The 56,950-nt window shown below is 60.2% G+C and carries 51 protein-coding genes; 25 read left to right on the top strand and 26 right to left on the bottom strand.

The features are described from left to right. Positions 1 to 88: 88 nt before the first annotated feature. Positions 89 to 337, top strand: a complete 249-nt coding sequence (locus AC1RQB_RS12390) for a hypothetical protein (RefSeq protein ID WP_063341335.1) — start codon at positions 89 to 91, stop codon at positions 335 to 337. Positions 338 to 637: 300 nt separating this feature from the next. Next, positions 638 to 1,024 carry a DUF6124 family protein gene (locus AC1RQB_RS12385; protein WP_063341336.1) on the top strand — a complete coding sequence of 129 codons (387 nt, stop codon included), beginning with the start codon at positions 638 to 640 and terminating at the stop codon, positions 1,022 to 1,024. Positions 1,025 to 1,170: 146 nt separating this feature from the next. Here AC1RQB_RS12385 and AC1RQB_RS12380 read toward each other — a convergent pair whose 3' ends face one another. Both AC1RQB_RS12380 and AC1RQB_RS12375 read right to left on the bottom strand, forming a co-directional pair. Further along, positions 1,171 to 1,530, bottom strand: a complete 360-nt coding sequence (locus tag AC1RQB_RS12380) for a PilZ domain-containing protein (protein WP_063341337.1) — start codon at positions 1,528 to 1,530, stop codon at positions 1,171 to 1,173. 222 nt (positions 1,531 to 1,752) lie between these two features. Then, positions 1,753 to 2,136, bottom strand: a complete 384-nt coding sequence (locus AC1RQB_RS12375; protein WP_008069622.1) for a tetratricopeptide repeat protein — start codon at positions 2,134 to 2,136, stop codon at positions 1,753 to 1,755. Between the two features lie 188 nt (positions 2,137 to 2,324). Here AC1RQB_RS12375 and pyk point away from each other — a divergent pair, with 188 nt between their 5' ends. Further along, positions 2,325 to 3,776 (top strand): pyruvate kinase, encoded by a 1,452-nt coding sequence (gene pyk, locus AC1RQB_RS12370; RefSeq protein WP_063341338.1) that lies wholly within the window; start codon positions 2,325 to 2,327, stop codon positions 3,774 to 3,776. Between the two features lie 167 nt (positions 3,777 to 3,943). Here pyk and AC1RQB_RS12365 read toward each other — a convergent pair whose 3' ends face one another. The 3 genes from AC1RQB_RS12365 to AC1RQB_RS12355 form a co-directional block, all read right to left on the bottom strand. Then, positions 3,944 to 4,693, bottom strand: a complete 750-nt coding sequence (locus AC1RQB_RS12365; RefSeq protein ID WP_063341339.1) for an enoyl-CoA hydratase-related protein — start codon at positions 4,691 to 4,693, stop codon at positions 3,944 to 3,946. Between the two features lie 134 nt (positions 4,694 to 4,827). Further along, positions 4,828 to 5,763 (bottom strand): iron-sulfur-binding ferredoxin reductase, encoded by a 936-nt coding sequence (locus AC1RQB_RS12360; protein WP_063341340.1) that lies wholly within the window; start codon positions 5,761 to 5,763, stop codon positions 4,828 to 4,830. Then, a complete protein-coding gene (locus tag AC1RQB_RS12355) occupies positions 5,756 to 6,862 on the bottom strand; it encodes a GGDEF domain-containing protein (protein WP_063341341.1) in 1,107 nt (368 codons plus the stop codon). Before AC1RQB_RS12355 ends, AC1RQB_RS12360 begins: the two co-directional genes overlap by 8 nt. Positions 6,863 to 7,418: 556 nt before the next feature. On the opposite strand from AC1RQB_RS12355, the gene AC1RQB_RS12350 reads away from it, so the two are divergent. From AC1RQB_RS12350 to AC1RQB_RS12330, 5 genes are all read left to right on the top strand, one after another. After that, positions 7,419 to 8,942: a fumarate hydratase gene (locus AC1RQB_RS12350; protein WP_019693298.1), complete on the top strand. Its 1,524-nt coding sequence runs from the start codon at positions 7,419 to 7,421 to the stop codon at positions 8,940 to 8,942. A 239-nt stretch (positions 8,943 to 9,181) separates the two neighbouring features. Further along, on the top strand, positions 9,182 to 10,942 hold the full coding sequence (locus tag AC1RQB_RS12345; RefSeq protein WP_063343884.1) for a sensor histidine kinase: 1,761 nt from the start codon (positions 9,182 to 9,184) through the stop codon (positions 10,940 to 10,942). Continuing rightward, complete coding sequence (locus AC1RQB_RS12340) at positions 10,942 to 12,276, top strand: sigma-54-dependent transcriptional regulator (RefSeq protein ID WP_063341342.1); 1,335 nt, start codon at positions 10,942 to 10,944, stop codon at positions 12,274 to 12,276. The genes AC1RQB_RS12345 and AC1RQB_RS12340 overlap by 1 nt, the downstream gene beginning before the upstream one ends. A gap of 292 nt (positions 12,277 to 12,568) precedes the next feature. Next, positions 12,569 to 13,888: an MFS transporter gene (locus AC1RQB_RS12335; RefSeq protein WP_063341343.1), complete on the top strand. Its 1,320-nt coding sequence runs from the start codon at positions 12,569 to 12,571 to the stop codon at positions 13,886 to 13,888. Between the two features lie 241 nt (positions 13,889 to 14,129). Then, positions 14,130 to 14,759, top strand: coding sequence for a flavin reductase family protein (locus AC1RQB_RS12330; protein WP_063341344.1), 630 nt, complete (start codon positions 14,130 to 14,132; stop codon positions 14,757 to 14,759). Here the strand turns inward: AC1RQB_RS12330 and AC1RQB_RS12325 are convergent, their stop codons facing one another. Further along, complete coding sequence (locus AC1RQB_RS12325) at positions 14,760 to 14,990, bottom strand: hypothetical protein (RefSeq protein WP_008010028.1); 231 nt, start codon at positions 14,988 to 14,990, stop codon at positions 14,760 to 14,762. A 41-nt stretch (positions 14,991 to 15,031) separates the two neighbouring features. Then, entirely contained in the window at positions 15,032 to 15,385 is a 354-nt protein-coding gene (locus AC1RQB_RS12320) for a putative quinol monooxygenase (RefSeq protein ID WP_063341345.1), read from the bottom strand. Positions 15,386 to 15,812: 427 nt separating this feature from the next. Here AC1RQB_RS12320 and AC1RQB_RS12315 point away from each other — a divergent pair, with 427 nt between their 5' ends. After that, entirely contained in the window at positions 15,813 to 16,742 is a 930-nt protein-coding gene (locus AC1RQB_RS12315; protein WP_063341346.1) for an AraC family transcriptional regulator, read from the top strand. Positions 16,743 to 16,871: 129 nt separating this feature from the next. On the opposite strand, the gene AC1RQB_RS12310 is transcribed toward AC1RQB_RS12315, so the two are convergent. The 6 genes from AC1RQB_RS12310 to AC1RQB_RS12285 form a co-directional block, all read right to left on the bottom strand. Further along, complete coding sequence (locus AC1RQB_RS12310; protein ID WP_008069588.1) at positions 16,872 to 17,927, bottom strand: ABC transporter ATP-binding protein; 1,056 nt, start codon at positions 17,925 to 17,927, stop codon at positions 16,872 to 16,874. 15 nt (positions 17,928 to 17,942) lie between these two features. Beyond that, positions 17,943 to 18,791 (bottom strand): ABC transporter permease, encoded by an 849-nt coding sequence (locus AC1RQB_RS12305; protein WP_008069587.1) that lies wholly within the window; start codon positions 18,789 to 18,791, stop codon positions 17,943 to 17,945. Then, positions 18,788 to 19,696, bottom strand: a complete 909-nt coding sequence (locus AC1RQB_RS12300; RefSeq protein WP_008069586.1) for an ABC transporter permease — start codon at positions 19,694 to 19,696, stop codon at positions 18,788 to 18,790. Before AC1RQB_RS12300 ends, AC1RQB_RS12305 begins: the two co-directional genes overlap by 4 nt. Before the next feature lie 191 nt (positions 19,697 to 19,887). Continuing rightward, positions 19,888 to 20,991: an ABC transporter substrate-binding protein gene (locus tag AC1RQB_RS12295; RefSeq protein ID WP_007898368.1), complete on the bottom strand. Its 1,104-nt coding sequence runs from the start codon at positions 20,989 to 20,991 to the stop codon at positions 19,888 to 19,890. 218 nt (positions 20,992 to 21,209) lie between these two features. Continuing rightward, positions 21,210 to 22,658 carry an aldehyde dehydrogenase family protein gene (locus tag AC1RQB_RS12290; protein WP_063341347.1) on the bottom strand — a complete coding sequence of 483 codons (1,449 nt, stop codon included), beginning with the start codon at positions 22,656 to 22,658 and terminating at the stop codon, positions 21,210 to 21,212. Beyond that, a complete protein-coding gene (locus AC1RQB_RS12285) occupies positions 22,655 to 24,292 on the bottom strand; it encodes a 5-guanidino-2-oxopentanoate decarboxylase (protein ID WP_063341348.1) in 1,638 nt (545 codons plus the stop codon). Before AC1RQB_RS12285 ends, AC1RQB_RS12290 begins: the two co-directional genes overlap by 4 nt. Before the next feature lie 159 nt (positions 24,293 to 24,451). Between AC1RQB_RS12285 and AC1RQB_RS12280 the strand changes: the two genes are divergently transcribed. Beyond that, positions 24,452 to 25,333: a LysR substrate-binding domain-containing protein gene (locus AC1RQB_RS12280; RefSeq protein ID WP_063341349.1), complete on the top strand. Its 882-nt coding sequence runs from the start codon at positions 24,452 to 24,454 to the stop codon at positions 25,331 to 25,333. Between the two features lie 115 nt (positions 25,334 to 25,448). Here AC1RQB_RS12280 and AC1RQB_RS12275 read toward each other — a convergent pair whose 3' ends face one another. Next, positions 25,449 to 26,063, bottom strand: coding sequence for an NAD(P)-dependent oxidoreductase (locus AC1RQB_RS12275; protein WP_063341350.1), 615 nt, complete (start codon positions 26,061 to 26,063; stop codon positions 25,449 to 25,451). Between the two features lie 155 nt (positions 26,064 to 26,218). After that, positions 26,219 to 27,100, bottom strand: coding sequence for an MBL fold metallo-hydrolase (locus tag AC1RQB_RS12270; protein WP_063341351.1), 882 nt, complete (start codon positions 27,098 to 27,100; stop codon positions 26,219 to 26,221). A gap of 114 nt (positions 27,101 to 27,214) precedes the next feature. Between AC1RQB_RS12270 and AC1RQB_RS12265 the strand changes: the two genes are divergently transcribed. Both AC1RQB_RS12265 and AC1RQB_RS12260 read left to right on the top strand, forming a co-directional pair. Next, positions 27,215 to 28,120 carry a LysR family transcriptional regulator gene (locus AC1RQB_RS12265; protein WP_206744282.1) on the top strand — a complete coding sequence of 302 codons (906 nt, stop codon included), beginning with the start codon at positions 27,215 to 27,217 and terminating at the stop codon, positions 28,118 to 28,120. 217 nt (positions 28,121 to 28,337) lie between these two features. Further along, positions 28,338 to 28,514: a hypothetical protein gene (locus AC1RQB_RS12260; protein ID WP_198537192.1), complete on the top strand. Its 177-nt coding sequence runs from the start codon at positions 28,338 to 28,340 to the stop codon at positions 28,512 to 28,514. A gap of 9 nt (positions 28,515 to 28,523) precedes the next feature. Here the strand turns inward: AC1RQB_RS12260 and AC1RQB_RS12255 are convergent, their stop codons facing one another. Beyond that, positions 28,524 to 29,435 carry a helix-turn-helix domain-containing protein gene (locus tag AC1RQB_RS12255; RefSeq protein ID WP_063341353.1) on the bottom strand — a complete coding sequence of 304 codons (912 nt, stop codon included), beginning with the start codon at positions 29,433 to 29,435 and terminating at the stop codon, positions 28,524 to 28,526. A 188-nt stretch (positions 29,436 to 29,623) separates the two neighbouring features. Between AC1RQB_RS12255 and pobA the strand changes: the two genes are divergently transcribed. Next, the gene (gene pobA, locus AC1RQB_RS12250) at positions 29,624 to 30,808 is read left to right on the top strand and encodes a 4-hydroxybenzoate 3-monooxygenase (RefSeq protein WP_404943044.1); all 1,185 of its coding nucleotides are present in this window, start codon (positions 29,624 to 29,626) and stop codon (positions 30,806 to 30,808) included. Between the two features lie 78 nt (positions 30,809 to 30,886). Beyond that, positions 30,887 to 32,404 (top strand): MDR family MFS transporter, encoded by a 1,518-nt coding sequence (locus AC1RQB_RS12245; RefSeq protein ID WP_063341355.1) that lies wholly within the window; start codon positions 30,887 to 30,889, stop codon positions 32,402 to 32,404. 128 nt (positions 32,405 to 32,532) lie between these two features. On the opposite strand, the gene AC1RQB_RS12240 is transcribed toward AC1RQB_RS12245, so the two are convergent. The 4 genes from AC1RQB_RS12240 to AC1RQB_RS12225 form a co-directional block, all read right to left on the bottom strand. After that, positions 32,533 to 33,381 carry a cache domain-containing protein gene (locus AC1RQB_RS12240; RefSeq protein ID WP_063341356.1) on the bottom strand — a complete coding sequence of 283 codons (849 nt, stop codon included), beginning with the start codon at positions 33,379 to 33,381 and terminating at the stop codon, positions 32,533 to 32,535. 249 nt (positions 33,382 to 33,630) lie between these two features. Then, complete coding sequence (locus tag AC1RQB_RS12235; protein ID WP_198537193.1) at positions 33,631 to 34,497, bottom strand: coiled-coil domain-containing protein; 867 nt, start codon at positions 34,495 to 34,497, stop codon at positions 33,631 to 33,633. 116 nt (positions 34,498 to 34,613) lie between these two features. Next, positions 34,614 to 35,606, bottom strand: a complete 993-nt coding sequence (locus tag AC1RQB_RS12230; RefSeq protein ID WP_007898415.1) for an NAD-dependent epimerase/dehydratase family protein — start codon at positions 35,604 to 35,606, stop codon at positions 34,614 to 34,616. A 96-nt stretch (positions 35,607 to 35,702) separates the two neighbouring features. Beyond that, the gene (locus AC1RQB_RS12225; protein ID WP_063341357.1) at positions 35,703 to 36,602 is read right to left on the bottom strand and encodes a LysR family transcriptional regulator ArgP; all 900 of its coding nucleotides are present in this window, start codon (positions 36,600 to 36,602) and stop codon (positions 35,703 to 35,705) included. 96 nt (positions 36,603 to 36,698) lie between these two features. Between AC1RQB_RS12225 and AC1RQB_RS12220 the strand changes: the two genes are divergently transcribed. The 3 genes from AC1RQB_RS12220 to AC1RQB_RS12210 all read left to right on the top strand — a co-directional run bounded on the left by AC1RQB_RS12220 (position 36,699) and on the right by AC1RQB_RS12210 (position 38,482). Further along, the gene (locus AC1RQB_RS12220; RefSeq protein ID WP_063341358.1) at positions 36,699 to 37,100 is read left to right on the top strand and encodes an ACT domain-containing protein; all 402 of its coding nucleotides are present in this window, start codon (positions 36,699 to 36,701) and stop codon (positions 37,098 to 37,100) included. Between the two features lie 6 nt (positions 37,101 to 37,106). Beyond that, positions 37,107 to 37,709 (top strand): LysE/ArgO family amino acid transporter, encoded by a 603-nt coding sequence (locus AC1RQB_RS12215; RefSeq protein WP_008069553.1) that lies wholly within the window; start codon positions 37,107 to 37,109, stop codon positions 37,707 to 37,709. Between the two features lie 176 nt (positions 37,710 to 37,885). Continuing rightward, positions 37,886 to 38,482, top strand: a complete 597-nt coding sequence (locus AC1RQB_RS12210) for a superoxide dismutase (RefSeq protein WP_007898423.1) — start codon at positions 37,886 to 37,888, stop codon at positions 38,480 to 38,482. 113 nt (positions 38,483 to 38,595) lie between these two features. Here AC1RQB_RS12210 and AC1RQB_RS12205 read toward each other — a convergent pair whose 3' ends face one another. Beyond that, positions 38,596 to 38,964 (bottom strand): DUF6124 family protein, encoded by a 369-nt coding sequence (locus AC1RQB_RS12205; RefSeq protein ID WP_063341359.1) that lies wholly within the window; start codon positions 38,962 to 38,964, stop codon positions 38,596 to 38,598. A 983-nt stretch (positions 38,965 to 39,947) separates the two neighbouring features. On the opposite strand from AC1RQB_RS12205, the gene AC1RQB_RS12200 reads away from it, so the two are divergent. The 7 genes from AC1RQB_RS12200 to AC1RQB_RS12170 all read left to right on the top strand — a co-directional run bounded on the left by AC1RQB_RS12200 (position 39,948) and on the right by AC1RQB_RS12170 (position 51,973). After that, positions 39,948 to 41,996, top strand: coding sequence for a putative bifunctional diguanylate cyclase/phosphodiesterase (locus AC1RQB_RS12200; protein ID WP_008069547.1), 2,049 nt, complete (start codon positions 39,948 to 39,950; stop codon positions 41,994 to 41,996). Positions 41,997 to 42,319: 323 nt separating this feature from the next. Continuing rightward, a complete protein-coding gene (locus AC1RQB_RS12195) occupies positions 42,320 to 43,663 on the top strand; it encodes an imelysin family protein (RefSeq protein WP_008069541.1) in 1,344 nt (447 codons plus the stop codon). A gap of 261 nt (positions 43,664 to 43,924) precedes the next feature. After that, the gene (locus AC1RQB_RS12190) at positions 43,925 to 45,352 is read left to right on the top strand and encodes a di-heme oxidoreductase family protein (RefSeq protein ID WP_063341360.1); all 1,428 of its coding nucleotides are present in this window, start codon (positions 43,925 to 43,927) and stop codon (positions 45,350 to 45,352) included. A 27-nt stretch (positions 45,353 to 45,379) separates the two neighbouring features. After that, positions 45,380 to 46,444, top strand: a complete 1,065-nt coding sequence (locus tag AC1RQB_RS12185) for an imelysin family protein (protein ID WP_063341361.1) — start codon at positions 45,380 to 45,382, stop codon at positions 46,442 to 46,444. 14 nt (positions 46,445 to 46,458) lie between these two features. Further along, a complete protein-coding gene (locus AC1RQB_RS12180) occupies positions 46,459 to 47,559 on the top strand; it encodes a DUF1513 domain-containing protein (protein ID WP_063341362.1) in 1,101 nt (366 codons plus the stop codon). Positions 47,560 to 47,784: 225 nt separating this feature from the next. Further along, positions 47,785 to 48,933 carry an efflux RND transporter periplasmic adaptor subunit gene (locus tag AC1RQB_RS12175; protein WP_008069537.1) on the top strand — a complete coding sequence of 383 codons (1,149 nt, stop codon included), beginning with the start codon at positions 47,785 to 47,787 and terminating at the stop codon, positions 48,931 to 48,933. 13 nt (positions 48,934 to 48,946) lie between these two features. After that, entirely contained in the window at positions 48,947 to 51,973 is a 3,027-nt protein-coding gene (locus AC1RQB_RS12170) for a multidrug efflux RND transporter permease subunit (RefSeq protein ID WP_063341363.1), read from the top strand. Positions 51,974 to 52,187: 214 nt separating this feature from the next. Here the strand turns inward: AC1RQB_RS12170 and AC1RQB_RS12165 are convergent, their stop codons facing one another. The 5 genes from AC1RQB_RS12165 to colR all read right to left on the bottom strand — a co-directional run bounded on the left by AC1RQB_RS12165 (position 52,188) and on the right by colR (position 55,906). After that, positions 52,188 to 52,415 (bottom strand): hypothetical protein, encoded by a 228-nt coding sequence (locus tag AC1RQB_RS12165; RefSeq protein ID WP_026331876.1) that lies wholly within the window; start codon positions 52,413 to 52,415, stop codon positions 52,188 to 52,190. A gap of 2 nt (positions 52,416 to 52,417) precedes the next feature. After that, positions 52,418 to 53,131, bottom strand: coding sequence for a lipopolysaccharide kinase InaA family protein (locus AC1RQB_RS12160; protein ID WP_063341364.1), 714 nt, complete (start codon positions 53,129 to 53,131; stop codon positions 52,418 to 52,420). Between the two features lie 4 nt (positions 53,132 to 53,135). Next, positions 53,136 to 53,804, bottom strand: coding sequence for a class I SAM-dependent methyltransferase (locus tag AC1RQB_RS12155; protein ID WP_063341365.1), 669 nt, complete (start codon positions 53,802 to 53,804; stop codon positions 53,136 to 53,138). 148 nt (positions 53,805 to 53,952) lie between these two features. Beyond that, a complete protein-coding gene (locus tag AC1RQB_RS12150) occupies positions 53,953 to 55,233 on the bottom strand; it encodes a sensor histidine kinase (RefSeq protein WP_063341366.1) in 1,281 nt (426 codons plus the stop codon). Continuing rightward, the gene (gene colR / locus AC1RQB_RS12145) at positions 55,223 to 55,906 is read right to left on the bottom strand and encodes a two-component system response regulator ColR (protein ID WP_008069526.1); all 684 of its coding nucleotides are present in this window, start codon (positions 55,904 to 55,906) and stop codon (positions 55,223 to 55,225) included. Before colR ends, AC1RQB_RS12150 begins: the two co-directional genes overlap by 11 nt. 218 nt (positions 55,907 to 56,124) lie before the next feature. On the opposite strand from colR, the gene AC1RQB_RS12140 reads away from it, so the two are divergent. Continuing rightward, the gene (locus AC1RQB_RS12140) at positions 56,125 to 56,868 is read left to right on the top strand and encodes a phosphatase PAP2 family protein (RefSeq protein ID WP_063341367.1); all 744 of its coding nucleotides are present in this window, start codon (positions 56,125 to 56,127) and stop codon (positions 56,866 to 56,868) included. Positions 56,869 to 56,950: the final 82 nt, after the last annotated feature.

Genomic DNA, 56,950 nt, shown 5'->3' with positions numbered 1-56,950 from the left:
GAGCACGTATGACTAGCTCCCACCCCAGAGTAATTACGAGAAGCAGTCCCACCCAACAATCTGATAGCTCTATCACAAGGAATCAATCATGGACGAGGCAAAACTATTCGCTTCAGTGCTAACGCAGATCAATGAGAACCAACTGGCATTGTGTGCCGCTGTAGAGGAGCTATCGAATTGGGTGGCGCAGCAAGGGGCTGCCGAAACAGCGGATAACATCCGATGCGCCTTACAAACGCTAGATGCAAACCAAGATTTTATCTCTTTGGCACTTATTTCTATCTCCACCGATTTTAAAAATTCACAGATTCCCAAAAAGCCTGATCTTAATGACTAGCTAACCTTCAATATTTGTAGTTTCTCCTAGGCATTACCCGATATTCCTGATCGTGTAGTAACGAGGGGGCAATAAGCTCTGCCATGTAAAAACTGACGTTAATGGCCGGTAGTCTGCTTGTTGTCCTCTCCCATCAGGCTTCGCGAATAACTGCGCTAATGACTACAGAATGAAGCGCCTCTGCCTACAAATATCAGCGACCAGTCTGATTGTGGGTGGTGTCCGTCCCGACATAAGGTTCTCCTGTCGCCGCCCTTTCGTTATTTCCGAATCGGTGGCAGCCCCAACAAGGAGTTAACCGTGATAACGCCCCGACCCAACCCACTCAAAACCACCTCCAGTTCGCCCTACAGCACCCTCGACTCGAGAAAACTCCACGAAGCTGCCGACAGGGCCCTCGATCACTATCTCAAACGGGAAAACACTAAACCGTGCTTTGCCGAAGAACGCACCACCGAGGAACGATCCATGAAGATGTTCACCGTCGTATCCGATGCAAACCCTGAAGCCCTCATCATCCAGACCTACGAAACCTTTTCTTCGGTGAGCCTTCTGCTGCTGGACCTGGCGGACAGCCTGGAAGACAAACAGCGGCATCTGGCGATGGCGATTTATCAGATGAGCGAGATGGGGTTGATGCTGGCGGAGCGGTCGCTGGATATCGAGCGGGCGATCAAGCCGACCTAGCCTTTAAGTATTGGCCGTCTGGCATGAAGCCATCGCGGGCAAGCCCGCTCCCACAGGGATCTTCGGTGAACACACAATAGGTGAACACCGCCGAAACTGTGGGAGCGGGCTTGCCCGCGATGGCAATAGTGAAAGCGCCGCAGCCTTCAAGCAGAAGCAGGCAACGGCTGAAAACTGAAGTACTGCCTCAACGCCTCCACCAATTGCCCATACTCCGGCGGTGCCCGTTGCAGGCTGAAGCCAGCGTCATAGTGGTGGGGGGTTGCGTCTTCGTGGCACCACAGGCAGCAGGCATTGAGGTCGATCACCTGCTGACAATGGCCATCCATGGGGATTTTCAGGCGCAGATTAAAATCGGCGCCCACCATCATTGGCAACTGGCTGATCAACATCAGCCCGTCCTCGGACAGATTACCCAGAAAGCCGATGGGCTTGTCGGTGACGCTGTTGAACACTTTCAGAAAATACGGCAGTTGATGCCGCTCGATCCGGCGGTCAGTGAACATGCTGATTTCGCTACGCAAGGCCCTTAAGCAGGGCCGCACCAATACTTCGGAACGGGCCCGCTCTATTGTTTTATAGGCATCAGCCGCGCTCTCCCCGATCCTGGTGCGACAGTCCTTCCAACCGCTGTCGCTTACTGCTGCCGATCACAGGTGTTACCTCGAATTAGAGGCAAGGCTCTAAACCGATCCATTGGACTATAGCTCACCGCTGTCGCATGACAATCAGAACCGGGTTGGACGCACCGCCGCCGCGCTGCGGGTCGGGTAATGGCCCAGGCTCTGCAAGGTTTCCAGGCGGGCACGGGCGCGGTAGGCGTATTCGCTTTGCGGGTAAGAGGCAATGATGAACTGGTAAGTCTGCGCCGCATCGATAAACAGCTTTTGCCGTTCCAGGCACTGGCCGCGCATCATCGACACTTCCGGCCACACATAAGGCCGCGCATGGCTGGCACGCTCGACCTTGGACAGTTCGAGCATCACTTGCTCGCAATTGCCTCGCTCGTAGGCGCTGTAGGCATTATTCAAATGATGGTTCATCGACCAACGGGTGCAGCCCGTGACACTGAGGGCACTAATGGCAAGGGCGGCAATGAGCACGAATCGCATGGGGGATCTCCTGTCTTGAGCTCTGTATCGACCCTTGGGCGGAAATCTTCAGGGCGGTTTGTGCCGATTGTCGCGTTCAATAAAGAAACTAATAACCAAGTTCTTCAAAAAAAGTAGTGCAAACGAACAATGACTACACCTACGGACCATAGTAGCCTCTGCTAGCGCTTGAACTCAGGAGTCTATGCATGTCCGTCCGTCGCACCAAAATCGTCGCTACCCTTGGCCCGGCCAGTAACTCGCCGGAAGTTCTCGAACAGTTGATTCTGGCTGGCCTGGACGTCGCCCGTCTGAACTTCTCCCACGGCACCCCCGACGAGCACAAGGCTCGCGCGAAGCTGGTGCGTGACCTCGCAGCCAAGCACGGCCGCTTCGTCGCCCTGCTGGGTGACCTGCAAGGCCCGAAAATTCGTATCGCCAAATTCGCCAACAAGAAGATCGAGCTGAAGATCGGTGATCAATTCACCTTCTCTACCAGCCATCCGTTGACCGAAGGCAACCAGGAAGTCGTCGGCATCGACTACCCGGACCTGGTGAAAGACTGCGGCGTGGGCGACGAGCTGTTGCTCGACGACGGCCGCGTGGTTATGCGCGTTGATACTGCCACCGCCACCGAGCTGCATTGCACCGTGACCATCGGCGGCCCGCTGTCGGACCACAAAGGCATCAACCGTCGCGGTGGCGGCCTGACCGCACCGGCCCTGACCGAAAAAGACAAGGCCGACATCAAGCTCGCTGCGGAAATGGAAGTCGACTACCTCGCGGTGTCCTTCCCGCGCGACGCCGCCGACATGGAATACGCCCGTCAACTGCGCGACGAAGCCGGCGGTACTGCCTGGCTGGTGGCGAAGATTGAACGCGCCGAAGCCGTGGCCGACGACGAAACCCTCGACGGCCTGATCAAAGCCTCCGACGCGGTGATGGTTGCCCGTGGTGACCTGGGTGTGGAAATCGGCGACGCCGAGCTGGTGGGCATTCAGAAGAAAATCATTCTGCATGCACGCCGCCACAACAAAGCGGTGATCGTTGCGACCCAGATGATGGAGTCGATGATCCAGAACCCGATGCCGACCCGCGCCGAAGTCTCCGACGTAGCCAACGCCGTGCTCGACTACACCGACGCCGTAATGCTCTCGGCCGAAAGTGCTGCCGGTTTGTACCCGCTGGAAGCCGTGCAAGCCATGGCGCGCATCTGCATCGGCGCTGAAAAGCACCCGACCAGCAAGACCTCCAGCCACCGTATTGGCAAGGTCTTCGAAAGCTGCGACCAGAGCATCGCGCTGGCGGCCATGTACACCGCCAACCACTTCCCGGGCGTGAAGGCGATTATCGCGTTGACCGAAAGTGGCTACACGCCGTTGATCATGTCGCGCATCCGTTCCTCGGTGCCGATCTACGCGTTCTCCCCGCACCGCGAAACCCAGGCCCGCGCGGCCATGTTCCGTGGCGTCTACACCGTACCGTTCGACCCGGCGTCCTTGCCGCCTGAGCAAGTCAGCCAGGCTGCGATCGACGAGTTGCTCAAGTTGGGTGTGGTCGAGAAAGGCGACTGGGTCATCCTGACCAAGGGCGACAGCTACCACACCACCGGCGGCACCAACGGGATGAAAATCCTGCACGTTGGCGACCCGATGGTCTGAGTGATCGAGCGCTGAAAAACAAAAGCCCCGCCATGTGAATGGCGGGGCTTTTTAGTGATCGTTCCCACGCTCTGCGTGGGAATGCAGCCCGGGACGCTCCGCGTCCCAAGAGCGGACGCGGAGCGTCCATTGAGGCATTCCCACGCAGAGCGTGGGAACGATCGGACTCAATGCCGTTTGATAAATGCCGACAACGCCGCCATCGCTTCCGGCGAACGCAGCCGCTGGGTGAACAATGCACCCTCTTCTTCGATCACCTTGCGCAACTGTTCCCGGCCCGGCGCTTTCATCAATTGCTTGCTGATGCGCACAGCCTCCGGTGGCAACGCTTCGAAACGCAACGCCATCTCCCGCGCCTTGGCCAATGCCGCTTCGCCACTGCCCAAGGCTTCAGTCGCTATCCCCCACGCCGCAGCCTGCTCACCACTGAAACCCTCGCCCAGCAACAACAGCTCTGCCGCTTTGGCATGCCCGAGCATTCGCGGCAGGATCAGGCTGGAGCCGAACTCAGGGCATAACCCGAGGTTGACGAACGGCATGCGCAGCCGCGCGTCGGTGCTGACGTAAACCAGATCGCAATGCAGCAGCAGCGTCGTGCCGATCCCCACCGCTGCGCCGGCCACGGCGGCGATGACCGGTTTGCGGCACTCGAGCAAATTGAGCATGAAGTGATACACCGGGCTGTCGAGGATGCTCGGGGGTTGCTGGAGGAAATCAAAGATGTCGTTGCCGGCGGTGAAGCACTCAGCGCTACCGGTGATCAGCACCGCATTGATTTCGGGGTCGCTGTCGGCAAGACGCAAACCCTCCGCCAGTTGGCTGTACATGGCGCGAGTCAGGGCGTTTTTCTTCTCGGGGCGATTGATGCGCAGGGTCAGCAGGCCGCGCTCGCGTTCAAACTGGATGGTATCGGGCATGGTGAGTCCTGATCTGAGAGGATCAACTGTGGCGAGCGAGCTTGCTCGCGCTTGAGTGCGCAGCGCTCACAAACTTTTGGGGCCGCTGCGCAGCCCAGCGCGAGCAAGCTCGCTCGCCACAGAGAAATCAGCGCTCAACCACGGGGTAGAAAGACATCCGCCAGCAGTTGATTGCGCGGCAAACCCGCCAGGTACAGGCGCCGGGCAAAGGCGTCGACGCTGTCGGGGGCCCCGCAGACTAAGGCCAGGGTTTGCCGCGAAACAAGGCGCAGTTGTGCCAAAGCCGCGGGCAACTCGGCCGCCGTCCACAGCTCGACGCTAAGGTTTTCACGGCTGGCGGCCATGGCTTGCAGGGGTTTGGCCAGATAATGTTCACCCGCATCATGGGCCAGGTGAATGACACGGATGGCGCCCTGGTGATCCTGACGCAATGCTTCGCGCAAGATACCGAACAACGGCCCCAGACCGGTGCCGGCCGCCAAGAGCCACAGAGGTCGGGTGTGCCAGTCCGGGTCGTAATGCAACGCCCCGCCGCGCAACTCGCCGAGGCGAATCGGATCGCCGATTTTCAAGCGACGCGCCGCATCACTGAATGCCCCCGGTTGGCGGCAATCGAGGTGGAACTCCAGAAATCGGTCTTCTTGCGGCAGGCTGGCCAGGGAATACGGCCGTGCAATCTGGCCCGCCCACAACACCAGATGCTGCCCCGCCTGATAGCGCAACGGTCGCTCACTCGTCAGGCGTAAACGCAAAACGCTGGCGCTCAGCCAATCGCTGGCGGCCACTTGAGCGCCAAGCCCATCACGCAGCGGGTCAAAGGTTTCGATTTGCAGATCGTCGACCACCTGGCATTGACAGGCCAGCCGCCAACCCTGCTGACGCTGCTCATGGCTCAAGGCATCGGGACGGCTGTCGCTGGGCAAGCCCTCGACACATTTAACCAGGCACGCATGGCAACTGCCGGCGCGGCAGCTATAGGGCACCGACACGCCACTCTGATTCAAAGCATCGAGCAGGTTGCTGCCCGCCGCCACCGTCCATTGGCGTTCGCCGACCCGTAACTCAGGCATCGACATTCTCCCAGGCCGCCGCGCAACGGTTACGGCCATCGCGCTTGGCGCGGTACAGCGCCTGATCGGCGCGGTGCAGGGCGTCATCCAGATCGTCGTCGAGCGCCAACAAAGTCATGCCCACCGACAGGCTGAGGTTGCGCACATCCAGGCCGACCAATTCGACATCCATGAAGGCTATGCGCAACCGCTCGCAACACGCCGTCAGGCGCTCGGCATCGCAATCGGGCAACAGCACCACGAACTCTTCACCGCCATAGCGGGCCAGAACATCGCCATCGCGCAGGCAGGCGGTGGCCACTCCGGCAAACGCTTGCAGCACCTGATCGCCGGCGGCATGGCCGTGAACATCGTTGATGCGTTTGAAGTGATCGAGGTCGATCAACGCCAGGCCGTGCACCACATCGGTTTCCATGGCGTTCAACTCGCGGGAGGCCAGGCGCAGGAAATGCCGGCGGTTGAACAGCCCGGTGAGTTCATCGGTCGCCACCAAACCTTCGAGCTGGCGCATCATTCCGCGCAGGGTGTCCTGATGCGCCTGCAAGGCAAACCGCCGCTGACGCATACGCTGGCGCGACATCTGGACGTAACGGGCGTAAAGCACCAGCCAGCCGAGCACGACGAATAGCACGCACACCTGCAACAGGGCCAGCGTCGGGTCGGGCAGCTGAAAGTGGTAGCCCTCCCACAAGGTGATGGCGCTGAAACTGAAAAACACCAGAAACGCGCAACGGGCGAAAGCCATGCGCGAAAGATGAAACAACCCGAACAACAGAATCAGGGGGTAAAACACCAGAAACGCGCCGCGAGCCTCGTCCAGATGAGCGATCAGCCAGGTTTGCCAACCCAGCCCCAGCAGTATTTGCACTTCGGTCAGGCTCGGGTCGGAAAAACGCAGGTTGCGACCGCTCGAGAACACCGCGAACAACACCGCCTGGCTGAGCACCACCAACGCGCTGCCGATCGCCATGCCGGCGATGGATTCATCGTAATGGCCGGTGAAAAACGCCAGCCACAGCAGCAGCAAAGCCAGGGCGTAGGTGCCAGCTGCGAGGGCAAAGCGTTTGAGCAAAAGCCGCTGGATGGCGTTATGGGTCAATCGTTGATTCACCGTGGGAAAGGAGGCTGATCGAGTGTCCTACTCTACAGGCCGGATGCCACTTTAGTGGCGAGTCTGATAAATGACCATTCAATTTTCGGGGCAGAAAACTGGCGTCAAAGCCATGACCCGATCTCGGGATAATCCTGTGGCGAGGGAGCTTGCTCCCGCTGGGCTGCGAAGCGGCCCTCTGCCCCTTTCAGTTGAACTGGGATGAGTCTATTACGACTGCTTCGCAGCCGAACGGGAGCAAGCTCCCTCGCCACAAAAGCCCTTCGCCCATATTCATAGGTGGGCGGGGTAATCCTGTGGCAAGCCTCCACAGGCAATTCCCTCACCACAACGGCCCAGCCCCCAATATTCATCTGTGGGCGGTATGCGACCAACGTTTGACTGTCAACGGATGTGCCCGCCATCGAGGCGCGGTATACTGCCGCGCCTTTTTAGCGTCGCGCCAGCATGCCCGGCGTGCCTTGAAAGGTGCTTGCAACCGACCGATGCACCCAAGCTGCAAGCACCTTATTGAATGTTCCCGTCTTTTAGAGGAGCGCGACTCATGACCGTGATCAAGCAAGACGACCTGATTCAGAGCGTTGCCGACGCCCTGCAATTCATTTCCTACTACCACCCCGTGGATTTCATCCAGGCGATGCACGAGGCCTACCTGCGTGAAGAATCGCCGGCAGCTCGCGATTCCATGGCGCAGATCCTGATCAACTCGCGCATGTGCGCTACCGGCCACCGCCCGATCTGCCAGGACACCGGTATCGTTACCGTGTTCGTGCGCGTGGGCATGGACGTGCGTTGGGATGGCGCCACCATGGGCCTGGACGACATGATCAACGAAGGCGTACGCCGGGCTTACAACCTGCCGGAAAACGTCCTGCGTGCCTCGATCCTCGCCGACCCGGCGGGCGCTCGCAAAAACACCAAGGACAACACCCCGGCCGTTATCCACTACTCCATCGTTCCGGGTAACACCGTAGAAGTGGACGTGGCGGCCAAGGGCGGCGGCTCCGAGAACAAGTCGAAAATGGCCATGCTCAACCCGTCCGATTCGATCGTTGACTGGGTACTGAAGACGGTTCCGGAAATGGGCGCCGGCTGGTGCCCACCGGGCATGCTCGGCATCGGCATCGGCGGCACCGCCGAGAAAGCCGCGGTAATGGCCAAGGAAGTGTTGATGGAATCCATCGACATTCATGAGCTGAAGAAGCGCGGCCCGTCCAACCGTATCGAAGAGATGCGTCTGGAGCTGTTCGAGAAGGTCAACCAACTGGGCATCGGCGCCCAGGGCCTGGGTGGCCTGACCACCGTGCTCGACGTGAAGATCATGGATTACCCGACCCACGCTGCGTCCCTGCCGGTGTGCATGATCCCGAACTGCGCCGCCACCCGTCACGCACACTTCGTGCTCGACGGTTCCGGCCCGGCCTCGCTGGAAGCGCCACCGCTGGACGCCTACCCGGAAATCGTCTGGGAAGCCGGCCCATCGGCCCGTCGCGTCAACCTCGATACCCTGACGCCGGAAGAAGTGCAGAGCTGGAAGCCGGGCGAAACCGTCCTGCTCAACGGCAAAATGCTCACCGGTCGCGACGCGGCGCACAAGCGCATGGTCGAGATGCTGAACAAGGGTGAAACCCTGCCGGTGGACCTGAAAGGTCGCTTCATCTACTACGTTGGCCCGGTTGATCCGGTACGCGAAGAAGTGGTTGGCCCTGCCGGCCCGACCACCGCGACGCGGATGGACAAGTTCACCCGTCAGATCCTCGAGCAAACCGGCCTGTTGGGCATGATCGGCAAATCCGAGCGCGGCCCTACTGCGATCGAAGCGATCAAGGACCACAAAGCCGTTTACCTGATGGCAGTCGGCGGCGCGGCTTACCTGGTGGCGCAAGCCATCAAGAAATCCCGCGTGGTGGCTTTCGCCGAACTGGGCATGGAAGCGATCTACGAGTTCGACGTCAAAGACATGCCTGTGACCGTTGCGGTCGACAGTAAGGGCGAGTCGGTACACATCACCGGTCCTGCGATCTGGCAGAAAAAGATCAGTGAAAGCCTGGCGGTGGAAGTGCAGTAAGCGCTTCCCTCACTTGCTGAAAAGGCCGGGCCGTCTCCCCAGACGACCCGGCCTTTTTTTTGGATATCGATTTAACCCTTTGATCTAAGCAGAGGTGACTAACGAATTGGCGTATACCCAGACCATGTTGCGCTCTCGATCGAGTAAATTCACTACTGTCTGAACATGTCATGCTGGGACGAAGGATGTGCGGCCTCATGGTATGGTGCCAGCCCAACCTTCAACCTGTTTCCTACAGCATGCTGCCGACTTCCCGTACCTTGCGTCTGTCGTTGTACACCCTGTTGATCATCACCGGCGCAGCGCTCGCCGCGACCCTGGCCATCCGCCACGCCGAGCGTCAGGCGCTGGAAGAAGACGCCACCCGCGCCAGTCAGCAATTGGCGTTGTACGCCAACTCCTTGCACACCCTGATTGAACGCTATCGCGCCCTGCCTGCAGTCTTGGCGCTGGACCCGCAATTACGCGCTGCGCTAAACGGTGAAGTGAGCCCCGAAGAGCAGCTTGCATTGAATCGCAAACTGGAGAAAATCAACGGCGCGGCGCAGTCCTCGACCCTGGAACTGCTCGACCGTACCGGCCTCGCCGTGGCCGCCAGCAACTGGCGCCTGCCCAGCAGTTACGTCGGCCACAATTACGGTTTTCGCCCCTACTTCAGCCAGACCCGCACTCAGGGCACCGGGCGCTTTTATGCGGTGGGCGTCACCAGTGGCATTCCGGGTTACTTCCTGTCCAGCGCAGTGACTGGTGACGACGGCGAGTTCCTCGGCGCGATGGTGGTGAAACTCGAATTCCCGGAACTGGAGCGCGAATGGCGCCAGGGCAGCGACACGTTGCTGGTCAGCGATGCGCGCGGGATCATCTTCATCGCCAATCAGCCGGGCTGGCGCTATCGCCTGCTGCGGCCACTGAGCGCCAGCGATCACACTGAGCTCAAGGCCACGCGCCAATACGACAAACAACCGCTGACCCCACTTGAGTATCGTTCGGTGCGGCGCTTCGACGACAACAGTGATTTGACCCGGGTCAATGGCCCCGAGGGGACGGCGGATTACCTCTGGGAATCCCTGCCGCTGGCCACCGAAGGCTGGACGCTGCACTTGCTGCGCCGCCCGCAGGTAGCCTTCGAAGACCTGCGCAACGCCGGGCTCGCGGCCGCCGGGGTGTGGCTGGCCGTGGTGTTTCTGTTGCTGTTCCTCAATCAGCGTTGGCGGCTGGCGAAATTGCGCCAGCGCAGCCGCGAAGAACTCGAACGACTGGTAGAAGAACGCACCCGCGATTTGCGCACAGCCCAGGACGGCTTGGTGCAATCGGCCAAACTCGCGGCACTGGGGCAAATGTCGGCGGCGCTGGCCCATGAAATCAACCAGCCGCTGACTGCCCAGCGCATGCAACTGGCGACCTTGCGCCTGCTGCTCGATCATGGTCGGGTTGAGGACGCTTACAAGGCGCTGAAACCGGTGGACGATATGCTCACCCGCATGGCCGCGCTCACCGGCCACCTGAAAACCTTCGCCCGCAAAAGCCCCAGCGGCCTGCGCGAACGGCTGGACCTGGCGACGGTGGTCGATCAATCCTTGCAGTTGCTGGATACGCGCTTGCGGGACGAAAACGTCAGTCTCGTGCTGCACCTGACGCGCCCGGCCTGGGTGCGTGGCGATGCGATTCGTCTGGAACAGGTGCTGATCAACCTGCTGCGCAATGCCCTGGATGCGATGCACGACAAACCCTGCAAGCGGCTGGAAATCCGCCTCGAAGCCGATGAGCAATTGTGGCGCCTGACCGTCGCCGATAACGGTGGCGGCATTGCCGAAGAGAATCTGGCACAAGTCTTCGATCCGTTCTTCACCACCAAAGCGGTGGGCGATGGCCTGGGTCTGGGGCTGGCCGTATCCTTCGCTATCGTTCACGAAGCGGGCGGACGTTTGAGTGCTGACAATGGCGAAAACGGCGCGGTATTCACCTTGACGTTACCTATTGATCTGGAGGTCCCTGCCTGATGCTCAATTCGGTGATGGTGGTCGATGACGAAAGCAGCATCCGCAGTGCTGTCGAGCAATGGTTGAGCCTGTCGGGGTTCGAGGTGCAGCTGTTCAGCCGCGCCGACGAATGCCTGGCGCAACTGCCCAGACATTTCCCCGGGGTGATTCTCAGCGATGTGCGCATGCCCGGCATGACGGGGCTGGAGCTGCTGGCTGAAGTCCAGCGCCGCGATGTCGATTTGCCGGTGATCCTGCTGACCGGTCACGGCGATGTGCCGATGGCCGTCGAAGCCATGCGCGATGGCGCCTACGATTTCCTTGAGAAACCCTTCAGCCCGGAAGCCCTGATGAGCAGTCTGCGTCGGGCGCTGGACAAGCGTCGACTGGTGCTGGAAAACCGAGCGCTGCATGAGCAGGCGGACAATCGCGCCAAACTCGATGCCACCCTGCTGGGGGTGTCCCGTGGCTTGCAGACCCTGCGCCGGCAAGTGCTGGACCTGGCGACGTTGCCGGTCAACGTGCTGATCCGTGGCGAAACCGGCAGCGGCAAGGAATTGGTTGCCCGTTGCCTGCACGACTTCGGTCCGCGCGCCGACAAAGCCTTCGTGGCGCTCAACTGCGCAGCGATTCCCGAGCAGTTGTTCGAGGCCGAATTGTTCGGCCATGAGAGCGGCGCGTTCACGGGCGCCCAAGGCAAACGCATCGGCAAGCTCGAATACGCCGACGGCGGCACGCTGTTTCTCGATGAAATCGAAAGCATGCCGCTGGCCCAGCAGGTGAAACTGCTGCGGGTGTTGCAGGAGCAGAAGCTTGAGCGATTGGGTTCCAACCAGAGCATCCACGTGGACTTGCGGATCATCGCCGCGACCAAACCCGATTTGCTGGATGAAGCCCGGGCCGGACGTTTTCGCGAGGATCTGGCCTATCGATTGAACGTCGCCGAGTTGCGTCTGCCGCCATTGCGCGATCGGCGTGAAGACATTCCACTGTTGTTCGAGTTCTTCGCGCGAAGTGCCGCCGAACGTTTGGGGCGCACCTTTGCGCCCTTGAGCGGGCCGCAACTGAGCCATCTGCTGAGCCACGACTGGCCGGGCAATGTGCGTGAACTGGCGAACGTCGCCGAACGACAAGTGCTGGGCCTCGGCGAACCGGAACCGGCAGGGATCGACCCCGGCCAGTCACTGGCGGCGCAGCAAGAAGCCTTCGAAGCCCATTGCCTGCGCGCGGCACTGACCCGGCATAAAGGCGATGTGAAAGCGGTGCTGGAAGAGCTACAACTGCCGCGCCGTACCTTTAATGAAAAGATGCAGCGGCATGGGCTGACGCGCGAGATGTTTTTGCAGGACAGCTGAGTTTTGTGGTGTTTGATCGTTCCCACGCTCCGCGTGGGAATGCAGCCCGGGACGCTCTGCGTCCCAAAAGCCGAACGCGGAGCGTCCGTTGAGGCGTTCCCACGCGGAGCGTGGGAACGATCAATCGGCGAAAATCCGCTCATACTCACGCACACCTTGAGCGACTATCCGCTCAACAAAACCGCCTCCCCCCTCTAAACCGGCCCTCCTCCCCTTGGCACAGCTCCTGCTATAGCCCCTGCAGGCTGCGTTAACTCGCGCTCCACAAAAACAATTAAACGAGGATCCTTCAATGGATAACTCCAACACCCTGCCCCTTGGGTCGGCTGCCCTGCCGGTCAAAGAAAAAACCACTGCCAGCCGGATCAAATCGATCTTCAGCGGCTCTGTCGGCAACATGGTCGAGTGGTACGACTGGTACGTCTATGCCGCCTTCTCCCTGTACTTCGCCAAAACCTTCTTCCCCGCCGGTTCCTCCACCGCACAGCTGATGAACACCGCTGCTATCTTCGCCGTGGGCTTCCTGATGCGTCCGATCGGTGGCTGGCTGATGGGCCTCTACGCGGACCGCGCCGGTCGTAAACGTGCGTTGATGGCCTCGGTGTATCTGATGTGTTTCGGCTCGCTGCTGATCGCCTTGAGCCCCAATTATGAAACCATCGGTATCGGTGCGCCGATCCTGCTGGTGTTCGCTCGCCTGCTGCAGGGTTTGTCGGTTGGGGGTGAGTACGGCACCTCGGCGACGTATCTCAGCGAGATGGCGACCAAGGAGCGTCGCGGCTTCTATTCCAGCTTCCAGTACGTGACCCTGATCTCCGGCCAACTCATCGCCCTGGCGGTGCTGATTGTGCTGCAACAGACCCTGACCACCGAGCAACTCTACGCCTGGGGCTGGCGCATCCCGTTCGCCATCGGTGCGCTGTGTGCCGTGGTCGCGCTGTACCTGCGTCGTGGCATGGAAGAAACCGAGTCGTTCACCAAGAAAGTGAAGGCCAAGGAAAGCGCGATGCGCACCTTGATGCGCCACCCGAAGGAACTGATGACCGTGGTCGGCCTGACCATGGGCGGCACCCTGGCGTTCTACACCTACACCACCTACATGCAGAAATACCTGGTGAACACCGTCGGCATGAGCATCACCGACTCCACCAGCATCTCGGCAGCCACGCTGTTTCTGTTCATGTGCCTGCAACCGATCGTTGGCGGGCTGTCGGATAAAGTCGGTCGCCGGCCGATCCTGATTGCCTTCGGTATCCTCGGGACGTTGTTCACCGTGCCGATCCTGACCACCCTGCACACTGTCCAGACCTGGTGGGGCGCATTCTTCCTGATCATGGCGGCGCTGATCATCGTCAGCGGCTATACCTCGATCAACGCGGTGGTTAAAGCTGAACTGTTCCCCACCGAGATCCGTGCGCTGGGCGTCGGTTTGCCGTACGCGCTGACCGTGTCGATCTTCGGCGGTACCGCTGAATACATCGCGCTGTGGTTCAAGAGCATCGGCATGGAAACCGGTTACTACTGGTATGTCACGGCGTGCATCGCGGTGTCGTTGCTGGTGTACATCACCATGAAAGACACCCGCAAACATTCGCGGATCGAGACGGACTGAGTCCGCCCGCGCAATAAAAACAGGGGCAGACCTTAACGGGTCTGCCCCTTTTTATTTGCCTCAACCCAAACCCTGTGGGAGCGGACTTGCCCGCGATGAGGCCGTAACATTCAACATCTGTGTGACTGTTAAAGCGCTATCGCGGGCAAGCCCGCTCCCACAGTGATCGAGGATGGACTGGAAATATGCCGCTGGCCCTTGCACCATGATCGCCTCCCGAACGTCCCCAGGAATTCACTGTATGCCCGACGACATCCACTTCTACGAACCCGCCAACGGCCACGGCCTGCCGCATGATCCGTTCAACGCCATCGTCGGCCCACGCCCTATCGGCTGGATTTCTTCCCAGGACGCCAATGGCTGCTTGAATCTGGCGCCCTATAGCTTCTTCAACGCCTTCAACTACATCCCGCCAATCATTGGGTTTTCCAGTGTCGGGCGCAAAGACAGCCTGAACAACATCGAGCAGACCGGCGAATTCGCCTGGAACCTGGCGACTCGTCCGCTGGCCGAGCAGATGAACCAGAGCTGCGCCATGGTCGGGCCGCAGGTCAATGAATTCGAACTGTCCGGGCTGACCACCGTGGCGTCGAAAATCATTCAGGTGCCACGGGTCGCCGAAAGCCCGGTGTCCTTTGAATGCAAAGTCACGCAGATCATTCAGTTGCAGCGCGCAAACAAGGAGGTGCTGCCGAGCTGGCTGATTCTCGGCGAAGTGGTCGCCGTGCATATCGCCAAGTGGCTGTTGAAGGATGGGGTGTACGACACCGCCGCGGCAGAACCGATTCTGCGCGGCGGCGGGCCGGCGGATTACTTTCAGCTGGGGCCAGAGGCATTGTTCAAAATGTTCCGCCCGGGGGCGGTCAAGTAATTACCAGAGCAGGTCGGCGTCTTCTTTAACGTCTTTGAGGCGGGTCAGCTCTTTGGCCGCAGCCTCGTCCGCTTCATGAGCGGTCTTGAAAGTCTGGCCTTCCAGCACTTTGTGAAAAGTCGGGGCACCGGAACCGCCGAGGGCTTTGACGGCAATCGCGGCGTGGTAACCGCCCTCGCCCGGTACTACTGCTGAAACGGCTTCGAAGTGTTCAAAGGCTTTGCGTGCCATGTCGCGGATCCTGGCTAATGGAGAATTGCGCCATTAAACCCTCAACCGGCGAGTTTGTGTACCGCTGCCTGGGACTGGCCAAGGGCCTGGGCCGCCGAGACATCCTTGAAGGTATGAAAATCCAGGCTATTGACCAGCAGCTCCTGCACCAGCTCGGCAAAAATCTGCATCGCCGGGCTGCCGAAGTAAGCGGTCATGGCCTGTTGATTGGTCCAGAAACCGGACACCAGCCACAGCTCGGGATCGCATTGCGAGTGCTGCAGGGCAAAGCTCAGGCAACCCGGCGCGTTGCGCGACGGCTCGATCAGGGCGCTCAGGCGCGCACCGAGTTCTGCCGAACGCCCGGCGCGGGCGCGGACGAAGGCCATATGACTGACGGGGATTTGCGTAGACATGTTCAACCCTCCCAGGTCATCCAGTGGCAGCCGGGGACGGGCTGCGACAGGATCCAAGATTAGGCGGCGTGTCGCAGTCGCCGTTAGTCGATTCCTGCCGACGCATTGCACAATCCTGCGAGACTTGGCTCAACACCTGTAACAACCGGTAAAACCCGTCATATCACTGTCACACGAGCTTTGTGTAGGCGCTGCCGAAGGCTGCGATCTTTTGACTTCTGTTTTCAAGATCTAGAGATCGCAGCCTTCGGCAGCTCCTACAGGGGGAGTTTGCGTCAGCCGTTACCCATCTGCGTCACGCCATGACGGGGCGGCACACGAAGCCCCGTGCAGAATCAGGCAAGCTTTTGGCAGGATGTGGCTACCGCTGTCCCTTGCACAAATTTAAGCTCAGCCCATTACCAACGCGTCACCGAGGATGCCCAGCATGTCGTCGCTCGATCATTTTCAAGCCCCGCTTGCCGCCGACATGGAAAAACAGCGCGCGGAACTGGCCGCCCTCATCCGTCGTAACACGATGGAGGATGGCACGTATGCCACCGCCGTCGGTTCGCTGTTCATGTCGCGCCACAGTCAAAACCATGACTTCGCCCCAGTGCTGGCGCAACCGGCCCTGTGCATCATGGCCCAGGGGCGCAAGGAAGTGCGGTTGGCGGATGAATACTTCAATTACGACCCGCTGAATTACCTGGTGGTCTCGGTCTCGATGCCTTTGAGCGGGCGAGTGGTAAATGTCTCGCCTGAGGAACCGATCCTCGCCGTGCGGCTGGACATCGATCCCGCAGAAATCACCGCGCTGATTGCCGACGCCGGCCCCATTGGCGTACCCACACGGCCCACTGGCCGCGGCCTGTATGTGGAGCAAATCGACACGGCAATGCTCGATGCCGTGCTGCGTCTGGCACGTTTGCTGGACACACCCAAAGACATCGCCATGCTGGCGCCGCTGATTCGTCGGGAGATTCTGTATCGGCTGTTGCGCAGCCAGCAGGGGCATCGGCTGTACGAGATTGCCATCGCCAACAGCCAGAGCCATCGCATCAGCCAGGCGATCAAATGGCTCAACGGCAATTATGAGCAACCGCTGCGCATTGATGATCTGGCACGGGAAGTGAACCTGAGCGTGTCGACATTGCATCACCGGTTCAAGGCGATGACGGCAATGAGTCCGCTGCAGTATCAGAAGCAGTTGCGCCTGCAAGAGGCGCGGCGGTTAATGCTGGCCGAAGGGCTGGAAGCTTCGGCGGCGGGTTATCGGGTGGGGTATGAAAGCCCTTCGCAATTCAGCCGGGAGTACAGCCGATTGTTCGGCGCGCCTCCGCTCCGGGATTTGGCGCGGTTGCGGTTGTCGGTTTGATCTGACGTTTTCGGTGTGGCTGATGGCCCCTTCGCGAGCAAGCCCGCTCCCACAAGGACCGGTGTACACAGCCCCTGTGGGAGCGGGCTTGCCCGCGATGAGGCCAGGAAGGCCAACATCAAATCTGGATCAGGCGCTCAACACGCGGCAAGCCTCAGCCGGCAACGTCACCGACACCGGATTGCCAATGCTCAACCCAACTCCCTGACACGGTGTACTCAACGCGGTAAACGACACCCCGGAACACTCAACGGTGGTTTCTATCGTCGCCCCGATATCCCGCACAAACGTCACCTTCCCGAGCAAGCGATTGCCCGCCGTGGCCTGGGGTTGTGACAGTTGCAGGTCTTCCGGGCGAATCAGCATCTTCACTTTCTCCCCCACCACAATGCTGCTGCAGATCGGCACTTGCAGCGCATCGCCACCGGGCAAGCTGACCTTGCCGTTGCCCAGCGCCGTGGCCGGGAAAATGTTCCCCGAACCAATAAAGTCCGCGACGAATTCATTGGCCGGATGCCGGTAGATTTCAATCGGCGAGCCCACCTGCTGCACCCGATGTTCCCCCAGCACCACCACGATGTCGGCCATGGTCATGGCTTCGCGCTGGTCGTGGGTGACCATGATGGTGGTGATGTTCAAACGCTGTTGCAGTTGACGGATTTCCACCTGCATCGATTCGCGTAGCTTGGCGTCCAACGCCGACAGCGGTTCATCGAGCAGGAGGATTTTCGGCCGCGAAGCAATCGCCCGGGCAATCGCCACGCGCTGACGCTGACCGCCAGAGAGTTTCGCCACCGGCCGATCAATCATTTCCTGCAGCTGAATCAGCTCCAGCAACTCCACCACCCGCGCTTGCTGGTCAGCCTTGCTGACCCCGCGCAGTTTCAGCGGATAGGCAATGTTCTCCCCCACCGTCATGTGCGGAAACAGCGCCAGCGATTGAAACACCATGCCGAAATTACGCTGATGCGCCGGCGTATGGCCGATGTCTTCACCGTCCAGGCGAATCTCGCCACCGGTCAGGGTTTCCAGCCCGGCGATCATCCGCAGCAAGGTGGTTTTGCCGCAGCCCGACGGGCCGAGGAAACACACCAGTTTGCCCTCGGGCAAATGCAGGTTCACATCCTTTACCGCGCAGGCCGAGCCGTAATGTTTCTCGACGTTTTCCAGAATCAGACCAGTCATGTTGCACCTCAAGAATCAGAACGAAACGCCACCTTCACCGACCAGCTTCTCCAACGCCCAGATCAGGACGAAGTCGATCAGCACGATCAGCACGGCAAACGAGAAAACGGTAGGGTCGAGCGAAGACACGGTGCGGCTGTACATCCAGATCGGCACGGTCATGACGTCGATGGTGTAGAGAAAATAGGTCACGGTGAATTCGTTGAACGAGACGATGAACGCCAGCAGCATGCCCGCCAGAATCCCCGACTTCATCAGCGGCACCACCACATCGACAATCGCCCGCAGCGGTGAAGCGCCGAGCATCTGCGCGGCCTCTTCAACTTCGCTGCCGATGGAGAGCATCGCCGCGGTGCAGTTTTTCACCACGAACGGCAGCGCCAGAATCACGTGGGCAATCACCAGGCGCGAGGTGGTGATGTGGAACGGCAGGCTGTCGAACACCAGCAGCAAGGCCAGGCCCAACACCACCATCGGGAACACCAGTGGCAGCGACATCAATTGCAGCGCCACGGCCTTGCCGCGGAACTCGCAACGGGTCAGGGCATAGGCTGCCGGCACCGCGATAATCGTGGCGAAAATCATGGTCAGGCAGGCCACCATCAGGCTGGTGGTCATGGCTTTGCCAAGGCTCAGCACATCGCTGGAATCCGGCGACACGAAGGTGTTCCAGGCGGCTTTGTACCATTGCAGGCTATAGCTGCTGGGCGGGAAGTCGAGGTTCGACGCACCGCTGAACGACATGACAATCATGGTCAGGATCGGCAGCACTGCCAGCAGCAAAATGAAGCCTGACAGGATGCCGGCGAACTTGCCGGTATCGCCTGGCAGCAGCGAATGGCGCTTCTTGATCAAGGTGCTCATTGGGAAGCCTCCAGCATGCGCCGACGACGGCCAGTGATGTATTCGGACAAGGTCATGATCGCCAGGGTGGTAACGATCAGCACCACACCGGCAGCAGACGCGGCGGGCCAGTTCATCAGCGGGGCGATCTGGTCATGCACCATCACCGCCAGCATCGGCACGCGCCGACCACCAAGCAGCAACGGCACCACGAAGCTACTGGCGTTGTAGGCAAACACCAGCGTCGCGCCGGTGATGATCCCCGGCAAACTCATCGGCAACACCACCTGGCGAAACACCTGCAAGCGACTGGCGCCGAGGGTGGCTGCGGCCTCTTCGTACGTGCGGGCGACGCCGCGCATGGCGCTGGCAATCGGCAGCACGGCCAACGGGAACGCAGTTTGCACCAGGCCCATCAACACGCCGTTCTGGTTGTACAGCAGCATGATCGGCCGCTTGATCAGGCCCAGGCCCATCAGCGCCTGATTGAGCATGCCGCCGGGGCCGAGAATCACCAGCCAGCCGTAGCTTTGCAGCAGCAGGTTGACCAGCAAGGGCAGCAGCACCGCCGCGAGGAAGATCCGCCGCACAAACGGTGAGGTCAGTCGCGACATGGTGTAGGCCACCGGGATCGCCAGCAGCACCGCAATCACCGCGCTGATCAGCGCCAGGCGCAACGTCAGCAGCAAGGATTTGAGGTAATAGGGTTCCAGCAATTGGGCGTAACTGGCCAGGCTGAAGCCGGACCACTCCGCGCCTTTGGTGCCGACGCTCATGCGCAGTACCAAGAGGCTGGCGGCAATCAGCACGCCGAGAAACAGCATCGACGGCGAGAGGAAAAGCCAGGCGCGCGCCGTCGGTGAGACACCCCGGTTGACGCGCACGGGGGCGGCGCTTACCGGATGGGTCAGAGGTTGGTGTTCCATAGCAAGGGTCTCGTCAATGGAAAGCAGCTGACAAACACAGCCCTCAAAACCACCGCGAACCCTGTGGGAGCGGGCTTGCCCGCGATAGCGATCTATCAGTCACATCATCGTCGACAGGAAGGCCGTCATCGCGGGCAAGCCCGCTCCCACAGTGTTTTGCAGTGTTCTAAAGACCTGTGTTCGCCACTCGATCAGGAAGAAAAGATTTCCGTGTAACGACGAATCCATTGGTCATGCACGGTGGCCAGGAAGGCGTTGTCGTGCATGATCGCCTTCTCGGCAATCTGCTCCGGCGTGAGGATGTACGGGCTCTTGCGCGCTTCGGCGGAGATGATCGCCTTGGCATTGACCGGGCCGTTGTAGATATCCTCGGCCATCTTGCCCTGCACCAGCGGGTCCAGAGAGTGGTTGATGAAGGCGTAGGCCAGGTCGATATCGCCCGGACGATTCTTCGGCATCACCGACAGCATCAGGTCGGTGTAGAAGCCTTCCTTCATGCCGAACGTGGCGCCCAGACCGTAGGCCGGATCGCGAATCTGTTTCGGGAAGAACGCCGGCGCGTACAAGCCGCCCATGTCCAGGGAACCTGTGCGGAACAGCTCGGCGATCTGGTTCGGGTTTTCGCCCAAGGTCACGACGCGATCTTTAAGCTCCGCGAGTTTCTTGAAGCCTGGCTCGATGTTGTGTTCGTCACCACCGGCCAGTTTGGCGGCGATGATGATCAGGTCCATGGCCTCGGTCCAGTTCGGCGGCGGCAGGAAGATGTTCGGCGACAGTTCCGCGTCCCACAGGGCGGCATAGCTGTCCGGCGCTTCTTTGATGGTGCGGGTGCTGTAGACCAGGCTGTTGCACCACAGCAGGTAACCGATGCCGTGACCGTTGGCGCCAGTACGGTATTGCTCCGGCACGTCGATCAGGTTAGGGATACGGTTGAGATCGGGTTTTTCCAGCAGGTTGGCGGCGGCCAGACCTTCGGCGCCGACGCCGGCCAGCGTGATGATGTCGTACTGCGGACGATCACCGCCGGCCTTGAGTTTGGCGACCATTTCCGAGGTGCTGCCGGTGCGGTCAGCGATGACCTTGCAGCCGTACTTCGCTTCGAAGGTTGCCGCGATGTTGCGCAGTGCTGCAAGGCCGGTGTCATCGGACCAGGTCAGCAGGCGCAGGGTCTTGCCCTGGAAACGTGTGTCGCTGGCATTGGCCTTGATGAATGGCATGCTCATGGCCGCCGCAGCCACGGACGCCACGCCCACGGTTTTGATGAATTGACGTCTGTTCAGATCGTGCTCGCCCATGAAGGACTCCCTTTGTTTTTTTAAGTATGAGGTTGGTCGCAACCGTTGCATCCGCGCGGCCAGATCAGCTTGCAGTCCCCGGTTTCAAAGGACTTGAGCTGCACCGGCGGGTTCATCCTGAGGTCGTGCAAAACACCTGACTATCGATAAAAACTCATTGAAGCCATGACGCTGGCGCATGCCTCATCACGAGGCATGCGCTCACCTTTTTCGTGCTGTCAGACGGCCCGAATCACGTGTTTGATTTCCTGGAAAGCCTGCAAGCCCCACGGCCCCAGTTCGCGGCCGATGCTGCTCTGTTTGTAGCCACCCCAGGCGGTCTGCGGGAAGATCACTTGCGGCGCGTTGATCCACACAAGCCCCGCCTGCAAAGCGTTGGCGACCCGATCGGCCGCTTCGGCGTCGCGCGTAACCACGCTGGCTACCAAGCCAAACTGGCTGTCGTTGGCCAGGGCAATCGCCTCGGCTTCAGAGCTGAAACTGCGTACGCAGATCACCGGGCCGAAAATCTCTTCGCACCACAGCGCACTGTCGAGGGGCACGTCGATGAAAAGGGTCGGCTGCAAAAAATAACCGCGAGGCAGGTCCGCCGGGCGATTACCGCCGCAGATCAGCTTTGCGCCAGCGCTCAAACCGCGATCGATGTGGCCCAGCACACGTTGGTATTGCGCCTGATTGACCAGTGCGCCCATTTCCACGTTCGGATCGAACGGGTCGGCCACGCGAATGGCTTCGGCGCGCACCTTCAATCGCGCTACAAACTCATCCGCCAGCTCATCGGCAACCAGCACGCGGCTGGTGGCGGAACACATTTGCCCGGCGTTGAAGAAACCACCGCCACAGGCCACTTCCACGGCCAGTTCGATGTCGGCATCGGCGAGTACCAGCAGCGAAGATTTGCCGCCCAGTTCCAGACTCACGCCTTTCACGGTTTCCGCTGCCCGCTGCATCACCTGCACGCCCACCGCATTGCTACCGGTGAAGGAAATCTTGGCTATGCGCGGATCAGCCGACAGCGGCGCGCCAACAGCCAGGCCGGTGCCGCAGACCAGATTGAACACACCGTTTGGCAGACCGGCTTCGGCAATGATCGTCGCCAGTTCCAGCTCCGGCAGCGGGGTCACTTCCGACGGTTTAAGCACTACGCAGCAACCGGCGGCCAGGGCCGGGGCGAGTTTCCAGGCGGTGGTGACCATCGGGAAATTCCACGGCACGATCAGCCCCACCACACCGCATGGTTCACGGCGCAAACGGGCGCTGAAATCATCGCTCGGCAACACCACGGCGCTGTCTTGCTTCGCGTCCAGACCTTCGGCCAGCTCGGCGTAATACTCGAAGGTGGCGATCACGTCGTCGACGTCGATGGCCGCTTCGAACAGTGGTTTGCCGTTGTTGCTCGACTGCAATTTCATCAACTGCTCGCGACCGGCCTGCACGCCCGCGGCGATTCTGCGCAGGATCGCCCCGCGCTCGGTGCCGGTGGTTTTCGACCATTCCTTGAAAGCATGGGTCGCGGCTGTGACGGCCTGATCGACAGCGTGTGCATCGCCACCATTAACGGTGGTCAACAGGGCTTCGGTCGCCGGGTTGATCACGCGCAGATGTTCGTTGCCGGCGGCCCATTGGCCATTGATGTACAGACCATCCAAAGTAGTTGGAAAACTCATTGCGACACCGCCTTCATCCACTGGGTCTGATCGATTTCAATCAGGGTCGGGCCCTGGCGATCGGTGGCAAGGCGCAATGCATCACGCAATCCGTCAACACTGCTGACCGCCTCGGCCGCACAGCCCAGGGCCTTGGCCACTCCGATGAAATCGGGGGTGTAGATGTCCACGCCCACCGGCTCGATGGCGCGGTTGACCATGTATTTCTTGATCTCTTCGTAGCCCTGGTTATTCCACAGCAGGACGATCACCGGGGTGCGTGCTTCTACCGCGCTGGCCAGTTCCGGCAGGGTGAATTGCAGGCCACCGTCGCCGATCAGGCACACCACCGGAGGGCGTGCGCCGCCTTCGACGCGGCCACCAAGCCAGGCACCAATCGCCGCCGGCAAGGCGTAACCGAGGGTGCCGTAACCCGTGGACGAGTTGAACCAGCGACGCGGGCGCTCCGGGTTGAAGGTCAGGTTGCCGGTGTACACCGGTTGGGTCGAATCGCCGACGAACACCGCGTTCGGCAATTCATGCAAAACGGTTTCCAGGAAGCGAGTCTGGGCCAGCGTCGGGGCGTCCCAGGATGCGGCCAACTCATCGCGCAAATGCGCGGCACGCACCTGGCCCCAATCGTTGCGACGCTCGGCCAGCGACTTGTGGGACAGCGCACTCAGCAAGGCCTGAGCGGCGTTGCGCGAGTCGGCCACCAACGCGACTTTCGGCGGATAATTACGCACGGTCTGGTCAGGGTCGATGTCCACGCGCAGCAGCACGCCAGGAATTTCGAAGCCACCGGCGAAGGTGATGTCGTAATCGGTTTCGGCCAGTTCGGTGCCGATGGCCAGCACCACGTCGGCCTCAGCGACCAGCGCGCGAGTGGCTACCAGGCTTTGGGTCGAACCGATCAGCAGCGGGTGGCGGGATTCGAGCATGCCCTTGGCATTGATGGTCAGGGCCACTGGCGCGTCCAGCAGTTCGGCCAGTTCGGTCAATTCGGCCGCGGCATCGATGGCGCCGCCACCGGCGAGAATCAATGGGCGCTTGGCACCGGCCAGCCAGTCGGTCATGCGGCTGATCGCGCTGGGCGAAGCACCGGCACGGTCGATGTTCACCGGCACGCTGGCGAGCAAGTCATCGGCCTCTTCGACCAACACGTCCAACGGGATTTCGATGTGCACCGGGCGCGGACGGCCAGCCTGGAACAGCGCGAAGGCGCGGGCCAACACGCCCGGCAATTCAGCCGCCGACATTAAGGTGTGAGAGAACGCTGCCACGCCGCCGACCAGTGCGCTTTGGTTCGGCAGCTCATGCAACTTGCCACGACCGCCGCCCAATTGGCTGCGCGATTGCACGCTGGAAATCACCAGCATCGGGATCGAGTCGGCGTAAGCCTGACCCATGGCGGTGGTGATGTTGGTCATGCCAGGGCCGGTGATGATGAAGCACACGCCCGGTTTGCCGCTGGTGCGAGCGTAACCGTCGGCCATAAAGCCGGCACCCTGTTCGTGACGCGGAGTGACGTGGTTGATGCTCGAACGGGCCAGCCCGCGATACAGCTCCACGGTGTGAACCCCGGGAATGCCGAACACCTGCTCGACCCCGTAATCTTCGAGTAACTTGACCAATACTTCGCCGCACGTCGCCATGTGTTTGCCCTTTTTGTTCGTTTGAGACGCCGGGCCTGCGCAGTGTTTATGATGGGTTGGCAGGTCCAGGGATGGCCTCATTGGAACGGGCGACACGTAGCCGCAACAATGGATAAAAAGTCATACTAGCCATGTCCTCACGTCATACCTTGGATCCCAATGAAACGATTGCCTCCCCTGCCGGCGCTGCACACTTTTCTGATCACCGCGCAGTGCTGCAACTTCACCCGGGCCGCCGAACAACTGCACATCACCCAAGGCGCGGTGAGCCGGCAGATCGCCGGGCTGGAAGATCATCTGGGTTATGAGCTGTTCATTCGTCAGGCACGAGGCTTGAGCCTGACCGCCGAAGGACGGGAATGGCTGCCACGGGTGCAGCAGATTTTCGGCCTGATCGACGAGGCGGTGGAGCAGATCGGCGAGAAGCGCGAAACCCTGCAACTCAAGGCCCCGACGTGTGTGATGCGCTGGCTGTTGCCGCGGCTGTTGCAGTGGCAACGGGAGCGCCCGGATGTGCCGGTGGAATTGACCACCACGGTCAAACACGGCGTGGACTTTCATCGCGAGCAGTTCGATGCGGCGGTGATGTATGGCACGCCGCCGGACAACTCCCTGGCCTCCCGGCATCTGTTCGATGAACAACTGACGCCGGTGTGTTCCCGACCGATGCTTGAAGGGCCGATGGCCTTGCAGACACCGGCCGATCTGCAACAGCACTTGTTGCTGCACCCCACCCGCGATGAACGGGACTGGAACGCCTGGCTGAAGGCTGCGGATATTCGGCTGAGCAATGTCGGCAAAGGGCAGCATTTCGAAACCCTGGACCTGGCGATGTCGATGGCGTCCCAGGGGACGGGCGTGGCGATTGGCGATTGGTCGTTGATCGGCGATGACCTGAGTGCCGGACGGCTGGTTATGCCCTTTGATTTGAAGGTGAAAACCGGGTTGGCGTATTACCTGGTGTTCCCCGAGAAACCTGCGCCTTCGCCGAAGTTGCGCGAATTGATGGGGTGGTTGGTGGAGCAGGCATCTGCACGATGATCGTTCCCACGCTCCGCGTGGGAACGCAGCCCGGGACGCTCCGCGTCCCTTCCAAAGCCGAACGCGGAGCGTCCGTTGAGGCATTCCCACGCAGAGCGTGGGAATGATCAGGCACTCAATACCCGACAGTAAACCGCTGGCGGGAATACTTCGGCGTTTGCATTTCATCAAGCAACGCAATGGCGAAGTCTGCAAAGGTAATCCAGCTGCGCCCCTCTGCACTCACCAGCAAGTCATCCTTGCCGATTCGAAACGTACCCGTGCGCTCACCTTCGACAAACTCTGCCGACGGTGACAGGAAGGTCCAGTCCAGGTCCTGTTCCTGACGCAAGGTATTCAGGAACGCGGCACCGGCGCTGGCCTCGGCCTTGTATTCCTCCGGGAAGCCTTCGCTGTCGATCACCCTGGAACCGCCCGGCAGCAACAGCGAACCGGCACCGCCGACTACCAGCAGACGCTTGACCCCGGCCTTCTTCACCGGCTCGATGACGGCGCTGGCGGGGATGGTGGAGAAGTGCGCAGCGCTGATCACCGCATCATGCCCGGCCACGGCGGCCTGCAATGCAGCGGCGTCGAGCACGTCGACACTTTTGCTCACGACACCGGCTCGCGGGGCGATTTTCGAGGTGTCGCGGGCAATGGCCGTGACGCTGTGACCGCGACGCAGGGCTTCTTCCAACAGTTGACTACCGGCACGACCGGTGGCACCGATGATTGCGATGTTGCTCATGACGTTTCTCCAGTTGGTTTGGGTGAATCTGTTGATCGTTCCCACGCTCTGCGTGGAAATGCCTCAACGGACGCTCCGCGTTCGGCTTTTGATGGGACGCGGAGCGTCCCGGGCTGCATTCCCACGCAGAGCGTGGGAACGATCATCTCAGCGGATTACCACTTCATCTCGCCCTTGGCGACTTTGGCGCTCAGCTCGAGCGAGCTTTCTTCACCCAGGGTCGGGTAGCGTTTTTTCATCGCGGCGATCAGTTCGGCAGCGTCTTTCGCCTTGGCGGTTTCTTCGTCGAAAGCCTTGATGTAATCGGCGGTGAACTGCACCGCCGCCAGAGAGCGAGCGCTCTCACCGAGGTAGTGACCTGGCACGATGGTGTTTGGCTTCAGCGCTTCAATCGCCTGCAGCGTCGTCAACCAATCGGCATGGGATTGCGGGGTCTGGGTGTCAGCCATCCACACGTGAATGTTTTCGGCGACGACCACGCCACCGACCACAGCCTTGATCGACGGGATCCACACAAAGCTGCGATCCGGCTGCTTGCCGTCCAGGCCGATCACCTGCAATTTCTGCCCTTCCAGCATCAGGCTGTCGCCCTTGAGCACCTGCGGCACGATGGTTTTGTTCGGCACGTCAGCGCCCATTTTCGGGCCCCAGAACGCCAGTTTGCCGTCGACGGTTTTTTTGATGTGATCAACAGTTGGTTGCGAGGCCAGCACTTTGGCTTTCGGGAACGCTTGGGTCACGGTGTCGAGGCCGAAGTAGTAATCCGGGTCACCGTGGCTGATGTAGATGGTGGTCAGTTGCTTGCCGCTGGCGCGGATTTTTTCCACCACCTGTTCGGCCTGGGCTTTGCCGAATTGCGCGTCCACCAGAATCGCTTCCTTCTCGCCGCTGACCAGTACCGAGGTCACCGGGAAGATCGCATTGGTGCCAGGGTTGTAGACGTCCAGCGTCAAGGTGGACGCCGCCGCGGCATGGGCCGCGAAGCCGAGCGTGGCGGTTGCCAGAAGAATGCGTTTGATTGAAGTGAAGCCGATCATCTGTTGCTCCGTTGTCCGAATGCCGTGTTTGGCGATGGGACAGAGCTTAGTTGCCCGACTCGATACAAAAAATGCGATGCTTGAACATAGTTTGTTTCTGAAAGCGGGCAAATCATGGATCGTCTACAAGCAATGCGGGTGTTCGTTACGGTGGTGGACCTGGGCAGCCAATCGGCCGCCGCCGATCACCTGGACCTGTCACGGCCGGTGGTTTCACGCTATCTGGCGGAGCTGGAAGATTGGGTCGGCGCGCGCCTGATGCACCGCACCACGCGCAAATTGAGCCTGACCGCCGCCGGGACGGAAATTCTGCCTCGCTGTCGGCAGATGCTCGAGTTGTCCAGCGACATGCAAGCCGCCGTCAGCGAACCGGACGACGCACCGCGAGGCCTGCTGCGGATCAGCGTCAGCACCTCGTTCGGCCAGGCGCAACTGGCGGACGCCATGGCGGCTTACGTCAAACGTTACCCCGGCGTCAGCATCGATATGCAAATGCTCGACCGCACGGTGAACCTGGTGGATGAACGCATCGACCTCGCCATCCGCACCAGCAATGACCTGGACCCGAACCTGATCGCCCGGCGCCTGACGGTCTGCCGCTCGGTGATCTGCGCCTCCCCCGCTTACCTGAGCGAACACCCGACGCCGCAACGGGTCGAGGACCTGAGCCTGCACAACTGCCTGACCCACTCCTACTTCGGTAAAAGCCTCTGGCATTTCGAACAAGACGGCGAGCCCGTCTCCGTGCCGGTCCAGGGCAACATCAGCGCCAACGAAGCCAGCACGCTGTTGCGCGCGACGATGGCCGGGGCCGGCGTGGCAATGCTGCCCAGTTACCAGGCCGGCGTGCATATCCACAGCGGCGAACTGATCCGCCTGCTGCCCCGGGCCGAGCCTCGGCAGATGAACATCTATGCGGTGTATGCGTCACGCAAGCACATGCCGGCGGCGTTGCGCAGCATGCTGGATTTTTTGGTGCTTAGATTTCCGGAAGAACCGGAGTGGGATGTCGGGTTGTAAACACCTCCCCTGTGGGAGCTGGCTTGCCTGCGATGACGTCGTCACATCCAACAATGATGCTGACTGATAGCCCGCTATCGCTGGCAAGCCAGCTCCCACAGGGGATATCAATGTTCTGAATATTGCGTTAAACGCGAGGGCCGCTTTGCTGGCAACTCACCCGCGCTGACCTATGCTCAAAGCAGTACCGAAAGGTATTCGTTCAGAGGTCAACGCCATGAACATCAAAACAAGAAGATACCTCGCCATTTTCATCACTTGCGCGGCGACGCTGGCGCTATATGGCACAGCCGCCTGGCGTGTCGAGCAGTTGCGACAACAGCCCCGTGACTTTGCGAGCTGCAACTTCGAGCGCTGCATTCCCCACAACGCGACCCTCAACGCCCTCCGGTAACGAAGGGGTTCAGGCCTCGTTGTCCTGATCGGCATGGTCCTGATCGGCCTTCAAGCGGTCGCGAAAGGCCTTGGGCGAAATCCCCACGCGACGTCGGAACAGGCGTGTGAAATTGGTCGGATCGGAAAACCCCAACACGTCGGACATTTCGTAAATGGTCATGCTGGTGTAGGTCAGCAAGCGCTTGGCCTCCAGCAATTGACGCTCGTGCATGATCTGCAACGCCGGTTGCCCCGCCAGTTCACGGCACGTGCCATTGAGGTGGGACACGGAAATCCCCAGCCGATGAGCCAGGTCCTCGACCTTGACGTGCTGGCGATAGGTTTCTTCCACCAGCTGAATAAAGCCGTTGAGGTATTCCCGAGCCCGCTGCGGACGCTGGGTGGCGGTTTGGCGCTGAATCACCTGGCGACTGATCCACACCATAATCACGCTGACCAGCGAATGCATGAGCATTTCCCGCGCCGGTTGATGGCCGGTGTACTCGCTTTGCAGCGCTGAAAACAGGCTGTTGAGGTACTCGCTGTCCTTGCCCGCCGGGTAGCTTTCGGCCTGTGCCAGGGCGTTCATCGAATTGCCCAGTTGTGCTTGCAGGTGGGCGATCAGCGGCGCGGCCAGCGTGACGACGAAACCTTCGACGTCCTCGGAAAACCGATAACCATGCACCGATAACGGCGGCAAAATCAGGATTGCCGGCTCAGTCAATTGTGAGCGTTTGCCTTCGATCTCAAGCTCTGCCTGACCTTTGAAAACGAAGAGTAACTGACACAAATCGGCGTGGCGGTGGGGTTTGATTTCCCATTGATGTTCGCGGCTGCGTTTGGAAATGGTTTCACAGTGCAATAAGTCAGGGGTCGGCCAGTCCAGGCTTTCACCATAGAGTTTGAACACCGGAATCGATGGCAGGTCAGGCTTGTTCATCACTTCAATCCAGGCCTCGAGGGTAACGGGGCGATAATCGCACCGATTGGCAGAATGTACAGGTATCGGCTCAGTTTTCCCCTTCAATTGACAGACTCGCAAGTGAAAAATGCAAGTACTCGATCCATAAAAATCATTCACCGGCCTTGGTCGTGTGGAGCTTGCGAGTCATAAAAACAATGAAAACACTGAAAACCCAAGTCGCGATCATCGGTGCCGGCCCCTCTGGCTTGCTACTCGGCCAATTGCTGCATAACGCCGGCATCGACACCCTGATCCTGGAACGCCAGACCCCGGACTATGTGCTCGGACGCATCCGCGCCGGTGTCCTCGAACAAGGCATGGTAGAGCTGTTGCGTCAGGCCGGGGTGGGTCAGCGCATGGACGCCGAAGGGCTGGTCCATGCAGGCTTCGAACTGGCCCTCGACGGGCGCCGGGTACACATCGATTTGCAGGCGCTGACCGGCGGCAAAACCGTGATGATCTATGGCCAGACCGAGGTCACCCGCGATCTGATGGCCGCTCGTCGGGACGCGGGTGCGCAGACGATCTATGCAGCCAGCAATGTCGTCCCCCACGGCATGAAAACCGCCGAACCCTTTGTCACCTTCGACAAGGACGGCGAAACGTATCGACTCGATTGTGACTACATCGCCGGTTGCGACGGTTTTCATGGCGTGGCGCGGCAGTCGATTCCTGCCGACTGCCTGAAGGTGTTCGAGCGGGTTTATCCGTTCGGCTGGCTGGGGATTCTCGCTGACACGCCGCCGGTGCACGAAGAGTTGGTCTACGCGCGGCATGAACGGGGTTTTGCGTTGTGCAGCATGCGTTCGCCGACACGTACCCGTTACTACCTCCAGGTACCGGCCCAGGACAAAGTCGAGGATTGGTCTGACCAACGCTTCTGGGATGAGCTCAAATCCCGTCTGCCAGCCGCCCTCGCCGACACGCTGGTGACCGGCCCGTCGATCGAAAAAAGCATCGCGCCGCTGCGCAGTTTCGTGGTCGAACCGATGCAGTACGGGCGAATGTTCCTGGTCGGCGACGCCGCCCACATTGTCCCGCCCACCGGCGCCAAGGGCCTGAACCTGGCGGCCAGCGACGTCAGTACGTTGTTCAATATTCTGCTGAAGGTTTACCGCGAAGGCCGTGTGGATTTGCTGGAGAAGTATTCCGAGGTCTGCTTGCGGCGGGTGTGGAAAGCCGAGCGGTTTTCCTGGTGGATGACCTCGATGTTGCATCGCTTCGACGAGCACGACGCGTTCAGCCAGCGCATCAGCGAATCGGAGCTGGCCTATTTCGTGGACTCCGAGGCGGGCCGAAAAACCATCGCCGAAAATTACGTTGGCCTTCCATACGAGGCTATCGAATAGCCTCCTATCGATCTACACTGGCGAGCATCCCGCTCGCCTTGCCCGCTGCGGGCCCATTACTGCCCGCAGGTTTTACCCGTGACCAATCTCAACCAGCCTGAAACGCCCAAACCGGCCATTCGCAGCGTGCTGATCGCCCTGATGCTGGCGATTTTTCTGGGCGCGCTGGACCAGACCATTGTCGCCGTGTCGATGCCGGCCATTTCCGCGCAATTCAAGGATGTCAGCCTGCTGGCCTGGGTGATTTCCGGGTACATGGTGGCGATGACCGTGGCGGTGCCGATCTACGGCAAACTCGGCGACCTGTACGGGCGCCGCAAGTTGATGCTGTTCGGCATGGGCGTGTTCACCCTGGCGTCGTTGTTCTGCGGCATGGCGCAAAGCATGGAGCAACTGGTGCTGGCGCGGATTCTTCAGGGCATCGGCGCCGGCGGGATGATTTCGGTGAGCCAGGCAATCATCGGCGACATCGTTCCACCCCGCGAACGCGGTCGCTATCAGGGTTACTTCAGCAGCATGTACGCGGTGGCCAGCGTGGCCGGCCCGGTACTCGGTGGCTACATGACCGAATACCTGTCCTGGCGCTGGGTATTTCTGATCAACCTTCCATTGGGCCTGGGTGCCTTGTTGGTGGCCCACCGTACGCTGGTGGGTTTGCCAGTGCCGCAGCGCAAGCCGATCATCGATTACTTCGGCACCTTGCTGATGATCATCGGCCTGACGGCGTTACTGCTGGGCATTACTCAGGTTGGCCAAGGACATTCGTGGCGCAGCACTGAAGTGTCGGGTTTGCTCGGTTGTGCGGTGGTGGTGCTGGCCGTATTCGTCTGGCATGAACGGCGGGCGCGGGAACCGTTGCTGCCGATGCACTTGTTCGCCAACCGCAGTGCGATTCTTTGCTGGTGCACGATTTTCTTCACCAGTTTCCAGGCGATTTCCTTGATCGTGCTGATGCCGCTGCGCTTCCAGAGCGTCACCGGCGCCGGGGCTGACAGCGCCGCGCTGCACCTGTTGCCACTGGCCATGGGTTTGCCGATAGGCGCGTACTTTGCCGGACGCCAGACCTCGGTGAGCGGTCGTTATAAACCGATGATCCTGACTGGCGCCCTGCTGATGCCGTTCTCGATTCTCGGCATGGCGTTCAGTGCGCCTCAGGCGTTTGTGCTGAGCAGCCTGTTCATGTTGCTCAGCGGCATCGCCAGCGGCATGCAGTTCCCCACATCGTTGGTGGGCACGCAAAACTCGGTGGAACAACGGGACATCGGCGTCGCCACCAGCACCACCAATCTTTTCCGTTCTCTGGGCGGCGCAGTGGGTGTGGCGTTAATGTCGGCGCTGCTGCTGGCGTTGTTACAGGATTCGAGTTTTGCGCACCTGGCCGGCTCGTCGCTGATGGCCGAGGGGAGTTCGGGAAATGTCTTGCTGGACGGTTTGAACGCCGCGCCGGGGGATGCGCAGGACGCCTTGCGCGCAGAATTGCTGCTGACCTTCCGGCATTTGCTGATGGTCAGCGCGGCGGTGTCATTGCTGGGGCTGGCGGCGGCGATTGCCATGCCGAATAGAATGTTGCGGGGGCGGGAGGACAAGGTCCGCTAACCCCTCCGACCGATCGTTCCCACGCTCTGCGTGGGAATGCAGCCCGGGACGCTCTGCGTCCCATTGGAACGCGGAGCGTCCCTTGAGGCATTCCCACGCAGAGCGTGGGAACGATCAATGTCTACCCTTCAAGGGCTGTAATACCCCACCGCCACCAGAAAATGCCCGACCTTTTTCAGGTAGGCATGCTTGTCTTCGACCTTGCCGGTCACCGGGTTTTTCCAGCGGTATTCGTATTCGCCGTCATCCTGTTTGGCCATCAGCGCCAGAATCGGCTCGCCCACCGGTTTGCCTTCCGGGTCCTTGATCTTGCCGAAGTCGGTATTGATCAATCGCAGGTTGGTGCCGTGGGCGACATAGCGCTGGGTATCCTGGTCGACGACAAACACGTACAGGTCATCCTGTAAGTAACCGCCCTTGAGGGAGTTGATCGCTGTGAGCGTGCCCTTCTCGTTTTTGGCCAGATCGACCGCTGCTTTATCGAGCAACGCTTGCGCCTGTTGTGGCGAGGCCCGTGGCAGGTAATAACCGACCGCCAGAATCCGCTGGCCGATGCGCTGATAGAACACATGCTTGCGTTCAACCTTACCGTCGGCCCAGTTCTGCCAGCGGTATTCGGCCTGCTGAATGCCGTTGCCCTCCGGCACTTTCAAGGCGTCCTTGAAGGCTTTCTGTACATCCGGCCCGAGTACCTCGGACACATCGCGACCGATCAACGCCGAAGATGGCCCGCCGCTGGCGAGCATCACGCCCTTGGTATCGACCACGAAGACATAACGATCCTTGTCGACAAACTCGCCCTGACGGCTGAACGCCGCAAAAGCCTTGTCACCCTGCTCGTGGTAATAGGCCAGGGCTTTTTCCAGCAAGGCTTTGGCGGCCTGGCTGTCAGCCTTTTCCGTCGTGGCGGCATGAACCGGCCCCAGGCACAGCAAAAGCAAACCGCCCAGCCAGGCCAGCTTGTGAAGAACCCCCATGGCGCATTCCCCGCTCTTGTTAGTGTTTCAAGAGCGTAGACGGCTTGGGGCTATGTATGAATATTCAGGAAACGGTAGCGTAGAGGCTTGCCCTAATACCAGTTAGTTAAGATACAAAAACCTGTGGGAGCGGGCTTGCCCGCGAAAGCGGTGTGTCAGACGACATCAATGTTGGCTGTGCCGCCGCCTTCGCGGGCAAGCCCGCTCCCACATGGATTGCGTTTAACTGACTGACTCGCCTTCGGGGTATCAAGGCCGGTTGCGCAGCTGCTGCTGCAGATTCTGAATCTGCGCCTGCAGGGTGTTGATGTTGCGGGTGACCTGGCCGCGGAAGGCGTCGAACTCGGCGGTGTTGGTGCCACCTTGTGCGGCGGCCGGGCGGTTGTCCTGTTGGCTTTTGAGCACGATCATGTCTTGCTCCAGGCGCTCGATGGCGGCGCTTGGGTTGCCTTGCCTCTTCAGCGCGGTAATGTCGGCACCCAGGCTTTTGAGTTGGGCGTCGAATTTGCTGGTATCGTCCGACGCGTTCTTCAACGCGGCCAGTTCGCCGCTCAAGGCTTTGACCTGGGCCTGCAACTGAGCATTGGCGGTTTGTTGTTCGGTGGCTTGCGCGGTCATTTGCGCCAGGCGCTTGTCCAGTTCGGAGGTCTGGCCGAGTACGCCTTGCTGCTGTTTGCTCTGGTCCTGAAGCTTGCTTTCCAGCTGCTTGCTCTGGTCCTGGAGTTTGCCTTCGAGCTGTTTGATTTGCAGCTTCAACGCTTCACTGCCGGTATTGACGTTGGACTGGCTGGCCACGACCTTGCCGGAAATGTCCTGCAAGCGCCCCGCCGCTTCCTCACTGATGCGCGCGAAACTTTCCTGGGTCGCCACCAGTTGCTGTTCCATCAGCGAAATCTGCTGAAAACTCCACCAGGCAAGGCCGGCGAAGGCAAAGAACAACGCGCCGACCAATGCCCACAGAGGGCCGGTGCTCGGGCCTTTGACCTTGACCACCGGTGTGGTGCGCGAATGCACGGAAGTGCGAGCGGTGGTCGGAAAATCATCGTCATCGAGGCTGCTGGCGCGCAGGCTCGGGACATCGTCGAAGTCGTCGTTGGCATCGTTACGCATGGGCATTAGGGTCAACCTTTGTGGAACGCGGTGATGGCTTGATGCGGCGAAGTATAACCCCCGCTGCCGCACCGGTTGACCCTGAACCCTGAACTCGGTTCAGTCAGGGCCACCCTTGTGTGTCAGCGAATGTCCTGAGCCTTCCACCAGCCGCAGAATTCATCAAGGGCGGTCCAGAGGCTGACTTTCGGATCGTAGTCCAGATAATGGCGTGCGCGGCTGATGTCCAGGGTGAAGTTTTTGTTCATGACCTGCATGCCCAGCCGCGACAGGGTCGGCTCGGGACGACCGGGCCACAGCTTGCACACACCCTCGTTGAGCGCGGCAAGGCTGTAGGCCAAACCGTAGGAACGGTAGCGGGTAACCTGTGGAACATCCATTTGGCGCATCACGTAATTGACCACATCCCACAACGGAACCGGCGCTCCGTTGCTGATGTTGTAGGCCTTGCCCAGGGCCGAACCGCTGGCCAGCAAGCTGCTGAGCAACGCTTCATTGAGGTTTTGCACGCTGGTGAAATCGACCTTGTTCAGGCCATTGCCAATAATCGCCAACCGCCCTTTGCGCTGCATTTTCAGCAATCTCGGGAAAATGCTCATATCGCCGGCGCCCGTCACGAAGCGCGGGCGCAGGGCCAGGGTTTCGAGGCCGAATTCCTGCGCACCGAAGACTTTTTGCTCGGCCAGGTATTTGGTCGCGGCGTAGGGATGCTTGAAGCGCTTGGGCACCTGCTCTTCGGTCAACCCCAGATGATCACGACCATCGAAATAGATCGACGGCGACGACAGGTGCACCAGACGCCGCACCCGCTGTTTCAGACAGGCCTCGACCACGTTCTCGGTGACTTCGACGTTGCCTTGATGAAAGTCCTGATAGCGCCCCCACAAACCCACCGCGCCGGCGCAATGGACCACGGCTTCGACGTCTGAACACAGGTCGCGCGCCAGTTGCGGGTCGCTCAAATCGCCCTGAATGAACTCGGCGCCACGGCGCACCAGATGCTCGACGCTCTCGGCCCGGCGACCGTTGACCCGCACGTCCAGGCCCTGCTCCAGGGCGAAACGCGCAAAGCGCCCGCCAATGAAGCCGCTTGCGCCGGTGACCAGAATCTTCATGAATTGCTCCTACAGATGCAGCTACAAGCTTCAAGCTACGAGCTGCAAGTTAAAACCGGTGGGCAAGCTCTTCACTTGCCGCTCGCAGCTTGACGCTTACCGCTGCTCTAAGGGCACCAGCCATTGCTTCGACGAGTGCACCAATTGGTCGGTGAGTAACCCCAGCAACTGACCGCCATTGCGCCAATGATGCCAGTACAGCGGCACATCGATCGGCTTATCTGGCAAAAGCTCCTGCAATTGGCCGCGTTCCAGTTGCTCGCGCACCTGCAATTCAGGCACCAGACCCCAGCCAAGCCCCGCTTCCGTAAGACGAAGAAACCCTTCGGACGATGGGCATAAATGGTGTTCGAAACCGCCATCCACACCGAGGGAGGCGAGGTAGCGATGCTGTAGGAAATCATCCGGGCCAAACACCAGGGCCGGGGTTTTGGCCAACTGATCGGCGCGCACACCTTCGGGAAAATGCCGGGCAATGAACGCCGGGCTCGCCATCGCACGGTAACGCATCGCCCCCAACAGCACGCTGCGCGCGCCGGCCACCGGCCGTTCACTGGCGCAGAGACACCCCGCCACTTCACCCGCGCGCATGCGTTTGAGGCCAACGGTCTGGTCTTCTACCACCAAATCGAGCAACAGATGTTGTTCCGCGCAAAAGTCCCCCACCGCCTCGGCCCACCAGGTGGCAAGGCTGTCGGCATTCAGGGCGATACGCAGGCGTTCCGGCAGGCCTTCTTCGTCCAGCGCCGGGACCAACGTCTGGAGATCGCGCTCAAGCAATCGCACTTGCTGCACATGGTTGAGCAACCGACGGCCAATCTCCGTCGGCGCCGGGGGTGTGACCCGCACCAACACCGGTTGGCCGACCCGTGCCTCCAGCAGTTTGATCCGCTGGGAGATGGCCGATTGGGACAAACCCAGCACCTGCGCGGCGCGTTCGAATCCGGCCTGCTCGATGACGGCGGCGAGCGCGGAAAGTAATTTGTAGTCGAACATCAGTTTTCCTAATGGGCGATCAGTACTATTGGTTTTTCTTATACAGCCTTCAACCGGAGAATGGCCAGCAAGAACTCTTGAACAAGGATCACCGACATGGCTGGCGAAACGTCATTGGCAACCCTGCTGCGCAGCATGAGCCCGCAACTCAACGACGGCGAATACGTGTTCTGCACGTTGCGCGACGGCAAGTTGCCCGCCGGCCTTGAGATCATCGGCAGTTTTCGTGAACGGGAAGGCCTGACGGTGATTCTGGAACGTTCCCACGCTGAAAAGGCCGGTTTCAGCTTCGATTATGTCGCCGCCTGGATCACCTTGAACGTGCACTCGGCCCTCGAAGCCGTCGGCCTGACCGCCGCGTTCGCCACGGCGCTGGGCCAGGCCGGCATCAGTTGCAACGTGATCGCCGGGTATTACCACGATCATTTGTTCGTCGGCCAAGCCGATGCCGAACGCGCCCTGCAGGTACTGCGGGATCTGGCGACCAACGCGGAGTAAAAACGTATGTGGCAAAGCTATGTGAACGGCCTGTTGGTGGCCGCGGGGCTGATCATGGCGATCGGCACCCAGAATGCATTCGTGTTGGCGCAGAGCCTTCGGCGTGAACATCACCTGCCGGTGGCGGCACTCTGCGTGACCTGCGATGCGCTGCTGGTGGCCGCCGGGGTGTTCGGGCTGGCGACGGTGCTGGCGCAAAACCCGACCCTGCTGGCCATCGCCCGTTGGGGTGGCGCGGCGTTTTTACTGTGGTACGGCAGCCTGGCGTTGCGTCGGGCCTGCTCGAAACAAAGCCTGCAACAGGGTGAAAATCAGACGGTACGCTCACTGCGGGCGGTGCTGCTCAGTGCGCTGGCGGTGACGTTGCTCAACCCGCATGTTTATCTGGACACCGTGTTGCTGATCGGCTCCCTCGGCGCTCAACAAACCGAGCCCGGTGCTTATGTGGTGGGCGCGGCCAGTGCGTCATTACTGTGGTTTTTCACTTTAGCCCTTGGCGCGGCATGGCTGGCGCCGTGGCTGGCAAGGCCAAGCACCTGGCGAATTCTCGACCTGTTGGTTGCCGTCATGATGTTCACCGTAGCGTTCCAGTTAATCAGCGCCGGGTGATTTATTCCAAAAGGCTCTGGAACCTCTATTCCACACAGTTGTTGCGTGGTTATGCCGCACCCCCGGTGCTATGATCCGATCCCTGCGCCGCAAAGAGTACAAACTCCCCGGCGCATGTCTGGCCGCCCGTGATCGGCCTTGCGCTCACCGCAACTGACCTGATTAGGAGAATCATCATGGCTTTCGAATTGCCGCCGCTGCCTTACGCACACGATGCCCTGCAGCCGCACATTTCAGAGGAAACTCTGCAGTATCACCACGACAAGCACCACAACACCTATGTCGTGAACCTGAACAACCTGGTGCCAGGCACCGAGTTCGAAGGCAAGACCCTGGAAGAAATCGTCAAGACTTCCTCGGGCGGTATCTTCAACAACGCCGCTCAGGTCTGGAACCACACGTTCTACTGGAACTGCCTGGCGCCAAACGCCGGCGGTCAACCAACCGGCGCGCTGGCTGATGCCATCAACGCAGCGTTCGGCTCGTTCGACAAGTTCAAGGAAGAGTTCAGCAAAACCTCCATCGGCACCTTCGGTTCCGGTTGGGGCTGGCTGGTGAAAAAGGCTGACGGTTCCCTGGCCCTGGCCAGCACCATCGGCGCCGGCAACCCGCTGACCAGCGGCGACACCCCGCTGCTGACTTGCGACGTCTGGGAACACGCTTACTACATCGACTACCGCAACCTTCGTCCGAAGTACGTCGAAGCGTTCTGGAACCTGGTCAACTGGAAATTCGTGGCTGAGCAGTTCGAAGGCAAAACCTTCACCGCTTAAGCTTCGCGCCAGTCAAAAAACCCGGCTTTTGCCGGGTTTTTTTGTGGGCTAGGGAAAGTGTGTCGAGCTGCCCTGTAGGAGCGAGGCTTGCCCGCGAAGAACGATAACGCGGTCTATGCCGGATCGACGTTATCCAGCGCCCGGTTCACCGCCAGCTCCGCCAGCATGATGACCTGCTGAATCGCCATCGCCGTATGGCGCTGCGGGCCGATCAGATTGTTGGCAAAATCGCTGGCCAGGACACTCGCTGAGGCTAACGATTCACAGGCGTGGGCCAGCAGGCTTTCGGTGCCGGCATCCGGGGCGACCAAGAACAGGGTGCTGGGGCGACGGGATTTTTCAGTGTATTGCGCCGGAGGATCAAGGTAGTAGTCGAGGGCGCGTTTGATGGCTTCGCGGTCTTTGAGCAATTCTTCGGTGCGCAAGGCTTCGGCGTTGGGAGTGGTGGTGTTGAAAGGTGGGTCGGGAATCAATTTGTCCATTGGAAATTCTCCAGCGTTGGAGCCTCCACTTGCCGCTTCTCACACGGCGAAGAGGTGGCAGCTATGTGCGAGGTGAGAAGACCGGTTATGGACACCCGGCCGGACCGAAGTCCGCCCGCACACAGCCGCCATAACGCATTTCCGGCAGCGAATAAGCTGGCGGCGATTATGCGTGTACAGACACTGGATGACCATAAGTTGCCGGGCTCTCACACCCGATCGCTGAGTTTTCAGCGACAGCCCAAGGCTAGAGGGCTCGCTTCCGACGAACAACCTGAAAAATGCGTGGGAAAGTTCTAGGTTTTGACACATCCATTAAACATTCAAAAGCGGAACGCGGAGCGTCCCTGGCGGCATTCCCACGCAGAGCGTAGGAACGATCGGTCGAGTGCAGCAGAAAGAGATTAGTCGTCTGTCAGGACGCTATCGCGAGCAGGCTCGCTCCCACAGTAGAGGTGTGTCGTACTCGTAATCTGTGAACGACACAAACCCTGTGGGAGCGGGCTTGCCCGCGATAGCGGTGTGTCAGGCACGTGGATGTTGGAGGTGCCGCCGTCATCGCGGGCAAGCCCGCTCCCACAGGTTTTGTGTCGTACACAGATTTTTGTATATGACCGCTTCCCCTGTAGGAGCGAGGCTTGCCCGCGAAGAACGATAACGCGGTCCATACCATTTCATAATGGGATTGGCGGGGCTTCCATTAAAAATCAGGGCGCTTTCCCACAATGCGAGTGGCATTCGCCCTCTTGCCCCCACACCACAGCCGTCTAACATCAACCACAAGGAAAAATTGTCCCGTTCCCCTCAAGTTGAGGGCATCAACAACCGACACAGTGCTAATAGGGCAAATACTCCAAACAACAGCCTATCGGCCAAGCTACCGGCAAAAACCCCTGGGTTGGATTGTCCCTTTGACTGACCTCACGGGATTGCCAATACTCATGGCAACTTGACGCTACCCGCACGGAACAAGGAATAACCCTTTGAAGCTGGAACTCAAGAACAGCTTGTCGGTGAAGTTGCTCCGGGTCGTGCTCCTGTCGGCATTGATCGTCGGCGTGGTCTTGAGCTGCGCGCAGATCGTTTTCGATGCCTATAAAACACGTCAGGCCGTAGCCAGCGATGCCCAGCGCATCCTCGATATGTTCCGTGACCCTTCGACCCAGGCCGTCTACAGCCTGGACCGGGAAATGGGCATGCAAGTGATCGAGGGCCTGTTTCAGGACGACGCCGTGCGCATGGCCTCCATCGGCCACCCTCACGAAGCCATGCTCGCGCAAAAAACCCGTGAATTGCAGCACTCCAACAGCCGCTGGCTGACCGATCTGATCCTCGGCCAGGAACGCACCTTCACCACCCAACTGGTGGGCCGCGGGCCCTACAGCGAATACTACGGCGACCTGAGCATTACCCTCGACACTGCCACCTACGGCAAGGGCTTCATTGTCAGCTCGGTGATCATCTTCATCTCTGGCGTATTGCGCGCCATGGCCATGGCCCTGGTGCTGTATCTGGTCTATCACTGGCTGCTGACCAAACCGCTGTCGCGGATTATCGAACACCTGACCGAAATCAACCCGGACCGGCCCAGCGCCCACAAGATTCCCCAGCTCAAGGGTCATGAAAAGAATGAGTTGGGCGTGTGGATCAACACCGCCAACCAGTTGCTCGAATCCATCGAGCGCAACACCCACCTGCGCCACGAAGCGGAAAACAGCCTGCTGCGCATGGCCCAGTACGACTTCCTCACCGGTTTGCCGAACCGCCAGCAATTGCAGCAACAACTGGACAAAATCCTCGTCGACGCCGGTAAATTGCAGCGTCGGGTCGCGGTGCTGTGTGTCGGGCTCGATGATTTCAAAGGCATCAACGAACAGTTCAGCTATCAGGCCGGCGACCAATTGCTGCTGGCCCTGGCCGATCGACTGCGGGCCCACAGCGGCCGCCTCGGCGCCCTCGCCCGTTTGGGGGGCGACCAGTTCGCACTGGTCCAGGCCGACATCGAACAACCCTACGAAGCCGCCGAACTGGCGCAAAGCATTCTTGACGATCTGGAAGCGGCGTTCGCCCTCGATCATCAGCAAATTCGCCTGCGCGCCACCATCGGCATCACCCTGTTCCCCGAGGACGGTGACAGCACCGAGAAGTTGCTGCAAAAAGCCGAGCAGACCATGACCCTGGCGAAGACGCGCTCGCGCAACCGCTATCAGTTCTATATCGCCAGCGTCGACACCGAAATGCGTCGGCGCCGCGAGCTGGAAAAAGACTTGCGCGATGCCTTGATCCGCGACCAGTTCTACCTCGTTTATCAACCGCAGATCAGCTACCGCGATCATCGCGTGGTGGGCGTCGAGGCGTTGATTCGCTGGCAACATCCCGAACACGGGCTAGTGCCGCCGGACCTGTTCATTCCGCTGGCCGAGCAGAACGGCACCATTATCGCCATCGGCGAATGGGTGCTGGATCAGGCCTGCAAACAATTGCGCGAATGGCACGATCAGGGTTTCGACCTGCGCATGGCGGTGAACCTGTCCACCGTGCAATTACACCACGCCGAGTTGCCGCGGGTGGTCAATAACCTGCTACAGATGTATCGCCTGCCACCGCGCAGTCTGGAACTGGAAGTCACCGAAACCGGCCTGATGGAAGACATCAGCACCGCCGCCCAGCACTTGTTGAGCCTGCGCCGCTCCGGCGCGCTGATCGCCATCGACGACTTCGGCACCGGTTATTCATCACTGAGTTATCTGAAAAGCCTGCCGCTGGACAAGATCAAAATCGACAAGAGCTTCGTTCAGGATCTGCTCGATGACGACGACGATGCGACCATCGTTCGCGCCATCATCCAGCTGGGCAAGAGCCTGGGCATGCAGGTGATTGCCGAAGGCGTGGAAACCGCCGAGCAAGAGGCCTACATCATCTCCGAAGGCTGCCACGAAGGTCAGGGCTATCACTACAGCAAACCGCTGCCGGCACGGGAATTGAGCGCCTACCTCAAGCAAGCCCAGCGCAGTAACGCGGCTATCCTCTGAAACAGCCTTTGAAGTAACTGGCTAAACCCTGTGGCGAGGGAGCTTGCTCCCGCTCGGCTGCGCAGCAGTCGCAATCAGGTTGACGCGATACTTCTGGCAGAACCGGGTTGCAGAATTTGGGACAGCTTCGCCGTCCAGCGGGAGCAAGCTCCCTCGCCACAGAGATCTGCCAGCTGTTACAGATCATTCTGTTGGCATTCAGCCGCCTGAATAAGAAATATTTACAGGAACAACCCTTTACACATAATGCGAAAGATTTGCATTATGTCGCAGTTTTGCGCGCCCCTCGCGCGTCCATCAATCACCGAAGCAGGATGTTCGCCATGATTCGTATGCCTCTGGCCACCGCCAGTCTGCTGGCCATCGCTATTTCCCTCGCCGGTTGCGGCGAAGGCAAAGACAAGGCTGCCGCTCCACAAGCGCCGACCCCGGCCGCCAGCACCACTGCCCCGGCTGCGCCTGCTGCTATCGGTAAAGTCGATGAAGCCGCCGCCAAGGCTGTGGTTGCGCACTACGCCGACATCGTCTTCGCCGTTTACAGCGATGCCGAATCCACCGCGAAAACCCTGCAAACCGCCGTCGACGCGTTCCTGGCCAAGCCAAACGCCGATACGCTGAAAGCCGCCAAGGCTGCCTGGGTCGCGGCCCGCGTGCCTTACCTGCAGAGCGAAGTGTTCCGCTTCGGTAACACCATCATCGACGACTGGGAAGGTCAGGTGAACGCCTGGCCACTGGACGAAGGCCTGATCGACTACGTCGACAAATCCTACGAACACGCACTGGGTAACCCGGGCGCCACCGCCAATATCATCGCCAACACTAAAGTTCAGGTCGGCGAAGACAAGGTCGACGTGAAAGACATCACCCCGGAAAAACTCGCCAGCCTGAACGAGCTGGGCGGTTCCGAGGCCAACGTCGCCACCGGCTACCACGCCATCGAATTCCTGCTCTGGGGCCAGGACCTGAACGGCACCGGCCCTGGCGCCGGCAACCGTCCGGCTTCCGACTACCTGGAAGGCAAAGGCGCTACCGGCGGTCACAACGATCGTCGTCGCGCTTACCTGAAATCCGTGACCCAACTGCTGGTCAACGACCTGCAAGAAATGGTTGGTAACTGGAAGCCGAACGTGGCCGACAACTACCGCGCCACCCTGGAAGCGGAACCGGCTGAAACCGGTCTGCGCAAAATGCTGTTCGGCATGGGCAGTCTGTCCTTGGGCGAACTGGCGGGCGAGCGCATGAAGGTTTCCCTGGAAGCCAACTCCCCGGAAGACGAACAGGATTGCTTCAGCGACAACACCCACAACTCGCACTTCTACGACGCCAAAGGCGTGCGTAACGTGTACCTGGGCGAATACACCCGCGTCGATGGCAGCAAAATGACCGGCGCCAGCCTGTCGTCGCTGGTCGCCAAAGCCGACCCGGCAGCCGACACCGCCCTGAAAGCCGACCTGGCCGCCACCGAAGCCAAGCTTCAGGTCATGGTCGATCACGCCAACAAGGGTGAGCACTACGACCAACTGATCGCTGCCGGCAACACCGCTGGCAACCAGATCGTGCGCGACGCCATCGCCTCGCTGGTCAAGCAGACCGGTTCGATCGAAGCCGCCGCTGGCAAACTGGGCATCAGCGACCTGAACCCGGACAACGCTGATCACGAGTTCTGATCAACGCTGGCTGAGTGAATACAAAGGCGACCTTCGGGTCGCCTTTTTCGCCGATCGTTCCCACGCTCTGCGTGGGAATGCCTCAACGGACGCTCCGCGTTCGGCTGTTGATGTGACGCAGAGCGTCACGGGCTGCATTCCCACGCAGAGCGTGGGAACGATCAGTTGCCTCAGATCAACCAAACGATAATTCCTCTTATTCAAACTCCCCTGCCCTGTTAGACTTTGCGCCCTTGTTTTGCTCGTCTTGCAGGATGTCCGATGCCCTCGCTGCCTCTTCGCTTGTCCGCTCTGTTGCTGGCCCTGGGCCTGAGTGCCTGCGATGACGCCCCGCGTTTCACCCAGGCCGAACCCGGTGAAGCCCGCTCCGGCGGCAGCGCAACGGTGCGCAAGACCGATCAGAACGCATTCTCCCTGCCGTCCGCCAATCTGCCGCCGTCACGGCGCGTCGATTTCAGCGTCGGCAACAGTTTCTTTCGCAGCCCTTGGGTGATTGCCCCATCGACCACCACCGCGCGCGATGGCCTTGGCCCGTTGTTCAACACCAACGCCTGCCAGAACTGCCACATCAAGGACGGGCGCGGTCACCCGCCCGCGCCCGATGCACCGAATGCGGTGTCGATGCTGGTGCGCCTGTCGATTCCTGATACGCCGGCTTATGCCAAAGTCATCGAACAATTGGGCGTGGTGCCAGAGCCTGTCTACGGTGGGCAGTTCCAGGACATGTCGGTGCCCGGCGTCGTTCCGGAAGGTAAGGTGCGCGTCGATTACACAGCGGTCCCGGTGCGGTTCAAGGACGGCAGCGAAATCAAGTTGCGTAAACCAACCTTGCAGATGACCCAGCTCGGCTACGGCCCGATGCACCCCGACACGCGCTTCTCGGCGCGCATCGCACCGCCGATGATTGGCCTGGGCTTGCTTGAGGCGATCCCCGACGAGGCCATCCTGGCTAACGCCGAGGCCCAGGCTCGGGAGAAGAACGGCATCGCCGGACGACCGAACCGGGTCTGGGATGACGCGCAGCAGAAAACCGTCCTCGGGCGATTTGGCTGGAAGGCCGGGCAACCGAACCTCAATCAACAAAACGTTCACGCGTTCTCTGGTGATATGGGCCTCACGACCAGCCTGAGACCCGTTGATGACTGCACCGATGCGCAAACCGCTTGCAAGCAGGCGCCCAACGGCAATGGCCCGGATGGCGAGCCGGAAGTCAGCGACAACATTCTGCGTCTGGTGCTGTTCTATAGCCGTAACCTCGCGGTGCCGGCCCGTCGCGATGTCGGCGCACCGCAAGTGCTGGCCGGCAAGAATCTGTTTTTCCAGGCGGGATGCCAGTCCTGCCACACCCCGAAATACACCACCGCCGCCAACGCCGCGGAACCTGAATTGGCCAATCAAGTGATTCGCCCTTACAGCGACCTGCTGCTGCATGACATGGGCGACGGTCTGGCCGACAACCGCACCGAGTTCCAGGCCAGTGGCCGCGATTGGCGCACGCCGCCGTTGTGGGGCATCGGCCTGACACAGACGGTCAGCGGCCACACCCAGTTTTTGCATGACGGCCGCGCCCGCAATCTGCTTGAAGCCGTGCTCTGGCATGGCGGCGAGGCACAGGCGGCGCAGCAACAGGTTTTGTCTTTCAATGCCGAGCAGCGTGCGGCGTTGCTGGCGTTTTTGAATTCCCTTTAATACGTTTTCCTTCAGCGGGAGCCCGACATGTTCCGTCCCAAATTGTTGTTCACCAGCCTTGCCGCCCTCGCCTTGGGCGCCTGTTCGCCCCAGGATCCGCAAGCGGTCACGTCGGCGGCCATCGCCAAGCAAGTCATCCTGCCGACCTACAGCCGCTGGGTCGAAGCCGACCGTCAATTGGCGGTCAGCGCCCTGGCGTTCTGCCAAGGCAAGGAAAACCTCGAAACCGCCCGCGCCGACTTCCTGCACGCGCAGAAAGCCTGGGCCGAGTTGCAACCGCTGCTGATCGGGCCGTTGGCCGAGGGCAACCGTTCGTGGCAAGTGCAGTTCTGGCCGGACAAGAAGAACCTCGTCGGCCGTCAGGTCGAGCAATTGGTGACCGCGCAGCCGCAGATCGATGCCGCCGCCCTGACCAAGTCCAGCGTAGTGGTTCAGGGGCTCTCGGCCTATGAATACATTCTGTTCGACAGCAAGATCGACATGGCTGACAGCGCGCAGAAAGCCAAATACTGCCCGCTGTTGACTGCCATTGGCGAACGTCAGAAGCAACTGGCCGAAGAGATCCTGTCGCGCTGGAACACCAACGACGGCATGCTCGCGCAGATGAGCAAATTCCCGAACCAGCGCTACGCCGACTCCCACGAGGCGATCGCCGATCTGCTGCGCGTGCAGGTCACCGCGCTGGACACCCTGAAGAAAAAACTCGGCACGCCGATGGGCCGTCAGAGCAAGGGCTCGCCGCAGCCGTTCCAGGCCGATGCCTGGCGCAGCCAATCGTCGCTGCAAGGCCTGCAAGCGAGCCTGAGCGCGGCGCAAACGGTCTGGGTCGGTGTCGACAACAAAGGCCTGCGCGGTCTGTTGCCTAGCGAGCAGAAACCCTTGGCCGACAAGATCGACGAGGCCTACGCAGCGTCCCTGAAACTGTTCGCCAGCAACCAACGCTCGCTGACCGACATGCTCACTGACGATGCCGGGCGCCAGCAGCTCAACGCCATCTACGACAGCCTCAACGTTGTCCATCGCCTGCACGAAGGCGAACTGGCCAAGGCGCTGGGCATCCAACTGGGCTTCAACGCCAACGACGGTGACTGATGAGGGCAAGTGCCATGCTGCGACGCCAGGCTCTGACGTTAGGGAGTTTGCTGCTGGGTGCGGTGACACTGGGCGGCTGGACGCTGTTCAAGCAAAAGGACAAAAGCCCGCTGTTGCTCTCGGCGCGGGACGATGGTGACGGCAAGCATTACGCCGTCGGTTATCGGCTGGATGGCACCCGGGTGTTTGCCACCCAGGTCGGCCAGCGGTGCCACGACATCATCAACCACCCGACGCTGCCGATAGCACTGTTCGTCGCTCGGCGTCCGGGCACCGAGAGTTACCTGATCGACCTGCGCGACGGCACGCTGCTGCAAACCGTGGTCTCGCAGCCGAACCGGCACTTCTACGGTCACGCAGTGATTCACCACAGCGGCGACTGGCTGTACGCCACCGAGAACGACACCTCCGATCCGGGCCGTGGCCTGCTCGGTGTGTATAAGTTCGAAGATGAGCGGCTGGTGCACAGCGGCGAGCTTTCCACCCACGGTGTCGGCCCGCATCAGGTGTCGTGGATGCCCGATGGCGAGACGCTGATTGTGGCCAACGGTGGCATTCGCACCGAGGCCGAAAGCCGGGTCGAGATGAACCTCAACGCGATGGAGCCGAGCCTGGTTTTAATGCAGCGCGATGGCACTTTGTTGAGCAAGGAAACACTGGCTCAGCAAATGAACAGCGTGCGGCACTTGGGCGTCGCCAGCGATGGCACCATCGTCGCCGGCCAGCAGTTCATGGGCGATGCCCACGAGTCATCGGAGCTGCTGGCGATCAAGCGTCCCGGCCAACCGTTCGTGGCGTTCCCGGTGCCCGAGCATCAGTTGCAGGCCATGGGGCATTACACCGCCAGCGTCGCCGTGCACAGCGAACTGCGTCTGGTCGCCCTGACCGCGCCGCGGGGTAACCGCTTTTTTATCTGGGACCTGGACAGCGGTGAAGTACGCCTGGATGCGCCACTTCCCGACTGCGCCGGCGTCGGGGCCGTGGCCGATGGTTTTGTCGTGACCTCCGGCCAAGGCCGTTGCCGCTACTACGATTGCCGCCAGACAACCCTGGTCGCAAAACCTCTGGAGTTACCTGCGGGGCTCTGGGACAACCACCTCCATCTGATGGCGTAAACACCTGAAAGATCGCAGCCTTGTAGCAGCTGCCGAAGGCTGCGTTCGGCTGCGCAGCAGTCGTAATCCATACACCGCGGTTTGTCTGATACAACTCGGTGTCTGATTTCACGACTGCTTCGCAGCCGAACGCAGGCTGCGCCAGCTGCTACAGTTGGAATCCCTTTCGCAGTGGGAGTAATGTTCCCGCCTGTCTCACCTGATTTTCTCCAAGGAAATGGAAATATGCTGCGTCGCCGCATGCTGATCATGTTGGGTGTTGTCCTGCTAATCGTGCTGGTCCTGGCCGGTTACAAAGCCTTCTCCATCTACACGATGATGCAGGGCTTCTCCGTGCCGAAACCACCGATAAGTGTCGCCGTGGCCACCGCCACCGAACGTCCGTGGCAAAGCCGTTTGCCAACGGTCGGCACCCTCACGGCGCTGCAAGGGGTCGACCTGAGCCTGGAGATCGCCGGCACCGTCAAGGAGGTGCAGTTCGAGTCGGGACAGAAGGTCAAGGCCGGTCAGCCGATCCTGCAACTCGACACCGCCGTTGAAACGGCCCTGCTGGCAACCGCTCAAGCCGACCTGGGACTGGCGCAACTGGATTACGGTCGCGGCAGCCAATTGGTGGGCAGCCAGGCCATTTCCAAAGGCGAGTTCGACCGACTCTCGGCGGTGTTGCAAAAGAGTCGTGCCACCGTCAATCAGCTCAAGGCGGCACTGGAGAGAAAACGCATCCTCGCCCCGTTCAGCGGCACCATCGGCATTCGTCAGGTAGACGTCGGCGACTACGTGGCCAGCGGCACGATGATCGCCACCCTGCAAGACATCAGCAGCCTCTACGTCGACTTCTTTGTGCCCGAACAATCGGTGCCGAAAATAGCCCTCGGCCAACCGGTACAAGTCATTGTCTCAGCCTACCCGACAGAGAGTTTCCCCGGCACTATCAGTGCGATCAACCCGAAGGTCGAGAGCAGCACCCGCAACGTGCTGGTGCGCGCAACCCTGGCCAACCCCGATGACAAACTGCTGCCGGGGATGTTCGCCAGCCTGCAGGTGATGTTGCCCGATCCGCAGCCACGCATCGTCGTGCCGGAAAGCGCGATCACCTACACCCTTTATGGCAACTCGCTGTACGTCGTCGCGCAGAAAAAGGCCGAAGACGGCAGCCTCGAAAAAGACGACAAGGGCGAGCCGATTTTGATCGCCGAGCGGCGCTTCATCGAAACCGGCGAGCGCCGCGACGGGATGGTCATGATCACCAAAGGCGTGCAGAACGGCGAAAAAGTGGTCACGGGGGGCCAGATCAAACTGGACCACGGCGCACACATTGCCATTAGCGACGACAAGACCCTAGCCGAGAAGAGCAGTCAGCCGCACGCTGACTGATCAAGGAATCCCTATGGCTTTTACCGACCCGTTCATCCGCCGCCCGGTGCTCGCCACCGTGGTCAGCCTGTTGATTGTGCTGCTGGGCTTCCAGGCCTGGAGCAAATTGCCGCTGCGCCAATACCCGCAAATGGAAAACGCCCTGATCACGGTGACCACCGCTTACCCCGGGGCTAACGCCGAAACCATCCAGGGTTACATCACCCAACCGATGCAGCAGAGCCTGGCCAGCGCCGAAGGCATCGACTACATGACGTCGGTCAGTCGCCAGAACTTCTCGGTGATTTCGATCTACGCACGCATTGGCGCCAACAGCGATCGCTTGTTCACCGAGCTGCTGGCCAAGGCCAACGAGGTCAAAAACCAGCTACCTCAGGACGCCGAAGACCCGGTGCTGAGCAAGGAAGCCGCCGACGCTTCGGCGCTGATGTACATCAGCTTCTTCAGCGACGAACTGAGCAATCCGCAGATCACCGATTACCTGTCACGGGTTATCCAGCCGAAACTGGCGACCCTGCCGGGCATGGCCGAAGCCGAGATTCTTGGCAACCAGGTATTCGCCATGCGCCTGTGGCTGGACCCGGTGAAACTCGCCGGTTACGGCCTGAGCGCCAGCGATGTGACCAACGCCGTGCGCCAGTACAACTTCCTCTCCGCCGCCGGCGAAGTGAAAGGCGAGTACGTAGTCACCAGCATCAACGCCAACACCGAACTCAAATCCGCCGAAGCCTTCGGCGCGATTCCGCTCAAGGTCGATGGCGACAGCCGCGTGCTGCTGCGGGACGTGGCGCGGGTCGAGATGGGCGCGGAGAACTACAACACCATCAGCTCTTTTGGCGGCACCCCCTCGGTGTACATCGGTATCAAGGCCACGCCAGGCGCCAACCCGCTGGATGTGATCAGGGAAGTGCGCAAGATCATGCCGGAGCTGGAAGCCCAGCTGCCGCCGAACCTGAAAGGTGAAATCGCCTACGACGCCACGCTGTTCATTCAAGCGTCTATCGACGAAGTGGTGAAAACCCTGTTCGAAGCGGTGCTGATCGTGATCGTGGTGGTGTTCCTGTTTCTCGGCGCCTTGCGCTCGGTGGTAATCCCGGTGGTCACCATTCCGCTGTCGATGATCGGCGTGATGTTCTTCATGCAGATGATGGGCTACTCGATCAACCTGCTGACCCTGCTGGCGATGGTATTGGCCATCGGGCTGGTGGTGGACGATGCCATCGTGGTGGTGGAAAACATCCACCGGCATATCGAAGAAGGCAAGACGCCGCTGGATGCGGCTATCGAGGGTGCCCGGGAAATCGCCATGCCGGTGGTGTCGATGACCATCACCCTGGCGGCGGTCTATGCGCCGATCGGCTTCCTGACAGGTCTGACGGGGGCGCTGTTCAAGGAATTCGCCCTGACCCTGGCCGGGGCGGTGGTGATCTCCGGCGTCGTTGCCCTGACGCTGTCGCCGATGATGTGCGCCCTGCTGCTGCGCCACGATGAAAACCCTACCGGCCTGGCCCATCGCCTGGACGTGATCTTCGAGGGTCTCAAGCGCCGCTACCAGAGTCTGCTTCATGGCACCCTCAATACCCGGCCGGTGGTGCTGGTGTTCGCGGTGATCGTGCTGTGCCTGATTCCGGTGCTGCTGAAATTCACCAAATCGGAGCTGGCGCCGGACGAAGACCAAGGCGTGATCTTCATGATGGCCAGCGCTCCGCAGACGGCCAACCTCGACTACCTGAACACCTACACCGACGAGTTCCTCACGATTTTCAAGGAGTTCCCCGAGTACTACTCCTCATTCCAGATCAACGGTTTCAACGGCGTGCAATCGGGGATCGGCGGCTTCCTGCTCAAACCCTGGAACGAACGCGACCGGACCCAGATGCAGATCCTCCCCGAGGTCCAAAGCAAGCTGGAGAGCATCCCCGGGTTACAAATCTTCGGCTTCAACCTGCCTTCCCTGCCGGGTACCGGCGAAGGCTTGCCGTTTCAATTCGTGATCAACTCGGCCAACACTTACGAGTCGTTGCTGGAAGTGACGGACCGGGTGAAAAAAAGAGCGATGGAATCCGGCAAGTTCGCCTTCGTCGACGTCGACCTGGCCTTCGACAAACCCGAAGTCGTGGTGGATATCGATCGAGCCAAGGCCGCACAAATGGGCGTGTCCATGCAGGCCCTGGGCGGGACCCTGGCGACGTTATTGGGTGAGGCGGAGATCAACCGTTTCACTATCGAAGGCCGCAGCTACAAAGTCATTGCGCAGGTGGAGCGACCTTTTCGCGATAACCCCGACTGGCTGAACCATTATTACGTCAAGAACACCAAGGGCGAATTGCTGCCCCTGTCGACCCTGATCACCGTGACCGACCGGGCTCGGCCTCGCCAGTTGAACCAGTTCCAGCAACTCAACTCGGCAATTCTTTCCGGGGTCCCGCTGGTCAGCATGGGTGAAGCCATCGACACCGTGCGCCAGATCGCTCGGGAAGAAGCGCCGGCGGGTTATGCCGTCGACTATGCCGGCGCATCACGGCAATACGTTCAGGAAGGCAGCGCGCTATGGGTCACCTTCGCCCTGGCGCTGGCGATCATCTTCCTGGTGCTGGCAGCCCAGTTCGAAAGTTTCCGCGACCCACTGGTGATTCTGGTCACCGTGCCGCTGTCGATCTGTGGCGCGTTGATCCCGCTGTTCCTTGGCTGGTCGAGCATGAACATCTATACCCAGGTGGGATTGGTGACGTTGATCGGGCTGATCAGCAAGCACGGGATCCTGATCGTCGAGTTCGCCAACCAGTTGCGCAAGGAGAAGGGCCTGTCGCCTCGCGAGGCGGTGGAGGAAGCGGCGGCCATTCGTCTGCGTCCGGTATTGATGACCACGGCGGCGATGGTGTTCGGCATGGTGCCGTTGATCATCGCCACGGGCGCGGGTGCGGTCAGCCGGTTCGACATCGGCACGGTGATCGCGACGGGGATGTCGATCGGGACGCTGTTCACGTTGTTTGTGTTGCCGTGCATCTACACGTTGCTGGCCAAGCCCGATAAACCTTGACGTCAAAAGATCGCAGCCTTCGGCAGCTCCTACATGAGCGTTCCCACGCTCTGAGTGGGAACGCAGCCCGGGACGCTCCGCGTTCCATCAAAAGCCGAACGCGGAGCGTCCGTGGAGGCATTCCCATGCAGAGCGTGGGAACGATCGGCAACCTTGACGTCAAAAAGCAAAAGGCCTCGCAACTGCGAGGCCTTTTATTTGGGCTTCAATCTGTTCAACTTTGTGGCCTCAGTCCCTGAGAAAGTCCGAACATGAACAGTAACAAGTCATGATCGGGTTGAGTGGCCACGGGTGCTTTTGCAACCCGGGGCAACGGACAATGCGCGTCACCGTGCACGGAGCTGAGGACTTGCGTGCGGGGTTGCTCCCAGGCCGCCACCGCCAATGAAGCAACTGCCAAGGCTCCGGCTAAAAACAAACCTCGTGCAATTTCGAGTTTCATTGTTATAAGCCTTTGATAGCGCTGCCAAACGCCGTCTCATAAAAATAGACGAGTTTTTTCCAGTCCGTATCGCTGAACGACGAGTGGCGACGCAGTTGCTTCAGGTCATGGGCCGCCGCTTGATAGGGGGTCAAGCGCTGCCGACATTTTTCCAGATCGATCAACGCCACCTCGACCTTGGCTGACTCGCCTTCGCCGGTGACCCGCACGAATACGTGCTTGATGTAGATACAGCTGTGTTGCCAACGGCCCTTGTGCATGCGGGCCAGGTTGTCGGCCAGATCCTTCAACACGCGATCGTGCACCGCCTCACCGTAACGTTCGCGACCGCCACCCGCGTACCAGTGCTGGATTTCCCCGAAACCATCCAGGGACTTGGTAACCAGCAATGCGCGCCATTTGTGCATGGGATCGCGCTGCGCCCCGCAGAAAACGATTTCCGGAACACGAACGTTGAGCAGACGCAGGCCAATGAGCGCATCGCGCTCGCGCAACACCGTCGGTCGGCCGAACGGGTGTAACGCACTGCGATAGATATGCCCGGTTTGACGCTTGGTGTAGAGCAACTGTCCATCACGGCCCCTAACGCGCTGCACGCCACTTTCGCCACCGCGACGGACGTTGGGTTCTTCTACCCATTCACCGCGCAGGTTCCAGAAGTAGTCGAAGCGGTCCTGAGAAGCCACTTCTGTTTGTGCTGCACATTGCATTGCCATCTTGTTACCTCTTGCGTAATACGTATACCCGCCACATGGCATAGAACGGTAAAAAATCCAGATGTTCCTGGATCCGAAAACCCGCCTGCTCGAATTCCTTTTCAACCGTGGCGGCCGGTAACACAAATCGATTCTGGTAACCCTCCTGACTACGTCGTTTCTCCGCGCGCTTGCGTTTCCAGGCTTTGAAATTGCCGTCCACCCACAACGAAACAATCACGCTGTCACGGGTGACTCGTTCGAATTCGCGCAGAATGGTCAGTCGATGCTCGGCTTCACCGATGTGATGAAGCAAGCGCATGCAGAAAATGCTGTCGACGGCGTTATCGGGCAAGGCAATGTCGAATGCAGAAGTGTGCAAGGGTTGTACCCGTTTCACCACGTCGGCGGGTTGCGCCTGCATGGCAGTCTTCAACATGGACTCCGAGTTGTCGGCCCCGATGATGACACGGTTGTGTTTTTCCGCCAGCAGCGGCCAGAAACGCCCCGCGCCGCACGGTAAATCGAGGACCAATCCTGGCTCACCGGCCAGCGTCAGCGCTTTTCGCGCCAATTGTTCGTCACGCCAATGGGACAGTCGGCGGCTGGGACCTTCCTGATGCTTGCGCAAATATTTCTGGGCGTGTTGATCGTCGTACTTTTCGGAAAAATCGAGTTTGATCGGACCAGCCATCACTGCAGTCTCCTGAACTTCTGATGACCACCACCTTAGGTAGCGTCGTGTCAGTGTCAGGTCGTGCCTTTGTGAAAAAATCGTCATGTAAAACCCGGAATTATTTCAGGGTTTTACAGGGCCAATTCAGGATCTTTTCGTTTTTCCTTCAGATCAAAGACGGACTCAAATTCACCTGAAAGCGGCAACCATTGGGTTCCATGTTGGTCAGGCTGACGCTCCAGCCCTGGTTCTCGCAAATCCGTTGCACCAGCGACAGCCCTAACCCGAGGCCCTCGCCGCGTTTCTCGTTGCCGCGCACGAAAGGCTCGAACATCGCCTCGCGTTTTTCCTCGGGAATGCCTACGCCACTGTCCTCGACCACGAACCCCGTGTCCGTCAGGGCGAGGAGGATGTAGCCGTGCTCGGTGTAATGCAGCGCATTACGCAACAGGTTGCCCATCACCGCATGCAAAAGCGTCGCGTTATAGCGGGTGTCCGGCGGATTTTCCGGCTCGAATTTCAGTGTCAGGCCCTTGGCTTCGATCGGCTCGCGCCATTGAGAAAGTAGCCCGTCGGCCACTTGGCTCAGGGTCTGCTGGGGAGCCATGCTGGCGTCTTCATGTTGAGCGCGAGCCAGCATGAGGAAGGTTTGCACCAGCTCGCGCATCTCGGCACACGCACGGGCAATTCGCTCCACCTGAGCACGGCCGCGCTGATCGATACCGGGGTTTTCCAGCAACAGTTCACAGGAACTGGCCAACACCATCAACGGCGTGCGTAGCTCGTGGCTGACGTCACTGGTGAACAATCGCTCACGGGTCAATGCTTGACGCAGACGCCCAAGGGTGGCGTCGAAGGCCACGGCCAGCTCGCCCACTTCATCGGCGGCATAGTCTGGCGCCAGTGGCGGCGCCAGCCCTAGCAGTTGATCGCGATGACGCACCTGACGGGCCAGTCGCACCACTGGCGCCATGACCTTGCGTGCCAGCACCCAGCCCAGAAATACCGCCAATGCCAGGCTCAGTACGAAACCCACCAGCACTACGGCAAACAGCACCCGCTCACGCTCTTCGAAATCGCTCTGGTCCTGCATCAGCACGTAACGCCGACCGTCAACGACTTCGACCATCGCGTGATATGACAGCTGCTCGCGAAAGACTTCATGAAAGCCTGAATCCAGGTGCCGCAAATCCTTGGGTAATTCGAAGTCGCCCGGGCCGCCGCTGAAATAGAACAGTTGGTCCGGCTCGGGGCGGTGGCTCCAGTCCGACACGCTGTCCATCAGCAGCAGGCGTTGCAAATCGCCGCCCAGACCTGCCGAAATCAGTTTCTCTTCCACCAGGTGCACGGTCGCCACAATGCCCATGGCGAAGGCTCCCGCCACCAGCGCGCTCATCAACGCAAAGGCGATGATGATCCGTTGCGCAAGGCTCTGTTTAAACTCCATCACGGCCCTCGGCCAAGCGATAACCGACGCCATGCACCGTGTGCAGCAAGGGCTTGTCGAATGGCTTGTCGATCACCTGACGCAGTTGATGGACGTGGCTGCGCAGGCTGTCGCTGTCCGGACAGTCATCGCCCCACAGGGCTTCTTCGAGAACTTCGCGGCGTAATACATGGGGGCTTTTCTGCATCAACACGGCCAGCAACTTCAGGCCCACCGGGTTGAGTTTCAGCAGACGGCCTTCGCGCGTGACTTCCAGGGTATCCAGGTCGTAGCTCAGATCACCGACTTGCAAGGCACGGCGACCGCCCCCTTGGGCGCGGCGCATGACCGCCTCGATCCGCGCGGCGAGTTCGGACAGGGCAAAGGGTTTGATCAAATAGTCGTCTGCACCGGATTTGAAGCCTTGCAAACGGTCATCCAGTTGATCGCGGGCAGTGAGCATGATCACTGGCGTGTCGCGGCGGGCGTCTTCGCGCAGACGTTTGCACAGGGTGTAACCGTCGATGCCGGGCAGCATGATATCGAGCACGATCAAATCGTAATGTTCGGTGGCCGCCAGGTGCAGGCCCGACAAACCGTCCTGCGCGCAATCCACGGTGTAACCCTTGAGCCCCAGATAATCGGCCAGATTGGCCAGGATATCGCGGTTGTCTTCAACCAATAGAATTCGCATCGGCACCTCCTCCGTACACAGTAACGGCTGTCTTGGCGCGCAGCTTAAAGGCAAGTGTGGCTCAGGGATAGGGTGGCATGCGGGGGTAAATCCGACAAAAAAAACCTTGGATGGCGTTAACAACTTTTTCACCATCGATTCACAGGCTGACGACAGCGGCGTGGCCAGACTCCCCGCGGTTGCGCTCTTCAGATCATTTCACTCACCAAGGAATTGCCATGGCTTCGACCGCTGCCCGCCCCGCTTCCAGGCCACTGAATGCCTGGCTATGCCTGGGAGTGCCCGCCATTGCGGCGATCACCCTGCTGTTGCTCGAACTGACGTCCCTGGACATGGACCTTGCCAAGCTGTTCTATGACCCGGTCGCCGGGGCGTTCATCGGGCGGCACAGTTACTTCCTGGAAGACATCCTGCATGACCGGGCCAAGCAAGTGGTCATCGCCTTCTCGGTGTTCGCCATCCTGGGCTTCATCGGCGCCTTTTTCATGGACAGGCTCAAACCGTTCAAACGTGAACTGGGTTGCCTGGTGTTGTCTCTGGCACTGGCAACCTCGTTTGTCACCCCGGTCAAAGCGGTGACGGCGGTGCAATGCCCATGGAGCCTGGAGCAATTCGGCGGGCACGAAACCTACAGCGAACTGCTCAGCCCTCGCCCGCATACCGACAAGCCGGGCCGCTGCTGGCCTGGCGGTCATGCGGCGACGGGCTTCACATTGTTTGCGCTGTTCTTCGTATTGCGCGACCGTCGCCCGCGGCTGGCGCGCAAAGCCTTTGTCTTCGCCTTCGCGTTGGGTTCGGTGTTTTCCATCAGCCGGATGATGCAGGGCGCGCACTTCTTTTCGCACAACGTGTGGACGGCGATTTTCTGCTGGCTGATTTGTCTGGGGGCGTATTACTACATTCTTTATCGCCCGGCTTCGAAGGCTGAGCTAGTCACCAAGGCACAACCCGTCAGCGCCTGATACACAGATCTAAATGTGGGAGCGGGCTTGCTCGCGAAGGCGGTGTGTCAGTCTCTTATCCACCTCTGACGCTGCCGACGCC

The organism is Pseudomonas sp. GW822-FHT02E03 (assembly GCF_058802325.1).
This window is presented reverse-complemented; position numbering and strand designations above follow the sequence as displayed.

Excerpts from the sequence above, each read along its gene's own strand:
- AC1RQB_RS12160 (WP_063341364.1), bottom strand. The coding sequence starts at position 53,131 with ATGGCAATGCAATGTGCAGCACAAACAGAAGTGGCTTCTCAGGACCGC.
- AC1RQB_RS12255 (WP_063341353.1), bottom strand. The coding sequence starts at position 29,435 with ATGAACAAGCCTGACCTGCCATCGATTCCGGTGTTCAAACTCTATGGT.
- AC1RQB_RS12295 (WP_007898368.1), bottom strand. The coding sequence starts at position 20,991 with ATGGGCGAGCACGATCTGAACAGACGTCAATTCATCAAAACCGTGGGC.
- AC1RQB_RS12300 (WP_008069586.1), bottom strand. The coding sequence starts at position 19,696 with ATGGAACACCAACCTCTGACCCATCCGGTAAGCGCCGCCCCCGTGCGC.
- AC1RQB_RS12215 (WP_008069553.1), top strand. The coding sequence starts at position 37,107 with ATGTGGCAAAGCTATGTGAACGGCCTGTTGGTGGCCGCGGGGCTGATC.
- AC1RQB_RS12310 (WP_008069588.1), bottom strand. The coding sequence starts at position 17,927 with ATGACTGGTCTGATTCTGGAAAACGTCGAGAAACATTACGGCTCGGCC.
- AC1RQB_RS12220 (WP_063341358.1), top strand. The coding sequence starts at position 36,699 with ATGGCTGGCGAAACGTCATTGGCAACCCTGCTGCGCAGCATGAGCCCG.
- AC1RQB_RS12305 (WP_008069587.1), bottom strand. The coding sequence starts at position 18,791 with ATGAGCACCTTGATCAAGAAGCGCCATTCGCTGCTGCCAGGCGATACC.
- AC1RQB_RS12190 (WP_063341360.1), top strand. The coding sequence starts at position 43,925 with ATGCCCTCGCTGCCTCTTCGCTTGTCCGCTCTGTTGCTGGCCCTGGGC.
- AC1RQB_RS12340 (WP_063341342.1), top strand. The coding sequence starts at position 10,942 with ATGCTCAATTCGGTGATGGTGGTCGATGACGAAAGCAGCATCCGCAGT.
- AC1RQB_RS12320 (WP_063341345.1), bottom strand. The coding sequence starts at position 15,385 with ATGTCTACGCAAATCCCCGTCAGTCATATGGCCTTCGTCCGCGCCCGC.
- AC1RQB_RS12345 (WP_063343884.1), top strand. The coding sequence starts at position 9,182 with ATGCTGCCGACTTCCCGTACCTTGCGTCTGTCGTTGTACACCCTGTTG.
- AC1RQB_RS12280 (WP_063341349.1), top strand. The coding sequence starts at position 24,452 with ATGAAACGATTGCCTCCCCTGCCGGCGCTGCACACTTTTCTGATCACC.
- AC1RQB_RS12155 (WP_063341365.1), bottom strand. The coding sequence starts at position 53,804 with ATGGCTGGTCCGATCAAACTCGATTTTTCCGAAAAGTACGACGATCAA.
- AC1RQB_RS12350 (WP_019693298.1), top strand. The coding sequence starts at position 7,419 with ATGACCGTGATCAAGCAAGACGACCTGATTCAGAGCGTTGCCGACGCC.
- AC1RQB_RS12290 (WP_063341347.1), bottom strand. The coding sequence starts at position 22,658 with ATGAGTTTTCCAACTACTTTGGATGGTCTGTACATCAATGGCCAATGG.
- AC1RQB_RS12375 (WP_008069622.1), bottom strand. The coding sequence starts at position 2,136 with ATGCGATTCGTGCTCATTGCCGCCCTTGCCATTAGTGCCCTCAGTGTC.
- AC1RQB_RS12210 (WP_007898423.1), top strand. The coding sequence starts at position 37,886 with ATGGCTTTCGAATTGCCGCCGCTGCCTTACGCACACGATGCCCTGCAG.
- AC1RQB_RS12325 (WP_008010028.1), bottom strand. The coding sequence starts at position 14,990 with ATGGCACGCAAAGCCTTTGAACACTTCGAAGCCGTTTCAGCAGTAGTA.
- AC1RQB_RS12285 (WP_063341348.1), bottom strand. The coding sequence starts at position 24,292 with ATGGCGACGTGCGGCGAAGTATTGGTCAAGTTACTCGAAGATTACGGG.
- AC1RQB_RS12365 (WP_063341339.1), bottom strand. The coding sequence starts at position 4,693 with ATGCCCGATACCATCCAGTTTGAACGCGAGCGCGGCCTGCTGACCCTG.
- AC1RQB_RS12140 (WP_063341367.1), top strand. The coding sequence starts at position 56,125 with ATGGCTTCGACCGCTGCCCGCCCCGCTTCCAGGCCACTGAATGCCTGG.
- AC1RQB_RS12330 (WP_063341344.1), top strand. The coding sequence starts at position 14,130 with ATGCCCGACGACATCCACTTCTACGAACCCGCCAACGGCCACGGCCTG.
- AC1RQB_RS12265 (WP_206744282.1), top strand. The coding sequence starts at position 27,215 with ATGGATCGTCTACAAGCAATGCGGGTGTTCGTTACGGTGGTGGACCTG.
- AC1RQB_RS12205 (WP_063341359.1), bottom strand. The coding sequence starts at position 38,964 with ATGGACAAATTGATTCCCGACCCACCTTTCAACACCACCACTCCCAAC.
- AC1RQB_RS12380 (WP_063341337.1), bottom strand. The coding sequence starts at position 1,530 with ATGTTCACTGACCGCCGGATCGAGCGGCATCAACTGCCGTATTTTCTG.
- AC1RQB_RS12360 (WP_063341340.1), bottom strand. The coding sequence starts at position 5,763 with ATGCCTGAGTTACGGGTCGGCGAACGCCAATGGACGGTGGCGGCGGGC.
- AC1RQB_RS12230 (WP_007898415.1), bottom strand. The coding sequence starts at position 35,606 with ATGAAGATTCTGGTCACCGGCGCAAGCGGCTTCATTGGCGGGCGCTTT.
- AC1RQB_RS12270 (WP_063341351.1), bottom strand. The coding sequence starts at position 27,100 with ATGATCGGCTTCACTTCAATCAAACGCATTCTTCTGGCAACCGCCACG.
- AC1RQB_RS12180 (WP_063341362.1), top strand. The coding sequence starts at position 46,459 with ATGCTGCGACGCCAGGCTCTGACGTTAGGGAGTTTGCTGCTGGGTGCG.
- AC1RQB_RS12195 (WP_008069541.1), top strand. The coding sequence starts at position 42,320 with ATGATTCGTATGCCTCTGGCCACCGCCAGTCTGCTGGCCATCGCTATT.
- AC1RQB_RS12170 (WP_063341363.1), top strand. The coding sequence starts at position 48,947 with ATGGCTTTTACCGACCCGTTCATCCGCCGCCCGGTGCTCGCCACCGTG.
- AC1RQB_RS12315 (WP_063341346.1), top strand. The coding sequence starts at position 15,813 with ATGTCGTCGCTCGATCATTTTCAAGCCCCGCTTGCCGCCGACATGGAA.
- AC1RQB_RS12240 (WP_063341356.1), bottom strand. The coding sequence starts at position 33,381 with ATGGGGGTTCTTCACAAGCTGGCCTGGCTGGGCGGTTTGCTTTTGCTG.
- colR (WP_008069526.1), bottom strand. The coding sequence starts at position 55,906 with ATGCGAATTCTATTGGTTGAAGACAACCGCGATATCCTGGCCAATCTG.
- AC1RQB_RS12235 (WP_198537193.1), bottom strand. The coding sequence starts at position 34,497 with ATGCCCATGCGTAACGATGCCAACGACGACTTCGACGATGTCCCGAGC.
- AC1RQB_RS12150 (WP_063341366.1), bottom strand. The coding sequence starts at position 55,233 with ATGGAGTTTAAACAGAGCCTTGCGCAACGGATCATCATCGCCTTTGCG.
- AC1RQB_RS12335 (WP_063341343.1), top strand. The coding sequence starts at position 12,569 with ATGGATAACTCCAACACCCTGCCCCTTGGGTCGGCTGCCCTGCCGGTC.
- AC1RQB_RS12275 (WP_063341350.1), bottom strand. The coding sequence starts at position 26,063 with ATGAGCAACATCGCAATCATCGGTGCCACCGGTCGTGCCGGTAGTCAA.
- AC1RQB_RS12390 (WP_063341335.1), top strand. The coding sequence starts at position 89 with ATGGACGAGGCAAAACTATTCGCTTCAGTGCTAACGCAGATCAATGAG.
- AC1RQB_RS12260 (WP_198537192.1), top strand. The coding sequence starts at position 28,338 with ATGAACATCAAAACAAGAAGATACCTCGCCATTTTCATCACTTGCGCG.
- AC1RQB_RS12225 (WP_063341357.1), bottom strand. The coding sequence starts at position 36,602 with ATGTTCGACTACAAATTACTTTCCGCGCTCGCCGCCGTCATCGAGCAG.
- pyk (WP_063341338.1), top strand. The coding sequence starts at position 2,325 with ATGTCCGTCCGTCGCACCAAAATCGTCGCTACCCTTGGCCCGGCCAGT.
- AC1RQB_RS12175 (WP_008069537.1), top strand. The coding sequence starts at position 47,785 with ATGCTGCGTCGCCGCATGCTGATCATGTTGGGTGTTGTCCTGCTAATC.
- AC1RQB_RS12165 (WP_026331876.1), bottom strand. The coding sequence starts at position 52,415 with ATGAAACTCGAAATTGCACGAGGTTTGTTTTTAGCCGGAGCCTTGGCA.
- AC1RQB_RS12185 (WP_063341361.1), top strand. The coding sequence starts at position 45,380 with ATGTTCCGTCCCAAATTGTTGTTCACCAGCCTTGCCGCCCTCGCCTTG.